This is a genomic window from Streptomyces shenzhenensis (genome assembly GCF_021462265.1).
In the GTDB taxonomy this organism is placed as follows: domain Bacteria; phylum Actinomycetota; class Actinomycetes; order Streptomycetales; family Streptomycetaceae; genus Streptomyces; species Streptomyces shenzhenensis.
On sequence record NZ_JAJONF010000041.1, the window covers coordinates 1 to 57,184 of the forward strand.

50 protein-coding genes, 1 tRNA gene and 3 pseudogenes (1 of these 54 cut by a window edge) are annotated in these 57,184 nt (G+C 70.1%); 32 read left to right on the forward strand and 22 right to left on the reverse strand.

The window, feature by feature from the left end; genetic code table 11:
• Both LQ326_RS36040 and LQ326_RS36045 read left to right on the forward strand, forming a co-directional pair.
• Positions 1–1,078, forward strand: a pseudogene (locus LQ326_RS36040) (virulence factor); the annotation flags it as partial.
• The gene (locus LQ326_RS36045; RefSeq protein WP_234543285.1) at positions 1,075–1,818 is read left to right on the forward strand and encodes an immunity protein CdiI family protein; all 744 of its coding nucleotides are present in this window, start codon (positions 1,075–1,077) and stop codon (positions 1,816–1,818) included. The pseudogene LQ326_RS36040 and the gene LQ326_RS36045, both read left to right, overlap by 4 nt.
• Before the next feature lie 78 nt (positions 1,819–1,896).
• Here the strand turns inward: LQ326_RS36045 and LQ326_RS36050 are convergent, their stop codons facing one another.
• From LQ326_RS36050 to LQ326_RS36075, 6 genes are all read right to left on the reverse strand, one after another.
• Positions 1,897–2,910, reverse strand: a complete 1,014-nt coding sequence (locus LQ326_RS36050; protein ID WP_234543286.1) for a LacI family DNA-binding transcriptional regulator — start codon at positions 2,908–2,910, stop codon at positions 1,897–1,899.
• Entirely contained in the window at positions 2,910–5,162 is a 2,253-nt protein-coding gene (yicI, locus tag LQ326_RS36055; RefSeq protein WP_234543287.1) for an alpha-xylosidase, read from the reverse strand. Before yicI ends, LQ326_RS36050 begins: the two co-directional genes overlap by 1 nt.
• A gap of 11 nt (positions 5,163–5,173) precedes the next feature.
• Positions 5,174–5,995: a carbohydrate ABC transporter permease gene (locus LQ326_RS36060; protein WP_234543288.1), complete on the reverse strand. Its 822-nt coding sequence runs from the start codon at positions 5,993–5,995 to the stop codon at positions 5,174–5,176.
• Positions 5,992–6,897: a carbohydrate ABC transporter permease gene (locus LQ326_RS36065; protein WP_234543289.1), complete on the reverse strand. Its 906-nt coding sequence runs from the start codon at positions 6,895–6,897 to the stop codon at positions 5,992–5,994. The genes LQ326_RS36060 and LQ326_RS36065 overlap by 4 nt, the downstream gene beginning before the upstream one ends.
• Entirely contained in the window at positions 6,894–8,180 is a 1,287-nt protein-coding gene (locus tag LQ326_RS36070; protein WP_234543290.1) for an ABC transporter substrate-binding protein, read from the reverse strand. The genes LQ326_RS36065 and LQ326_RS36070 overlap by 4 nt, the downstream gene beginning before the upstream one ends.
• 111 nt (positions 8,181–8,291) lie before the next feature.
• Positions 8,292–9,605, reverse strand: a complete 1,314-nt coding sequence (locus LQ326_RS36075) for an MFS transporter (protein WP_234543291.1) — start codon at positions 9,603–9,605, stop codon at positions 8,292–8,294.
• Between the two features lie 84 nt (positions 9,606–9,689).
• Here LQ326_RS36075 and LQ326_RS36080 point away from each other — a divergent pair, with 84 nt between their 5' ends.
• Both LQ326_RS36080 and LQ326_RS36085 read left to right on the forward strand, forming a co-directional pair.
• Positions 9,690–10,661, forward strand: coding sequence for a LysR family transcriptional regulator (locus tag LQ326_RS36080; protein ID WP_234543292.1), 972 nt, complete (start codon positions 9,690–9,692; stop codon positions 10,659–10,661).
• A complete protein-coding gene (locus tag LQ326_RS36085) occupies positions 10,658–10,963 on the forward strand; it encodes a hypothetical protein (RefSeq protein ID WP_234543293.1) in 306 nt (101 codons plus the stop codon). The genes LQ326_RS36080 and LQ326_RS36085 overlap by 4 nt, the downstream gene beginning before the upstream one ends.
• 16 nt (positions 10,964–10,979) lie before the next feature.
• Here the strand turns inward: LQ326_RS36085 and LQ326_RS36090 are convergent, their stop codons facing one another.
• The 8 genes from LQ326_RS36090 to LQ326_RS48450 form a co-directional block, all read right to left on the reverse strand.
• Positions 10,980–11,525, reverse strand: a complete 546-nt coding sequence (locus tag LQ326_RS36090; RefSeq protein ID WP_234543294.1) for a barstar family protein — start codon at positions 11,523–11,525, stop codon at positions 10,980–10,982.
• Positions 11,522–12,019 carry a hypothetical protein gene (locus LQ326_RS36095; RefSeq protein WP_234543295.1) on the reverse strand — a complete coding sequence of 166 codons (498 nt, stop codon included), beginning with the start codon at positions 12,017–12,019 and terminating at the stop codon, positions 11,522–11,524. The genes LQ326_RS36090 and LQ326_RS36095 overlap by 4 nt, the downstream gene beginning before the upstream one ends.
• An 85-nt stretch (positions 12,020–12,104) precedes the next feature.
• On the reverse strand, positions 12,105–13,370 hold the full coding sequence (locus LQ326_RS36100) for a hypothetical protein (protein ID WP_234543296.1): 1,266 nt from the start codon (positions 13,368–13,370) through the stop codon (positions 12,105–12,107).
• Positions 13,367–13,939: a hypothetical protein gene (locus tag LQ326_RS36105; protein WP_234543297.1), complete on the reverse strand. Its 573-nt coding sequence runs from the start codon at positions 13,937–13,939 to the stop codon at positions 13,367–13,369. Before LQ326_RS36105 ends, LQ326_RS36100 begins: the two co-directional genes overlap by 4 nt.
• Before the next feature lie 113 nt (positions 13,940–14,052).
• Complete coding sequence (locus LQ326_RS36110) at positions 14,053–14,496, reverse strand: SUKH-3 domain-containing protein (protein ID WP_234543298.1); 444 nt, start codon at positions 14,494–14,496, stop codon at positions 14,053–14,055.
• Positions 14,497–14,600: 104 nt separating this feature from the next.
• Positions 14,601–15,110 carry a hypothetical protein gene (locus tag LQ326_RS36115; RefSeq protein WP_234543299.1) on the reverse strand — a complete coding sequence of 170 codons (510 nt, stop codon included), beginning with the start codon at positions 15,108–15,110 and terminating at the stop codon, positions 14,601–14,603.
• A gap of 13 nt (positions 15,111–15,123) precedes the next feature.
• Positions 15,124–19,068 carry a DUF6531 domain-containing protein gene (locus LQ326_RS36120; RefSeq protein WP_234543349.1) on the reverse strand — a complete coding sequence of 1,315 codons (3,945 nt, stop codon included), beginning with the start codon at positions 19,066–19,068 and terminating at the stop codon, positions 15,124–15,126.
• Positions 18,957–19,736: a WXG100 family type VII secretion target gene (locus tag LQ326_RS48450; RefSeq protein WP_234543300.1), complete on the reverse strand. Its 780-nt coding sequence runs from the start codon at positions 19,734–19,736 to the stop codon at positions 18,957–18,959. Before LQ326_RS48450 ends, LQ326_RS36120 begins: the two co-directional genes overlap by 112 nt.
• A 371-nt stretch (positions 19,737–20,107) precedes the next feature.
• Between LQ326_RS48450 and LQ326_RS36130 the strand changes: the two genes are divergently transcribed.
• The 4 genes from LQ326_RS36130 to LQ326_RS36145 all read left to right on the forward strand — a co-directional run bounded on the left by LQ326_RS36130 (position 20,108) and on the right by LQ326_RS36145 (position 23,333).
• Positions 20,108–20,770: a hypothetical protein gene (locus tag LQ326_RS36130; protein WP_234543301.1), complete on the forward strand. Its 663-nt coding sequence runs from the start codon at positions 20,108–20,110 to the stop codon at positions 20,768–20,770.
• Positions 20,758–21,810: a hypothetical protein gene (locus tag LQ326_RS36135; protein ID WP_234543302.1), complete on the forward strand. Its 1,053-nt coding sequence runs from the start codon at positions 20,758–20,760 to the stop codon at positions 21,808–21,810. The genes LQ326_RS36130 and LQ326_RS36135 overlap by 13 nt, the downstream gene beginning before the upstream one ends.
• Positions 21,811–22,141: 331 nt before the next feature.
• On the forward strand, positions 22,142–22,597 hold the full coding sequence (locus LQ326_RS36140) for a hypothetical protein (RefSeq protein WP_234543303.1): 456 nt from the start codon (positions 22,142–22,144) through the stop codon (positions 22,595–22,597).
• Between the two features lie 64 nt (positions 22,598–22,661).
• Complete coding sequence (locus LQ326_RS36145; RefSeq protein ID WP_234543304.1) at positions 22,662–23,333, forward strand: hypothetical protein; 672 nt, start codon at positions 22,662–22,664, stop codon at positions 23,331–23,333.
• 107 nt (positions 23,334–23,440) lie between these two features.
• Here LQ326_RS36145 and LQ326_RS36150 read toward each other — a convergent pair whose 3' ends face one another.
• Together LQ326_RS36150 and LQ326_RS36155 are read right to left on the reverse strand one after the other, a co-directional pair.
• Positions 23,441–23,626, reverse strand: coding sequence for a DUF397 domain-containing protein (locus LQ326_RS36150; RefSeq protein ID WP_234543305.1), 186 nt, complete (start codon positions 23,624–23,626; stop codon positions 23,441–23,443).
• Positions 23,627–23,636: 10 nt separating this feature from the next.
• The gene (locus LQ326_RS36155; protein WP_234543306.1) at positions 23,637–24,491 is read right to left on the reverse strand and encodes a helix-turn-helix domain-containing protein; all 855 of its coding nucleotides are present in this window, start codon (positions 24,489–24,491) and stop codon (positions 23,637–23,639) included.
• Between the two features lie 224 nt (positions 24,492–24,715).
• Between LQ326_RS36155 and LQ326_RS36160 the strand changes: the two genes are divergently transcribed.
• The 5 genes from LQ326_RS36160 to LQ326_RS36180 all read left to right on the forward strand — a co-directional run bounded on the left by LQ326_RS36160 (position 24,716) and on the right by LQ326_RS36180 (position 30,561).
• The gene (locus tag LQ326_RS36160) at positions 24,716–25,165 is read left to right on the forward strand and encodes an ATP-binding protein (RefSeq protein ID WP_234543307.1); all 450 of its coding nucleotides are present in this window, start codon (positions 24,716–24,718) and stop codon (positions 25,163–25,165) included.
• A 118-nt stretch (positions 25,166–25,283) separates the two neighbouring features.
• Positions 25,284–26,246 carry a hypothetical protein gene (locus tag LQ326_RS36165; RefSeq protein WP_234543308.1) on the forward strand — a complete coding sequence of 321 codons (963 nt, stop codon included), beginning with the start codon at positions 25,284–25,286 and terminating at the stop codon, positions 26,244–26,246.
• Between the two features lie 156 nt (positions 26,247–26,402).
• Positions 26,403–27,770, forward strand: coding sequence for a nitrate/nitrite transporter (locus tag LQ326_RS36170; RefSeq protein ID WP_234543309.1), 1,368 nt, complete (start codon positions 26,403–26,405; stop codon positions 27,768–27,770).
• 88 nt (positions 27,771–27,858) lie between these two features.
• Positions 27,859–29,022, forward strand: a complete 1,164-nt coding sequence (locus LQ326_RS36175) for a uroporphyrinogen-III synthase (RefSeq protein WP_234543310.1) — start codon at positions 27,859–27,861, stop codon at positions 29,020–29,022.
• A 567-nt stretch (positions 29,023–29,589) separates the two neighbouring features.
• A complete protein-coding gene (locus LQ326_RS36180) occupies positions 29,590–30,561 on the forward strand; it encodes a ferritin family protein (protein ID WP_234543311.1) in 972 nt (323 codons plus the stop codon).
• An 87-nt stretch (positions 30,562–30,648) separates the two neighbouring features.
• Here the strand turns inward: LQ326_RS36180 and LQ326_RS36185 are convergent, their stop codons facing one another.
• Positions 30,649–31,362: a VIT1/CCC1 transporter family protein gene (locus LQ326_RS36185; RefSeq protein WP_234543312.1), complete on the reverse strand. Its 714-nt coding sequence runs from the start codon at positions 31,360–31,362 to the stop codon at positions 30,649–30,651.
• Between the two features lie 846 nt (positions 31,363–32,208).
• Between LQ326_RS36185 and LQ326_RS36190 the strand changes: the two genes are divergently transcribed.
• From LQ326_RS36190 to LQ326_RS36215, 6 genes are all read left to right on the forward strand, one after another.
• Positions 32,209–32,805, forward strand: a complete 597-nt coding sequence (locus tag LQ326_RS36190; protein WP_234543313.1) for a CGNR zinc finger domain-containing protein — start codon at positions 32,209–32,211, stop codon at positions 32,803–32,805.
• Between the two features lie 353 nt (positions 32,806–33,158).
• A complete protein-coding gene (locus tag LQ326_RS36195) occupies positions 33,159–33,680 on the forward strand; it encodes a sigma-70 family RNA polymerase sigma factor (protein WP_010039908.1) in 522 nt (173 codons plus the stop codon).
• A complete protein-coding gene (locus tag LQ326_RS36200; protein ID WP_369223054.1) occupies positions 33,680–34,498 on the forward strand; it encodes an anti-sigma factor family protein in 819 nt (272 codons plus the stop codon). Before LQ326_RS36195 ends, LQ326_RS36200 begins: the two co-directional genes overlap by 1 nt.
• Positions 34,499–34,558: 60 nt before the next feature.
• Positions 34,559–36,982: a HelD family protein gene (locus LQ326_RS36205; protein ID WP_372497044.1), complete on the forward strand. Its 2,424-nt coding sequence runs from the start codon at positions 34,559–34,561 to the stop codon at positions 36,980–36,982.
• A 359-nt stretch (positions 36,983–37,341) separates the two neighbouring features.
• The gene (locus tag LQ326_RS36210) at positions 37,342–38,745 is read left to right on the forward strand and encodes an NAD-dependent malic enzyme (RefSeq protein ID WP_234543315.1); all 1,404 of its coding nucleotides are present in this window, start codon (positions 37,342–37,344) and stop codon (positions 38,743–38,745) included.
• Positions 38,746–39,070: 325 nt separating this feature from the next.
• Positions 39,071–39,352 carry an HU family DNA-binding protein gene (locus LQ326_RS36215; protein WP_089106629.1) on the forward strand — a complete coding sequence of 94 codons (282 nt, stop codon included), beginning with the start codon at positions 39,071–39,073 and terminating at the stop codon, positions 39,350–39,352.
• Between the two features lie 321 nt (positions 39,353–39,673).
• Here LQ326_RS36215 and murA read toward each other — a convergent pair whose 3' ends face one another.
• Positions 39,674–41,014 carry a UDP-N-acetylglucosamine 1-carboxyvinyltransferase gene (gene murA, locus LQ326_RS36220; protein WP_234543316.1) on the reverse strand — a complete coding sequence of 447 codons (1,341 nt, stop codon included), beginning with the start codon at positions 41,012–41,014 and terminating at the stop codon, positions 39,674–39,676.
• 307 nt (positions 41,015–41,321) lie between these two features.
• Here murA and LQ326_RS36225 point away from each other — a divergent pair, with 307 nt between their 5' ends.
• The 9 genes and pseudogenes from LQ326_RS36225 (at position 41,322) to LQ326_RS36265 (ending at position 51,873) form a co-directional block, all read left to right on the forward strand.
• Positions 41,322–41,894 (forward strand): YqgE/AlgH family protein, encoded by a 573-nt coding sequence (locus LQ326_RS36225; protein ID WP_181804675.1) that lies wholly within the window; start codon positions 41,322–41,324, stop codon positions 41,892–41,894.
• Positions 41,895–41,946: 52 nt separating this feature from the next.
• Positions 41,947–42,225 (forward strand): DUF3039 domain-containing protein, encoded by a 279-nt coding sequence (locus LQ326_RS36230; RefSeq protein ID WP_234543317.1) that lies wholly within the window; start codon positions 41,947–41,949, stop codon positions 42,223–42,225.
• A gap of 364 nt (positions 42,226–42,589) precedes the next feature.
• Positions 42,590–43,188: pseudogene (locus LQ326_RS36235) on the forward strand (ABC transporter permease family protein); the annotation flags it as partial.
• Position 43,189: 1 nt separating this feature from the next.
• Positions 43,190–44,830: a beta-N-acetylhexosaminidase gene (locus LQ326_RS36240; protein WP_234543318.1), complete on the forward strand. Its 1,641-nt coding sequence runs from the start codon at positions 43,190–43,192 to the stop codon at positions 44,828–44,830.
• 272 nt (positions 44,831–45,102) lie between these two features.
• Positions 45,103–45,996 carry an FAD binding domain-containing protein gene (locus LQ326_RS36245; RefSeq protein ID WP_234543319.1) on the forward strand — a complete coding sequence of 298 codons (894 nt, stop codon included), beginning with the start codon at positions 45,103–45,105 and terminating at the stop codon, positions 45,994–45,996.
• Positions 45,993–47,651 (forward strand): (2Fe-2S)-binding protein, encoded by a 1,659-nt coding sequence (locus tag LQ326_RS36250; protein ID WP_234543320.1) that lies wholly within the window; start codon positions 45,993–45,995, stop codon positions 47,649–47,651. Before LQ326_RS36245 ends, LQ326_RS36250 begins: the two co-directional genes overlap by 4 nt.
• On the forward strand, positions 47,648–49,960 hold the full coding sequence (locus tag LQ326_RS36255) for a xanthine dehydrogenase family protein molybdopterin-binding subunit (protein WP_234543321.1): 2,313 nt from the start codon (positions 47,648–47,650) through the stop codon (positions 49,958–49,960). Before LQ326_RS36250 ends, LQ326_RS36255 begins: the two co-directional genes overlap by 4 nt.
• Before the next feature lie 59 nt (positions 49,961–50,019).
• Positions 50,020–50,526: an AAA family ATPase gene (locus tag LQ326_RS36260; RefSeq protein ID WP_234543322.1), complete on the forward strand. Its 507-nt coding sequence runs from the start codon at positions 50,020–50,022 to the stop codon at positions 50,524–50,526.
• Between the two features lie 177 nt (positions 50,527–50,703).
• Positions 50,704–51,873 (forward strand): SUKH-4 family immunity protein, encoded by a 1,170-nt coding sequence (locus LQ326_RS36265; protein WP_268208000.1) that lies wholly within the window; start codon positions 50,704–50,706, stop codon positions 51,871–51,873.
• 52 nt (positions 51,874–51,925) lie between these two features.
• Here the strand turns inward: LQ326_RS36265 and LQ326_RS36270 are convergent, their stop codons facing one another.
• Genes LQ326_RS36270 through LQ326_RS36280 form a run of 3 tightly spaced genes read right to left on the reverse strand, consistent with a single transcriptional unit; the run spans position 51,926 to position 54,611 of the window.
• A complete protein-coding gene (locus LQ326_RS36270) occupies positions 51,926–52,600 on the reverse strand; it encodes a response regulator (RefSeq protein WP_234543323.1) in 675 nt (224 codons plus the stop codon).
• Positions 52,597–53,775: a sensor histidine kinase gene (locus tag LQ326_RS36275; RefSeq protein ID WP_234543324.1), complete on the reverse strand. Its 1,179-nt coding sequence runs from the start codon at positions 53,773–53,775 to the stop codon at positions 52,597–52,599. Before LQ326_RS36275 ends, LQ326_RS36270 begins: the two co-directional genes overlap by 4 nt.
• Complete coding sequence (locus LQ326_RS36280) at positions 53,772–54,611, reverse strand: CPBP family intramembrane glutamic endopeptidase (RefSeq protein WP_234543325.1); 840 nt, start codon at positions 54,609–54,611, stop codon at positions 53,772–53,774. The genes LQ326_RS36275 and LQ326_RS36280 overlap by 4 nt, the downstream gene beginning before the upstream one ends.
• Before the next feature lie 242 nt (positions 54,612–54,853).
• Between LQ326_RS36280 and LQ326_RS36285 the strand changes: the two genes are divergently transcribed.
• From LQ326_RS36285 to LQ326_RS36295, 3 genes and pseudogenes are all read left to right on the forward strand, one after another.
• A complete protein-coding gene (locus LQ326_RS36285; protein ID WP_234543326.1) occupies positions 54,854–55,504 on the forward strand; it encodes a DUF3566 domain-containing protein in 651 nt (216 codons plus the stop codon).
• Between the two features lie 96 nt (positions 55,505–55,600).
• A pseudogene (locus LQ326_RS49245) lies at positions 55,601–55,777 on the forward strand (site-specific integrase); the annotation flags it as partial.
• 212 nt (positions 55,778–55,989) lie between these two features.
• The gene (locus LQ326_RS36295) at positions 55,990–56,718 is read left to right on the forward strand and encodes a hypothetical protein (protein WP_234543327.1); all 729 of its coding nucleotides are present in this window, start codon (positions 55,990–55,992) and stop codon (positions 56,716–56,718) included.
• A 125-nt stretch (positions 56,719–56,843) separates the two neighbouring features.
• Here the strand turns inward: LQ326_RS36295 and LQ326_RS36300 are convergent.
• Positions 56,844–56,915 (reverse strand) — tRNA-Cys (locus LQ326_RS36300).
• A gap of 173 nt (positions 56,916–57,088) precedes the next feature.
• Between LQ326_RS36300 and LQ326_RS36305 the strand changes: the two genes are divergently transcribed.
• Positions 57,089–57,184, forward strand: the 5' end (the start) of a protein-coding gene (locus tag LQ326_RS36305) for an MFS transporter (protein WP_234543328.1). The gene runs 1,341 nt beyond the window's last position; the window shows 96 of its 1,437 coding nt (coding positions 1–96); its start codon is at positions 57,089–57,091; its stop codon lies off the right edge, out of view.

Consider the following 57,184-nt stretch of genomic DNA (forward strand, 5'->3'; position numbering starts at 1 on the left):
CAAGGACGCCCAGCGCTACGCCGAGTCGGCGCAGCAGGCGGCCGACGAAGCCGAGCGCAAGCAGGCCAACCAGACGGTCTCCAGCGGCTCGGGAACCGGTATCGACGGTGTCTTCTACGTCGTCGAGAAGGTGACCGAGGCGGCCCCGGGCAAGCAGCTCAACGAGTGTCAGTACGTACCCCAGGGCTGCACGGTGACGTACGAACTGCACCTCAACGTCACGGCCAGCTACTACTACTGTGCCAACCCCGACGTCCCCGCCACAGAGGCCGGCTGCCCGAAGGACGACTGGATCTTCCTCAAGACGGTGACTCTCAAGGACCAGGAGAACGAATGGACGCACCACTTCAGCTTCGGTGACATCACCCGCATCGGCTGGCAGAACCTCTTCGGGGAGAAGGCCGGCGCGGTCCTGTACGAGATCGTGCTGGGCGACGTCGCCAGGTGCTACCACGGTGACGGGACCAGCTGTGCCTGGGCCGCCGCGCTGGCCGTCCCGCCGTCGATGGCCGAGAAGCTCGCCGAGGGCGTCAAGCTCGCCGCCCGGGTCGAGGAGGCTATCAAGACCGGGGAGAAGGCCGCGGAGGTCCTCGCGGACCTGAAGAAGATCTACGGTGAATCCGGCGCCGCCCAGGCGCTCGCCGAACCCGCCAGCGAGGCGGGACTCGCGCTGCGGATCGCCAGGGGCGTGGCGGAACGGGCCAAGATCGCCCGTGGCGCCCTCGATCCGAAGCTTCTGGCCCGGCTCGACCAGGCCGGGGTGAAGTTCAACAAGGCGGACACGATCTGGGTGATCGAGTACGCCAAGCCCGGTGTGAACCTCGCCTGGCTTGAGAAGGGGAACGTCCACGCGGGTCTGACTCACATCATCTTCCGGCACGCCGGAGAGTTCGCGGCCGCGGGCGTCCGGATCGAGGACATCCCGGCTCTGGTGAGCAAGGCACTGAGCGAAGGCACGAGGGTCGGAACGCAGGGGGCCGGCCGACCGATCTTCGAGGTCGTCTTCAACGGCAAGACCCAGCGGGTGGCCGTTAGCGTGGGCGACAACGGATACGTGATCGGAGCGAACATCGCATGACGTCTGACGAACCACGGAGCCTGCTGGTGCAGGCGCGGGGCGAGCCGTCTCCGCTGTACGGGCCCGAGGACCCGGCGGACCACGACGACCTCGGCGCCTACACCCGCCCGATCCCGCTGGACGACGACCGGCTGGCACTCCCGGCGGACCTGGCCGCGGACCTGCGCTCCTGGTCGCTGTCCCGTCCGCCGGCGGGCTTCGGCTCCCGTCCCGACCTGCGCAAGCACGTCGAGCGGGGGCTGGAGACCGCCCAGCGCCTGGCCAGGCGGCTCGGACCGGCGTGGTCGGTGCGCTACTGGGACGAGCGGCACCGGACGGCGAAGTGGCTGTGCTGGGGCTGCGACCGCCTGCACTGGGAACGCGACGAGCACGGCACCGAGCCGCATCCCCTCGACCTCACCGTCGAGGGCGAGTACCAGTACGGTCCGCTGCGTGCCGACGGCTTCGGGGACTTCTTCCCCGACGACCCCGCCGCCGGACTCGCCCTGTCGGACGGCCTTGTCGCCGACCTGTACACCTGGGCGAAGGCCATCGACACCACCCTGAACCTGTATCTAAGGGACCGGGACGAGGCCAAGTACGAGGACGAGTGGCAGCGGCTGTTCCAGGAGGGCGCGGAACTGACGAAACGGGTCGCCCATGAGTCCGGCCCCGCCCGGCGAGTGACCTACAAGGGCGTGGCACACGGCGGCCTGAGCACCCTGACGTCGGTCACCTGGCAGGGGGAGCGGCAGCTCTAGCCGGTGGATCCGGTTCCGCACGGACGGCGTTCCGTTCCGGGGTGACTCCCGGAACGGAACGCCGTTTCGTGTGTGCCGTCACCGTGCCTCGCGCGGCGCCGTGCTCGCGCGTTCCGTCAGCCGGGGAGCGAGCAGTGTCGCCTCGGGTACGTCCGGGTCGCCGTCGAGCTTGCGCATCAGTAACTCCGCCGCCCGTTCGCCGAGTTCGGCGGTCGGCAGCGCCACGGAGGTCACCGGGACGCGCAGCCCCGCCGCCAGTTCGTCCGGGCAGATCGCGGTGACCGACAGGTCGACGGGGACGCGGAGGCCGAGCTGCTCGAAGGCGTCGATCAGGGGCTCCAGAACCGCCTCGTTGTGGACGACGACGCCCGTCAGCGCCGGTTGATCGCGCAGGAGTTGCTCGGCGATCCGGCGTGCCCCGGCCGGCGTCGCCTCGCAGGGGTGGACGGAGGACGCCATGCCGTTGCGGTCGGCGGCGGCCGTGAAGCCCTGGACGACGCGCTGGGCGAACGCGGTCTCCCGGACGTACACCTCGGGCGGTGAGCCGACCAGTGCGACCACCCGGTGCCCCAGCCCCGCCAGCCGCTGCACGCACAGCTCACCGGCGGCCTTGAAATCCAGGTCGACGCAGGTCAGGCCCTCGGCGGCGGCCGGGAAGCCGATCAGTACCGACGGCCGCTCCAGCGCGCGCAGCAGCGGCAGCCGGGGGTCGTGGAGCTGGACGTCCATCACGATCAGGGCGTCGACGAGTGCCGTGTCGGCGACCCGGCGCAGGCCCTCCTCACCCTCCTCCTGGGTCAGCAGCAGCACGTCGTGGTCGTACCGGCGGGCCGTCGTCACCACCGACACCGCGAACTGCATCACCACCGGGACATGGATGCCGCTGCGCAGCGGGACGACCAGGGCGAGGACGTTGGAGCGGCTGCTGGCGAGGGCGCGGGCGCCGGCGTGCGGGCGGTAGCCCAGCTCGCGGATGGACGCCTCGATCCGGCGCCGGGTCTCCTCCGAGATCGGGCGCTTGCCGCTGAGCGCGTAGGACACCGTGCTGGGGGAGACCCCGGCGTGCCGGGCCACATCGGTGATCTTCACCATCAGTCCAGCTCCAGGGAGAGGAACCCGGTGCCGGCCTGGGCGCGGGCGGTCCGCTGACCGGCCGCCAGGGTCCACGCCGCCGCCGGGTCGCTGCACGAGGCGCGCAGGGTGTCCCCTTCGCGTACGACGGTGAAGGTGACGTCGCCCACCGGGACCGTCACCCGGGCGCCGCGGCCCAGGCCGAAGACGCGGAGCGTCACCCCGTCGGCGTGGTCGTAGTCGGGGCGGTCCGTGACCGAGCCGACCGGGATCACGGACCCGGGCCGGACCAGGAGCGGGACGCTCAGGAAGCCGTGGTGCTCGCGGATCCAGCGGGGACCGGTGACCGTCTCGCCGGTCAGGAAGTGGGTCCAGGTACCGGCGGGGCAGTAATATGTCACATTCCCCTCATCCGAGAACACCGGCGCCACCAGCAGATCCGCCCCCAGCATGTACTGCCGCTCCAGATGAGCGCACCCCGGATCGTCCGGGAACTCCAGCACCATCGCCCGCATCATCGGCACCCCCTGGGCCGAGGCGGTGCGCGCGGCCTCGTACAGGTACGGCATCAGGCTCAGCTTCAGCCGGGTGAAGTGCCGCAGCACGTCCACCGACTCCTCGTCGAACAGCCACGGCACCCGGTACGACGACGACCCGTGCAGCCTGCTGTGCGACGACAGCAGTCCGAAGGCCAGCCACCGTTTGAACAGCGCCGGGGTCGGAGTGCCCTCGAAGCCGCCGATGTCGTGGCTCCAGTAGCCGAAGCCGGACAGGCCGAGCGAGAGCCCGCCGCGCAGCGACTCGGCCATCGACTCGTAGGTCGCCTCGCAGTCCCCGCCCCAGTGCACGGGGAACTTCTGGCTCCCGGTCGTCGCCGACCGCGCGAACACGACCGCCTCGCCCTCTCCCCGGTGCTTGCGCAGCACCTCGAAGACGGTCCGGTTGTAGAGGTAGGTGTAGTAGTTGTGCATTCGCTCGGGGTCCGAGCCGTCGGACCAGGCCACGTCCACCGGGACGCGTTCCCCGAAGTCGGTCTTGAAGCAGTCGACGCCCTGGTCGAGCAGCGCCCCCAGCTTGCCCGCGTACCAGTCGCGGGCCGCCGGGGACGTGAAGTCCACCAGCGCCATCCCCGGCTGCCACAGATCCCACTGCCACACGCTCCCGTCCGGTCGCCGCAGCAGGTGCCCCAGCTCCTTCCCCTCGGCGAACAGCGGCGACCGCTGCGCGATGTACGGGTTGATCCACACGCTCACCCGCAGCCCGCGCTCGTGCAGCCGCCCCAGCATCCCCTCGGGGTCGGGGAAGACCCGCGGATCCCAGCGGAAGTCGCACCAGTTGAACTCCCGCATCCAGAAGCAGTCGAAGTGGAAGACGGAGAGCGGCAGTTCGCGCTGCCGCATGCCCTCGATGAAGGACGTGACGGTCTTCTCGTCGTACGACGTCGTGAAGGACGTGGACAGCCAGAGCCCGAAGGACCAGGCGGGCGGGAGCGCCGGGCGGCCGGTCAGGGCGGTGTACTTGCGCAGGATGTCCTTCGGGGTCGGACCGTGGATGACGTAGTACGTCAGCTGCTGTGACTCGACGCTGAACTGGACCCTGGACACCGATTCCGAGCCGACCTCGAACGACACCTTCCCGGGGTGGTCGACGAAGACCCCGTAGCCCGCGTCCGTGAGATAGAAGGGGGCGTTCTTGTAGGCCTGTTCGGTGGCGGTGCCGCCGTCGGCGTTCCAGATGTCGACGACCTGGCCGTTCTTGACCAGCGGGCCGAAGCGTTCGCCGAGGCCGTAGACCGAGGTGCCGACGCCCAGACCCAGCTGTTCCCGCAGGTAGTGGGCGCCGGTGGCGGTGTCCCGCATGATGCCCATGCCCTTGGGGCCGCTGGAGGTCAGGGTGCGGCCGCCGGCGAGGAAGTCGAGCCGCCAGGGCGCGGTCCGGCTCAGCCGCAGGCTCAGCGAGCCGGAGGTCAGGGTCGCGTACTCGTCGTCGTACGCCACCTGGGACGCGACGTCGGCCCGGTGCAGCTCGAACTGGGGTCCGCGGGGCTGCTCGCCCTCGAAGTGGGTGAAGGTGACGCCGATGACGTCGGGCATCGGCGTGTGCGCGCTGATCGTCACGACCGGTCCCTTCAGCAGGTCGCCGCGGTGGCGGATGGGCTGGGTCGGCGCGTGGATCTCCAGGGCGCCGTCCGTGGCCGTGACGTCGAGGACTTCGACCGGGTGGGCCGCGGTGACGCCCTCGCGCAGCAGCCAGTAGCCGTCGGTGAACTTCACGCACGTACCTCCTATTTGACCGCTCCCACGGCGATCCCCCGGGTGAGTGTCCGCTGGAAGACGAGGAAGAAGACGATGGCCGGGAGCACGCCGAGCAGGGCGGCCGCGTTGGTCATGGTGGCGTCCATCAGGCGCTGGCCCTGGAGGACGCCGAGGGCCACGGACACCGTCTGGTTGTCGTTGGAGATCAGCATGACCAGCGGCAGCAGGAACTCGTTCCAGGTCCAGATGAAGAAGAAGACCAGGAGCACGCCCAGCGTCGGGCGGCTGACGGGTACGACGATCCGGACCAGGATCTGCCACTTGTTCGCGCCGTCGATGCGGGCCGCCTCGATGATCTCGCGCGGGAACTGGCCGAGGACGGCGGAGAGCAGGTACGTCCCGAACGCCGACTGGATCACCGTGAACACGATGATCACGCTGAGCCGGGTGTCGTACAGGCCGGCCTCCTTGCTCAGGTAGTAGAGCGGGTAGACCAGTGCCTCCTGCGGCAGCAGGTTGGCGAGGACGAAGAAGGCGAGCACCCAGGTACGGCCGCGGATCCGGCCGATGCCGATGGCGTACGCGTTCAGGACGGAGAGGGCGGTGGCGAGCAGGGCGACCGAGCCGCTGATGAGGACCGAGTTGACCAGCTTCTGGCTGTAGTCGACGCGCTGCCAGAAGCCCTTGAGGCCGTCGAGGTAGAGGCCGTGGGGAAGGCTCAGCGGGCCGTTCTGGGAGTACTCCGCCGGGGACTTCACCGCGTTGACCGCCACGATCAGGAACGGGACGACCATGAAGAGGGCGGCGAGGCCGAGGGCGACGAGGACCGGGTAGCGGCGCAGGGCGGTCATGGCGTGTCCCCGTCCTCCGCGCGGCCTTGCAGCTTCAGGCCGAGCACGGCCAGGGCCAGGATGAGCACGGTGAGCACCGTGGAGATCGCCGAGCCGTAGCCGACCTGGGTCTTCTCGAAGAACGTGGTGAAGGAGAAGTAGGAGGGGACGTCGGTGGCGCCGCCCGGGCCGCCCTTGGTCAGGACGTACACCGCGCCGAAGACCTTGAGGGCGGCGATCGTGCACCAGGTCAGGACCACGTACACCTCGGGACGGATCTGCGGCAGCGTGACGTGCCAGAAGCGGCGCCACCAGCCGGCGCCGTCCAGTTCGGCCGCCTCGTACAGCTGCGGGTCGACGCGGCCGAGCCCGGCCATGAAGACCACCAGCGGGAAGCCGATCTGCACCCAGACCAGCACGCCCATCACCGTGTAGAGGGCCAGGTCGGGGTCGCCGAGCCAGTCCTGCTGCCAGGAGCCCAGACCGACGGCCTTGAGCAGGGCGTTGAGGGAGCCGTTGTCGGGGGCGAGGATCCAGCTCCAGACGATGCCGGCGACCGCGACCGGCAGTACCTGGGGGAGGTAGAAACAGGCGCGGAGGACGGCCGCGATCCGGGTGCCGAAGTGCTTGCCGACGTAGTCGAACAGGGCCGCGGCCAGGACCAGTCCGAGGGCCGTGGGTATCGCGGCCATCGCGACGACCATGAAGAGGCTGTGCCGGAAGGACGCCCAGAACTCCGAATCGTGCAGCAGCTCACGGTAGTTGGCGAGTCCGGACCAGTGCGGGCTGCCCACGCCCTGCCAGTCGGTGAAGCTCACGCCCGTGTTCATCAGGAACGGGACGATGACGACCGCCAGGAAGGCGAGGGCGCCGGGGAGGAGGAAGGGGGCGTACGAGTCCCGGGGGCGTACCGGCACGTTCACTTCGAGCCCTTGTCGTACGCCGTCTGGAGGTTGCTCAGGTAGGCGTCGGGCTTCTCGCTGCCGGTGATCAGCTTCTGGGTCTCGGAGACGAGGGTGTCGTAGAAGCCGGCGACCGGCCAGTCGGGGTAGAAGGCGAGGCCGTCGCGCTTGCTGACCGTGTTGAAGTTGGCGATGAGTTCCTTGGACTTGGGGTCGGTGATGGCGCTCGCGTCCGCGGCGACCGGGACACCGCCCTTGTTGCCGAGCAGGTTCTGGATCTTCTTCGACATGGTGATGTCGATGAAGTCGTAGGCGAGGTCCTTGTTCTGGGAGTTCTTCGGTACGACCCAGAGGTTGCCGCCGGAGCCGAGGGTGAGGTCGGAGCCGGGCCACAGGAAGCTGCCCCAGCCGAACTTGGCCTCCGACTGGAAGCGGCCGTACCACCAGCTGCCGGAGAACAGGATCGGTGACTTGCCCTGGATGAAGGAGACCCCGGCCTGCTCGGCGGTCGTACCGGAGGACGTCTTCGCGATGTACCCCTTCTTCACCCAGTCGGCGAAGGTGGTCGCCGCGTACGTCCAGGCCTGGTCATGGAAGTCGACCTTGCCCTTGTACAGCTCGTAGGCGTCGACCCACGGGCGGTCGGCCTTCGAGAGCGCCAGCTGGTAGAGGTACTGCTGGGCCATGTACTCGGAGCCGGAGTCGGCGAGCGGGGTGATCCCCTTCGCGACGAACGTGTCCATCGCCGCCGTCAGGTCGTCGAACGTCTTCGGCTCGGCGATCCCGTACTTCTTGAACAGGTCCTTGTTGTAATAGACCATCGTGTACTCGGCGTAGTTGGGCACCCCGTACCACTTGCCGGAGCCCATGACGCCGTCGGCGTCGTACTGGCTGGTGGTGCGCACGCCCGCGCTGAGCTTCTTGTCCCAGCCGCGCTTGGCCGCCTCGGCGGTCAGGTCGGTGAGCAGGCCCTGCTTGGAGAGCAGGCCCGCCGTCGCGTTGCCCTTGTTGTACTCCATGAGGTCGGGAGCGTCCGAGGAGTTCAGGACCATCTGCGCGGTCTTCTGGATCTGCTCGAAGCTCTTCTCCTCGTACTTCACCTTCACGCCGGGGTGGGTCGCCTCGAACTCCTTGATGGCCTCGTTCCAGGCGATGCCCATCGCGCTGGTCGGACCCTCGTAGTGCCACAGCCTGAGCGTCTTTCCGTCGGACGTGCTGCCGCCCGAGCCGCCGCAGGAGGTGAGGAGCAGCGATCCGGCGAGGATCGCCGCCGCGGTCGTGGTTCGCCCTCGTGTCGTCAACATCCAATGCCTCCCAGGGAGTCGGATGGTTGGTGCTCGTTCCGCGTCGAATCGGTTCGATGTAAACCGTCGAAGCGCTTCGACGGAGGACGGTAGGTGCGTGCTGTGAAGGCGTCAATGGGTGCGGCGAGAATTGGGGGAAGCGATTCGACTGACGGTGTTGACGGCGAGGGCCACGACGGCCGCCGCGGCCGGGGTCGCGAAGGCGGCCGTCGGCGACACGTGGTCCGCCGCCCAGCCACCGAGCGCCGAGCCGCAGGCGATGCCGGTCAGCAGGGCGGTCACGACCAGGCTCATCCCCTCGTTGAGGCGGCCCTCCGGGGCGCGGTCCTGGACCAGGGTCATCGCGGTCACCATGGTCGGGGCGGTCGCCATGCCGGCCGCGAGCAGGGCGGGGGCGAGCGCCCAGAGGCTGTCGAAGGCACGGACGGCGAGCAGCGGGACGGACATCAGCGCCGCCATCGCCAGCAGGCAGACCGGAAGCCTGCGTTCGGCGGGCCCGCCCGGCCTGAGCGCCCCGTACAGCAGGCCCGCCGCGCAGGAACCGGCCGCCTGCAGGGCGAGCACCGCGCCGGCCGCCGAACGGTGGCCCTGGGCGTCGGCGTAGGCGATGGTGACGACCTCCATGGAGCCGAACACCGCGCCGGTCGCGACGAAGCAGGCCAGCAGCGGGCCGATGCGCAGCGGTGTGCGCGCGGTGCCCGGCCCGGTCCGGGGCGGCGGCTCGGTGGCCCGCTGGGCGGCGAACAGCAGCGCGCCGGTGAGCAGCAGCACCGCGCCGACCAGGGTGCCGGCCTCCGGGAAGAACGTGCCGGTCAGGAAGGAGGCGAGGACCGGGCCCAGCATGAAGCACAGCTCGTCGGCGGCCTGCTCGAAGGAGTTCGCGGTGTGCAGGGCGTCCGGGTCCGCGCGCAGCAGGTGCGCCCAGCGGGCCCGGGACATGCCGCCGAGGTTGGGGGTGGTGGCGGTGGCCGCGTAGGCGGCGAACAGGGTCCAGTCCGGGGCGCCGTACCGGACGCAGAGCAGCAGGGCCAGGCTGCCGAGCACGGCGGTGACGGTCGCGGGTACCGCGACCCGCGCCTGCCCGTGCCGGTCGACGAGCCGGGCGATCCAGGGCCCGGCGAGACCGGTGGCGGCGAGACCGGTCGCGGTGACGGCACCGGCGAGGGCGTACGAGCCGCGTGACCCGGCGATCATCACGACCGCGCTGACGCTGAACATGCCCATGGGCAGGCGGGCCAGCAGGTTCCCGGCGGTGAAGGCCCGGGTGCCGGGGAGGGCGAAGAGACGGCGGTAGGGGCCGGGCGGACGGTGGCGGGAGCGAGGGGGACGGCGAGGGAAGCGGGGGCTGAAGTCGACCGTGACGAGGGAGTCGGCGGTGACGGTGTGGACGGTCCCGGGTTGGCCCGGCTGAGTCGGTCGTGGCATGGACACCACCGTCGCCCCGGGCCGATCAAGGGGTCCAACACCTGCTCGGCGCCGATTCACGCACCTGTGTTGTAAGTTCGCGTGATGCCAGCGCCCGCCCACATCGATCCCCGCCTGCTGCGTGTCTTCGTGACCGTCGCCGAGGAACTGCACTTCACCCGCGCCGCCGCCCGGCTGTACGTCGCCCAGCAGGCGCTCAGCCGGGATGTGCGGCGGCTGGAGCGGGAGGTGGGTGCCGAGCTGTTCCTGCGCAGCACCCGGCAGGTCAGCCTCACCGCCGACGGTGCCCGGCTGCTGCCCTATGCCCGCCGGGTGCTGGCCGCCCAGGACGCCCTGCTCGCCGCGTTCGGGCAGGCCCGGCCGCTGCTGGTGGACCTCAACTCCCCGGGCCTGGAGACCGGCCGGCGCGTCCTGCACCGGGCCCGCGAACTCGCCCCCGACTGCGAGCTGATGGCCCGCTACGAGAGCGGGCTCACCGGAGCGGCGGCCGAACTCCTCGCGGGACGGCTCGACGCGTCCTTCGGACGGTTCGCGGGCCTGGACCCGGCGCTGCGCTCCGGCCTCGAACACCAGCCCGTCCGATTCGAACCCATGGCCGTGATCCTCCCCTCCGACCACCGGCTCGCCGCTCTGGAGGCGGTGCCGTTGGCCGCGCTGGAAGGCGAGGCGGTGTACGCCGGTGCCGGGAACGAACGCACCCTGGAATGGACCGACCTGGCCTCCCGCCTCTTCGAGGGACGAGGCATCGCGGTCGCGCCGCCGCTGCCGCTGGCCGTCGGGGAGGAGGAGTTCCAGCGGATCATGGCCAAGTACCGGAACCCCATCCTCGGGGTAGTGGGATTTCCGGCCATACCCGGAACGGTCTGGCGGCCCCTGGTCGATCCGGTCCCGTTGTCGCCCGTGTCGCTCGTGTGGCGAAAGGGACTGGTCCATCCCGGAGTCGACGCGCTGCGACGGGCGGCCGCCGAGACAGGGCGGGCGGAACGCTGGCTCCAGTGGCCGGCCGACGGATGGATTCCGGCCGTCGACCGGGAGGTGATGGACGAGCATGCATGACACATCGGGAACAGGGGGCCGCTCTGTGCGCCGGGTTCGTGGGGCCGGGTGCGGGGAGCGGCAAGGGGGGCGCTCGGAGCGGGTGGGGGACCGGTCCGTGGGCGTGCGTCGTCAACGACAGGGACAGCGAGGACTGGCGCAAGCCGGGCGTCGACCGGATCATCCGCAACGCCACCCCGCGCGGCGGCAGGGGCGCGATCGTGGTGGCGTTCGGGCGGGTGGAGGACGTGGCGGCGGGGAGGAGGGCGCGGGTGCGGCCGGATGGGGGGGCGGCGGAGAGGGGACGCCGACGGGTGTCATGAGAAGCGGCGGTCGGTCTCAGTGCCATTCCGCGGGGTCGAGCGCGGCCTCCACGAATCCGTCTCCTGCGGTGACGAGCAGGCCGGGTAGCTCGATGCGGGCTGCAATCTTCTCGGGGTCGAAATCCCGGAACCCGAGAACGAAGTGTTCCGCGACGGCGGGTCGGTCCAGGGGGTCGCCGTCGAGGTCCACGGCCGAGTTCGCGCGGTCGGCGCCCTGACAGAGGACCGATACGAAAAGCGGGAAGTGCTCTGTCCGCAGTAGGAGATCCGCGTCGTGCACCACGCCCGCGATCCCCGCTCCTCCTCCCGTGACCTCGCCGCAGAGGTCGTCCAGGCAGTCGACCAGGGCATCCCAGTTCCAGCCGAAGTAGCGGGGGAAGCGGAGGGCCTCCGCGAAGGTGCGGAAGACGCCCTGTTCGGTCATCAGATCGCGGGCGTCGAAGTGATGGACGAGGCCGCCGCGCGCCGTCAGTTCCGACAGCTGCCGTCGGATCCCGGCCGTACCTTCCGGCACGATGAGGACCCAGGGCTCCGAAGTGCCTGTGAGATCGAAACTGCTCATACGGCCGTTACGACCTGCACAGTCGCGTCGAAGGAGCCGACGAAGTCGTTTACCACCGCCGCGGAGAAGGGGTCGGCCGTGGGGTCCTCCGGTGTGAGCAGACTGATGGTGTAGTACTCGGCCATCAGGAGGCTTGTTCCCTCGACTGCCTGCACGATGTCAGAGTCGTCCGTCCTGATTCCGGAGATCGTCGTGGCGTGCAGTGGCCCGGTACGGCGTCGGTAGAAGACGGCGTACGGACCCTGCGCCGAGTCGTCCAGCGCATAGCCGTTCTCCTCCCAGAAGTCCTCCATCTCCTGGCCGGAGGAGAAAGTGACGATCCCGGAGTAGTCGTCGGCGGATTCGGGCAGCCGCCAGTCCGCCTCCTGGGCAACCGGCTCCCCGGACAGCAGGAGCTGCGGCCATCGGCGCCGCGCGCGGGCCACGAATCGGCGCATGGCGTCGGGGAAGGACGCGTCGACGGTGAAGTCGGTCGAGTGGCCGGTGAGATCCATGGGTGTTCCTCGTCAGTTCCGCCAGTTGTCGCCGAACTCCGGAGGACTCCTCCGGAGCAAGGACCACCCAGGCTCGGGGACGCGGTTACTCACCGGCGTTCCGCCGAAGCAGCCAGGTCACGAAATTCCCGAACTTGGCCAGGGACCTCTCCAGATCCTCCCGCCCCGCGTCGTCCCCGGGAAGGAGCGGGAGCCGGGGATTCGCGAAGCGCTCGGCTCCCGCGCGCACGGCGCTCGCGAGGTCCTGGGCGGACGAGCGGTCGATCACCGTACCGTCGTAAACGGTCTCGATCGAGCCGTCCTTTCCGCGCCTGAACGTCAGTGAGAAGGACGAGTCGACGGCGGACGTCGTGAAGGATCTGTCCCGGCCCGTCAGGAAACGGCGCAGGCCGTCCATGAGAAGGGTCAGCGAGAGGTAGATCATCATCGCCTGGTCCGGGGTGTGGCCCCGTGAACTCGCCTCTCCGCGGTCGCCCCGGACGTCGATGTGCCCCAGGTCGAACCCCGACGGCGGGGGTGCCTCGTTGGCGGCCACGGAGAACTCGAACCGGAGCGTCGTCCGTGAAGGCGCGGTGCCGTCTCCCCACTGGAACACGTGCCCTCCCCGCTCGGCGTCGAAGGCCACGCGCAGTCCGCGGTCCGGCAGGCCGAACTGCTGCCTGAGCCAGCCGTCCATGGCCAGGGCCGCGACTTCCGGCCGGTAGTGGGCGAGCGGGAACGTGAACGACGTGACCCTGACGGTCAGGCCCTCCGGGTGCAGGGACAGCAGGGCGGCCGTGTGCGCGGCCAGGCCGTGGGCCAGCCAGTGGACGTCCTGCCAGTGCGTTCCCGTGGGCGGGATCAGGCGCACCTGACGGTCGACCTGGAGGAAGAAGCCGTCTTCTGCGCCCGGAGACGTGTGCTCCGCCGTCAGATCGGCGGCGAGCCCGCCGAGCGGGCTGGGGTAGCGGTAAGCGAAGGTGCTGGTCTCCGTCGGGCGTCCGTCTCCGGGCACGGCAGCCGCGAGAAGCTTCCGCAGGCGCCGCACCTCTTCCACGAGCCGGGGCACGGCGTCCCGTGCCATCACGATGAAGGCCGCGTTCTCGTCCCAGCGTTCGTCGGCGCAGTCCACGTAGCGTGGCTCCTGTACCAGGGTCGCCGCGATCAGCTCCCCGTGGTCGAAGTCGGGCCACCGCTCGCCGCGTCCGGTGTCCGCCACCGTGCTGACGGCGCGCAGGTTCATGGCATGGCTGTCGTCCAGGTTTCTGACGAACCAGGGCCCGGGCGTGGCCATGGCACAGATCTCCTCGATCCCGTCGAGATCGAGTTCCGGTTCGTCGCCCTCGCCACCCGGCGGATGCTGTTCGGTCACGATCCGCCCAGCATCCGGTCCTCGTCGAAGCCGAGCTCGTCCTCGATGCCCAGCTCCTCCGCGGCGTGCCGGCGCAGGGGGTCAGGCCAGGCCGCGGGATCACCGGTGGCGACGCTGCGCAGGAATCCGACGGCTTCGGGCGTGCCGATCTCACCCAGACTCTGCAGGGCCTTGACGCAGAAGGTGAAGTAAGGACCGTCCGTCGACTTCCGTTCCCGTACCAGGGCGGCGACCGGTTCGACTCCCTCGGGGGCCCGTAGCTCTCCGAGCAGGTCGACCAGGTCCTCCGTGTTCACGCCCGGGGGCCGCGTGGCCAGCACCGTCGCCAGGATCGGCCCGAGCCCTTCGGGGTGGATGTGCAGGGCCAGAGAGGCGAGCCGCTCGAAGCGCCGCCAGTGGCCTTCGGCGGACGTGATCCGTAGCCAGTCCAGGACACGCTGCCGTGCCGCAGGCACCGCGGCCGCGGTGCCCTCGGCCCGCCGGGCGCCGATGTATCCGCCGGTGACGAGGGAGTCCACCCGCTCCAGGAGAGCGCGGTCGGCCGCCGGTCCAGCCGGTTCAGCAGACATGTGTGTGGTTCCACTCCAGGCCCGGGTTGCACCGATCACTGCGGGCCTCGGCAGAACCTTCCGGTACGAAGACGATCCAGGGTTTCCCACCACGGCCCATGCCCTCACTGCCGCTAACGGATTCCTTCGGCGAGTTTCTCCAGCGCACGATCGCTCGTCTCCGCAAGGAGTGTGACGCTGTCCATGCCGATGTAGACCGCGCCGTCCGGCGCGATCCCCAGGTAGCTGTTCCGCCGGTCGGCCGACCCGATCGGATAGAGGTCGGTGCCGGCCTCCTCACTGAGCACGTCGAAGATCTCGTCGTCCCATTCGGCAACGGTCGGGTCGAGGCTGAACCCCATCCGGGCCATCGTTTTCCCCAACCCTCGCTCGTGGCTTTCCAACCCGCCGAATTCGGCGAGGAAGCGTCGGGCCGCTTCGTGGATTCCGAAGCCGCCGTGTTCCAGGAGCGCGCTCTCCCACTCTTGGGTGGACACCGAGCGGCCCGGGAACCAGCCTGCCTCCCGCAGGACACGGTCCGTCTCCGCCGACCACCGCTGCGTGATCCCGACATTCATGTCTACGTCACCGCCCTGATTGCGAGTTGATGATGCTGCGAAGGTTGCGTTCATTCGTGGTGCCGGCAGGTGCCAGCCTGACCCGACTCTGCACGTGACACTGCTCAGTCGTACGGGTTCACGTTGAATTCCGGATCGCTGCTGGGAAAGTCGTCGGGGAAGAACGGAACCCGCAGCGATCCTGTGAGGAGACCGAGCAACGTGGTCGTCGACCCGGCGGGAGAGACGACGGCGTCGAGTTGACCGGCTTGAATGATCACCGTGGGCCAGCTTTCTGGTTCGCCCACGGCGATCCACGCCAAGAGGTCCGCGTTGTCGGTCACGCCCCACTGGATCAGGTCATCAGGAGCTGCCTGGTATTCACCGAGGACGCTCTTGAGTGCCCCCAGCGGCTTGCCTCGGAAGATCGACCGCATACGCTTGGTCTGCTGAAGGATATCGAGGTTGCCGTTCGATGCGCCGTCCGCAAAAATCCACAGGAATTCGTCGAAGCATCCCGCACCGTAAATTCCGACAAGTTCTTGATGGTCGGACGGGCAAGTCCATGCCTTCCGGGGAGGCGGACACAGCACGGTGAGTCGGTGCAGGTCCTCCAGGGGATTGCTGTGGCGCATTGCTGATCAGCCTTTATAGGTTGGGGATCCTGTTGCTGTACGACCATCCGAAGTCGTCGGCAGCTTCGATGAGGATATGACTGGGAACGTTTCCCCCGTTCGCATATTCGGGGGTTACGCTCATGATGACTGTGTTTTGAGTTGCTCGAACATGGTCGGCGATAAGATCTTCGGCGTCGGAAATGGGTCCGTTGTTCTGGCTGGACCCCTGAGTGACGATGTTCCGCATGTCTCTCCCGTCACCACCGAATTGCTGGCCGATCAAGTGTCCTCGCGAATGTCCTGCCGCACCGCCCTGGAAACCAGGAGGAGCATAGCGGGCACCGCGGCCGGGCGGACTCCCGATAAGACCGTTGGCAGCGTCGTCCAGTGTCTGGGGTGTGACCTCGGCGTAGGCACGCCCACGCTGTCCATTGGCCGCGATCTCACTGTAGTAGGGACTCAGTCCGAGAAGATCGACTCCGGTGTGCGGGTTGGCGACGTAAGTGACCGGGTTGGGCGCTGGGGAAAGCCCCAGCGGGTCGGGAGTCAGGTAGCGAGCAGTCTCGGGGTCGTAGTGTCGGAAGTAGTTGTAATGAAGCCCGGTCTCGGGGTCGTAGTACTGGCCCGGAAAACGGAGGGGGGTGTAGGCGGGAGAACCCTTGTCCCAGGTATTGACGCCCCAAAGAGTGCTATGGCCTTGCCAGGCAACGCTCCCGTCCTCATCGATGAGTTCTGTCGGCGTACCGACGAGATCGGTGATGATCGAGAAGAACTTGGCATCGACCTCATCTTGCGACGTCCCCGGTGTGACGATCCGTTCCGTCTGAGCGATCGGACGGATTCCGTCGTGATCCCACGTCATCGCCACCGCATCGGTTGTACACGATGATCTCGTCACCTGTTCACACAGGGTGACGCCGTCCCAGACGAAGTCGACCTGTTCCAATACGGTAAGGCCGTCCGTATCCATGCGCTGCTTGGCCGTTCGTCGGCCCAGTGGGTCGTAGGTATAGCACCAAGAGGTTCCGTCCGGTGTCCTGACGGATGCCAGCCGACTTTCCGCGTCCCATGTGTAACGCCACGTCTCAGGTTTACGGGAAAGGCGCTTCCGCTGGCGCAGTACCACCCGGCCCAAGAGGTCATACTCGTACCGCGTGTCGCCGGCACGGAGCACTCGCGTCCCGACGTAGTGACGGGGGCCGGTGGCCTGGGCATCGTCTTGACGGGTTGGCCAGGACGCACTCGTCAGGTTGCCGGCCTTGTCGTAGGCGTACTGCTCGGACCAGTCGGAGGCATGGACCGCCGTCACCCGGCCCGTCATGTCCAGCTCGAATCGCCGGCTTCCCGCACGGAAGTCGTCGATACCCACCAGGTTGCCGTCATCGGCGTAGGCGTAGTCGCGGTGAATCCGTCGATCTCCCTGGTGGGTCACCTCTTGAACGGTGAGACGACCCAGACCGTCGTATGCCTGCCTGAGTACGAGGTCCTCGCCTGTGCTACGACTGGTTTCCAGCCCGGACCAGTCGTACCCGAACCGGACCGTGCGACCCGATGTTTCGAGCTGCGACCGGTTGCCCATCCCATCGTATGCCCATGTGCTGACGGCCCCGGACGGTGTGGTACGGCGAGTGACCCGCCCCAACTGGTCGTATTCGTAGGTCAGCTTGCGGCCATTGAGTGTCTCGTGTGTAACCCGCCCGCTGGGGTCACGCAGCAGGTCGAGCCGTGCATCGGGGGACATCGCCGCCACCATGTGCCGGTTCAGGTCGTAGCCGAAGCGAGTGACCTGGTCGTCGCTGCGCTTCTCGATGAGATTACCGACGGTGTCGTAGACGAAATCGATGGTCTGCCCAAGCGCGTCGGTGCGCGACGTGAGCCGCCCGGCGGGATTGTGAGCGTAGGTCAATGTCCGTCCGTCGAAATCCGTCTCCGAGACTAGGCGTCCGGCCGCATCGTGTTCGTAGGTCCACGTCAGACCCTGGGGATTGACGACCTGGACAAGGCGCAGATTGTCGTCATGAACGAATTCGTAGCGGTATCCGTCCGGCGACGTTCTTGCCGAGGGCAGGTCGAAGTGGGTGTATTCGAAGCGGGTGACGGCGCCTGTCGGGGTGATGTGGCTGAGACAATTGCCCTCCGCGTCGTACGACCAGGATTCGACTGCGCCGTCGGCCGTGAGACGTCCGGCCAGTTGGCCCTCGACGGTCCAGGTCAGGCGGGTCGCCTTTCCCAGGGGGTCCGTGTAGGTGATGATCCGGCCGAAGGCGTCCCGCTCCCACGTCATGGTCGCCCCGAGCGGGTCGGTGGTGGATACGGGCAACCCGGCCGCGTCGCAGCGCACCGTCCTGGCGTTGCCCAGCCCGTCGACGACCTCGGTGACGCACCCCGCCGCATCATGCGTGAACCTGGTGATGAGCCCTGTGGGGTCTGTCAGGGCCGTGCAGTTGCCCCGCTCGTCGTACTCTCTGCGCCAGGTGCTCCCGTCCGGTCGAACGATGCTCGTGAGCATGCCCTCGGCGCCATACTCGAACCGGATGACAGCGGCGTTCGGCTGCGTCACCCGAGTGGGGCGACCTGACGCGTCACGGACGAGGGTTGTCGTGTGGCCGAGTTCGTCCGTTCGCGCCACGACGTGATGGTGGGCGTCGTACGCGGTGCGCGTGGTGTTGCCGAGAGGGTTGATTTCGGCGATGACCTGGCTGCTGGTGTTGACGACGAAGCGGGTGACGGCGCCTTTGGCGGTGGTGAGGGTGGTGATGCGGCAGCCGGGCCAGGCGGGGTCGGTGCCGTCGTAGTCGAGGGTGATGGTGATGTGGCCGGCTTCACCGCCCTCGGCGACGCAGCGGTCGCGGTCGTCGTAGGTGTAGGCGTAGCGGCTGTCGTTGGTGTCGGTCCAGGAGGTGACGCGCAGCCGGTCGTCGTAGGTGAAGCGCAGGGGCAGGCCGGAGGAGTTGACGGTCTCGGTGAGGTTGCCGTCGGTGTAGCCGTAGCGCTTGATGACGACGTCCGAGCCGTCCTCGGCCGCCTGGGCCAGGGAGAGGGCGGTGACGCGGCCCTCGTCGGTGGTGATGCGCAGGTGGTAGCCGCCGGAGTGGCGGATGGCGAGCGGGGTGCCGTGCTCGTCGTACTCGAAGGTGATGGTGTGCTGATTGCGGTCGGATATCCGACTGAGCAGGGCGGTGCCTTCGGCGGTGGGGCGGGCGAAGTGCCGGGTGTGGCCGGTGAGGGGGTCGGTGATGCGGTAGCCGCCGTCGTCGCGGCGGGTCAGGGGGCGGCGGGGGCCGGCCTCCGGCATGACCGGGGTGTGGGGTGCGGCGGGGTGGGGGTAGGCGAGGAGCAGGCCGTCCTCGGTGACGTGGACGACGCCTTGGTCGTCCACTTCCAGACGCTCATCCAGGGTGGATGCCCAACTCGGGCCGAACCACCAGCCGCAGCGGTAGTCGGAGGCGACGCGGCGGGTGAAGGCCAGCGGCAGCAGTCCGGGCAGTTCGATGTCGTTCTGCGGGAGATACATGGCGCCGGTGGCCATGTCGACCGGGTCGCTGCCCTTGGAACGCACCACGCTCTTGAGCCGGTTGAACGCCCCCTCGCCACCCTCGGCGAGCATGCCACGGGCGTTCTTGCCCAGCCCGCGGACGGCGAGGCTCATGGCTTTCATGCCGCCGCGGAGGTTCTTCATCTCCTTCAGGCCCTTGGCGAGTTTGCCGAGGCTGGTGATGCCCTTGCCGCCGGGTATGCAGTCCATGGCGGCGAAGGCCACGTCCCACAGGGAGGCTTGGCCTTTGGAGTATTTGTAGAGCGTGTCCGCGAGTACGACGAGGGCGGCGACGAGGACAATGGCGCCGAGGATCGGCCCGCCGATGATCAGCGCGATGATCCCGACGACGGCGACGACGACCTTGCAGACGGTGACGATGGTGTCCCAGTTGTCCTCGAACCAGTGACCCACGTCCTGCCACCAATGCCGGTTCGGGATCCCGGCGTCGGAGGCCTCGTCGATCTTCCGCTTCGCCTCGCCCGCCGCGTCGTCGCGCATCTTCCGCGCGTCCGCGGCCATCTTCTTCGCCGCGTCGAGGGCGTTCTGGGCGGTGGTGACGTCCGACTGGGCCTTGGTGTGCCGGACTTGGCGCTCTGCACGTCCCGGGTGGCGGCCCGTACCTTGCCCTCGTCCGGCTTGTCGGCGTCCGACTTGCTGCCGGTGGGGTCGTCCTTGTACTTGTCGGCTTCCTTGGTGGCGCGGGTGACCCATGAATCGGCTGAGGAGAGACGGGTCTTGGCGGAGGACAGGTCCGACTGCGCCTCCTTCGCTTTGGCCAGGGCCTTGTCGGCCAGCGCCTGGGCCCGCTCCAGCTTCGGCCAGTAGTCCGTGAGGGCGTCGCCGCACATCTCGTACGACTTCTTCAGCTTCTTCAGGTTCTTCGGAACGTCCTTGAACTGCTCCTTGAACACCTCCGCCGACTTGCCGGCCCACTGCAGGAGGGTGTCCTCGCCGGCCATGCCCTTGACCAGGCGCAGGGCGTCGGAGACGTCGTCGGCGAAGTCGTGCAGCTGCTGAGCGAGGGTGCGGACGCGTTGCGGGTCGCCTGGGGTGGGGTCCTTGTCGAGGTCGAGTGGATGCCAGTCCGCCGGTCGGTACCCCGTCATGTCCCCGCAACCCCCGTCGCGTACGCCTCATCAACAAAGCTGTGCACACGTGAAGTTACAGGTCTCGCCGGTTCGAGGTGAAGGCCGGTTCGTGATCAGGGTTCGGAGACGCGCCCCGTCCGTACGCGCGGGTCATCCAGCCTTCGGGTGGCTCGACCCGGCCAACGTCTTTGCGGAGGCCAACCGAGTGTCGTGGCGATGTCACGGGACGGCACCAAAGCCGGGACGAGGGCGGTGAGTTGCCCGGCTATGATCTGCTGTGCGCGTTTCGTTCGGCCGGGTCGCAGCAAATCGCTCTGGTGCGTTCCGGATGGACCCCGATAGCGTATTCGCTGCTTCGCAGACCCCAACCGCCCCACCAGGAGCCCACCGTGACCCGCCGTTCCCGCCTGCTCACGACTGCCACCGCCGGTGTGACGGCGGCACTTCTGCTCGCCGGTTGCGGCGGAGGCGACGGAGGCAAGTCCAAGTCGAACGACAAGATCGCGGGCGCGGACACGGGGGCGTCGAGTTCGGCTTCGCCGAGTGCTTCGGCTTCGGCGGCTGCGTCGGGGCGGCCGAAGATTGCGCTGCCTGCTGGTGACACTCTCACGTTCACCCCTGACCAGGATTCCGACCCGGTCAAGAACGCGATCCTCACGGATAATGCGGAGTTCGTCCGGGCACTCGATGCGGCCATCGGCGCTCAGAATCCGCGTCTTCCCGCTCTCGAGTACTACACGGAAGGGGAGGGGGCCGTTGCTGCTCAGCAGTGGGTCCGGTCCTTCGTGGATGGTGGACTGACGGTCACGGGAATCGTCCGCTACTACGACCGGCAAGTCACCGTCGAGTCCAAGTCCACGGCGTCACTGACTTACTGCGGGGACGAGAGCAAGGGCTACAACAAGGTCATCAAGACCGGGGTTGTCAAGAAGACGAAAACCACCAAGAACAGTTATGTCGCATATGGCGTCCAGGTCGAGAAGAACGCAAAGGGAGTCTGGGAGCTCGTGAAGATCGCGTCTACTCGCGGAGCCGACAAATGCCAGCCGTGACCAGATTCCGCCGAGGTATCACGACGATCGCCCTGGCGGCGTTCGTCTGTGGCATCTCTGCTCCGTCAGCCATGGCCGACCGTCCCGGAGGCGGTGGATCAGTCGGCGGGTCCGGTCCAGGCACGACCACGTCCGGCAACGCCTCCAGCGACGGAACCCTCTCTTCGACCGTCGGCCTGATCCAGTACGACCGTTCCAAGAACGGCTCGGGCGATTCCGTCGGTCCTGTCACTCCCATGACGACCTGGACCCCGCCGGCGTGCTGGTACGCCCCGAAGTACACGCCCGCCCAGTTGCAGGCGTACCTGGAGCCGATCTGGGCGGCCGGTTCGACCGGTGACGCCTGGGACGCGACCCAGCGTGACCGGTACGTCAACGGTCATCCCTACAAGGACTTCAACAAGGACCAGACCGGCAAGGGCTACTGGTGGGACTCGTACGTCAACAAGTCCTTCCCGCCGGGCTGGGACAAGTGCGACGAGCCCTACTTCTGGGTGGCCACGGGCGACGCACCGCCGGCCAACATCAAGAACGCCGTCACGCCCCAGATTCTCGCCGAACTCGCCTATAACGAGATCCGGGTGCCCTCCAAGGACGTGAGCCTGGCCCCGGCGGACAAGACGAAGGTCAACCTTCCCACGTGGGCGTGGCTGGACGAGACCACGTTCAAGCCGGTGTCAGTCACCGCACGCATCGACGCCTTGGGCATGTGGGCCACGACCACCGCCAAACCCGTCTCCCTCAAGATCGAGCCGGGTACCTCCGACGCGGTCACGTACCCTGCGTCGGGGGTCTGTGATCTCAACAACCACGGTGGTGTCGGGGAGAAGTACACCGAGGGCGACGCCGGCAAGACGCCACCCTGTGGGGTGAAGTACCTTCGGTCGTCCGGCAACGGCTCGTACCAGCTCAAGGCCACGATCACCTGGCAGATCACCTGGTCCGGCAGCGACGGCACCAATAACCGCGACCTTCCCGACGGCTCCTTCGGCCGGTCGCAGGACGTTACCGTGCAGGAGATCCAGTCCGTCAACAGGTGAGATGTGTCGTCCGGTGGCGACGACCGGGGCCTGGCCATGTACCCGAGGGCACCTGGCCAGGTCCGCTTTTCGCACGCCGCAGCCCCGATTCCCCATTCTGACCACGTCGCCTCCCAGCAGGAGTTTCAGAGTGAGCCGTCGGCCCCGAATGTCCGCGCACACACTCATGGGAGCCGCAATCGCGCTGTGCGTTTGCGGTTGTGGTGGCAGCGGTGGCTCCCCCGAAAGTGGCGACAACGCGGCGGCTGGTACCGGAGTGGCCGACAGCGCGTCCGTATCGCCGAGTGTGCAGGCTGGGACGGGCCGTCCCCAGGTCACGTTGCCGTCGGATGTGACGGACGAATACGCGGGCTGGAGGACGGGCGATGCCGCGAAGGACGCCGTACTCGCAGACGTCGCCGCACGCATCGACTCGACGAACGACGCCATCCTGCGAGGCGACACGAGCGCACCCGGCCTGTCCTTCTACTACCGGGGCAAGGCGTTGAACGGCGCCGTCGCCTGGATCCAGGCGTATCGGGACGCCGGCCTGTCCTTCACGGGCACCACCCGCTACTACGCCCCCAAGGTCACCCTGGCCTCCGGAAAGACCACGGCGACGGTCCTCTACTGCTCCGACGAGAGCAAGGGGTTCAACAAGAACCGCAAGACCGGCAAGGTCGACCGGACCCCCTCGGATCAGAGCCCCTACGTGTTGTACAACACGCGCGTCGACGAGAACGACTCAGGCGTGTGGCAGACCACCGCTCTGACCTCGCACCGCGGCGACAAGGCCTGCGTCGGCTAGCCGACGAGCCGCGTGTTCTCGGTATCGCGTGTACCGATTCCAGCCGCCCTACCAGGAGTCATTCGTGAACCCTCGTTCCCGCCTGTCCACGACGGCCGTTGTCAGTCTGACTTCCGTACTCCTCCTCACGGGATGCGGTGGGGGCGACGGCGACGGCGGAGTGCAGGCCGCGGACAAGGCGTCGTCCGCGCCGGCAACGACCGGGGCGTCTGCGTCGGCCTCGCCGAGTGCGTCTGGCTCGGCCTCGTCCGGCGGTCGCCCGAGGATCACGTTGCCGTCGGATGTGACGTTGACCTTCGAGGGTGGCCGGACCGGGGATGCGGTCAAGGACGCGGTGCTCGCCGACGGCGCGGAGATGACGCGGGCGGTTGACGCCGCCATCGCCGGGACGGATCCCAAGGGCGAGGGAATGGGTTACTACACCACGGGCAAAGCCCTTGAGGCCTCGCTGTCCTGGGTCGCTCAGTTCAAGAAGGCCGACGTCACGATCACCGGCGTTGTCCGGTATTACGACCGCAAGGTGACGCTCAAGAGCAAGACGGCGGCCGTCCTCACGTACTGCGGCGACGAGAGCAAGGGTTTCAGCAAGGACAAGAAGACCAACAAAATCAACAGGACACCCGTCACCAAGGACAGCTACGTCACGTACAACACCAGGCTCGACAAGAACTCCGACGGTGTCTGGCAGACGTCACAGATCATTTCCAGCAGGGGGGCGGCTCAGTGTCAGCCGTAGTGAGGATCGAGACACTGAGGGCTGGGGGCCATGCGGTCTCGTCGTGGTTCAGGCCATCCCGCCAGGTGCGGCACTCGATCCAGATGTGGGTGTCCGTTCCCCTGCGGTCATTGTGATTGTGGCCGTGCCACGCAGGAGACGAAGCGGGTCCAGGCGGCGGGTGCGACGGTGAGGTGGGGGCCAGTGGTGCGTTTCGAGTCGCGGATGTGGACGGCGTGGGTTGCGGGGGCTATCTCGACGCAGTTCGAGCCGTCGCCGCTGTAGGTCGACTTGCGCCAGTGAAGTATGTGCACAGGTGCCTCCTCAAAGGTCAAGGACTCGTTGGCGGATGAAGTCGCGGGTTTTGGCCGGTGTGAGTGCACAGGATTCCATGCGGCCCAGTACGGCTCGGTACTTGCTCAACTGGGCTTCGGCGTCGAGGAACTCACAGGCACCGTGATGGGAGTCGAGCTGAACCGTGTCGAGCTGCGGGACAGGGCCCTTCACGTAGTCGAAGGACTGACCGGTGGTCGGGAAATTGTCAGCCCCGAAGGGGATCACCCGGACGGTGACGTGCGGGAGTTCACTCATGTCGAGCAGGTGCGTGAGCTGGCCTCGGGCGATGGTCGCGCCGCCGAAGTCCATACGGAGTGCGGCCTCATGGATGATCGCGGTGTACGGGGGCGGGTCCGCCCGGTGCAGGATGCCTTGCCGCTTGATTCGGTGGGTGAGGCGGTGCTCGATCTCGTGCTGGCGCATCGGCGGCACCACCGACCGGAAGAGCGCGCGGGCGTGGTCGGTTGTCTGCAGCAACGCTGGGATGTGAATGAGCAGTGCCACCCGCAGAGCGGCGGCGTGGTGCTCCAACTCGGCCAGGTCGACCAGCGCCACGGGCACGTGTTCGCGGTACTCCTCCCACCAGCCCCGACTGCGTCGGCCTGTCATCGAGGCCAGCGCGTCCATGAGTTCCTCGTCGGAGCAGTCGTAAGCACGGGCCATGGAGCGCAGTCGGTCGGCACTGACCGGTGTGCGGCCTGTCTCGATCATGCTCACGCGCGCCTGGTTGACGCCGAGAAGTTCCCCGGCGCTGGTGGCGGTGAGCCCGGCACGCTCCCGCAGTTTCCGCAGTTCCGCGCCCAGCCGTCGCTGTCGGAGCGTGGGGCTGTCGGTGGACGGCACACCGTCTCCTTTCTGGCGTGAGGCGGCCTGTACTCCCTCACACGAGTGAAGTGGGGGATGCATTCACGGCATTCGGTTAGATGCATCTAACCGTCTGTCCTACGGTGAGAACACATCGCTCAACCATCCGCGCCGGTAAGCCGGAAGCGCACCTCCCCAGGCAGAGCCACCGCCCGGCGCGGTCGTCGAGCGAATCCGAGTCCCGTCTCTCGTCGGAGGTCCCCGTGGACACCGTATCCCTGCCCGACACCTGGGTGTACGCCCTTCGCCTGCCCCATGATCCCCGCGCGGCACGCGTCGCACGCATGACCGTACGGGCGGCACTCAGCGGCCATGGCAGGCACGAAGTCCTCGACACCGTCGAACTGCTGACCTCCGAGTTGGTCACCAACGCCTACCGGCACACGCGCGGCCCCGCCTCCCTCCGGCTCACCGCTCTCGCGGACGGCCGGCTGCGGGTCGGGGTCTGGGACAGTCACCCGCGCATCCCCGCTCCCTTCGGGAAGCCACCCTGGGACCGTGTGCCGTCCGTTCCGGCGGAAGTCGAGCGGGGGCGCGGGCTGCGGCTCGTGCAGGAGTACGCGGACTCGTGGGGTGGCCTGCCCGTCGGAGACGGCGGTCCGCTCGACCGCGGTGCCGGGAAGCTGCTGTGGTTCGAGGTCGGCGAGTGCTGACGGCAGGTCAAGCTCCGGTCAATCCACCCGCCAGCCGTGCTCTCGGCGCATGCCGCATGGAACACTTCCTGGGTTGCAGAAGTGAAAAGAGTGGCTCAGCCGACGGGGAGCGGATGCGATGAGCGCGCGGCAGGCAAGGAAGATGTTCCAGTTGATGGCCGGCGGTGAGCCCGTCGAACTCACCAACGCCTGGGGCTCCGTGAAGAAGCTCGCCCGGCTCGCCTTCGTCGCCCAGCAGTTCGGGTACGAGTACGCCGACGCCCGGCGCACCGGCTCCCGCAACAACGTGCTCAAGCTCCTCATCGTGCCCGACAACAGCCCGCAGGGCCGGGCCCGGGCCGCGCAGAACTGGGCGCAGTACCCGAACGCGGCCGACGGTGTCTCGCTCCCGCCCCTCGTCCCTGACGCCGTCGAACTGCTCAGAGCCCGCATCCAGTTCGACCTCACCGGCAAGAACGCCGAGAAGCGGATGGCGGTCTCGGCCGGTGCCATCACCCTCGGGCTGGTCTTCGCCGCCGTGCGCAACGGCGGAGGCACGGGTCCCGTCGTCATCGCCGGGGTGGTGTGGGTCATCGCCATGGCGGTCATGGGGCTCGGGTTCTTCGTCACGCGCGGACGCAACGCCAAGTTCGCGCAACGGCTCCAGGCCGCCGGGTTCGTGCCGGTGACGGATCAGAGCGGGCGGGTGCGGTATCTGCCGCCCGGCACGCCCATGCCCATGCAACAGGGGTCGATGCAACAGGGGCCGATGCAACAGGGACCAATGCAACAGGGGCCGATGCAACATCCCCAGTACCAGCCCCCGCAGCCCCACCCCCAGCCTCAGTACCAGCCCGGCCCCTACGGCCCCTACAGCCCGTACGGCGGCCAGAGCGGTCACGGCCCCTACGGCGGTCAGCCTCCCGCCGCCCCCGCCACTCCCACCCCCGCCGGTTACGGTCAGCAGCCGCCCCCGCCCCACACCCCCGGCCCCTACGCCCAGCCCGCCGGGCCGTACGCCCCGCCCCAGCAACCCCCCGGCCCCTACGCCCCCGGCCCCTACCACCAGCAGCCCCCGCAGCCCCCGTACCCCTCCCGCTGACCCACCCCCGCCCCCGACCTCTCACCGGCCCTCCTCCCAGGGTGAGAGCAACGTTCCCTTCCGGTCACCCACAGCCACAGCGTGGAAACGACGCCTTTCTACCTTCGGCTCAGTCCCTCGTAGCAGACCGAGCACGCGGAGCACCGTGGAGGCGTCATGACAGCCCCAGCCCCTACCTCACGCAGTCACTGGATCCAGGAGTGGGATCCGGAGGACGAGACCTTCTGGAAAGAGACCGGGGAGAAGGTCGCGCGACGCAATCTGTACTTCTCCGTGCTCTCCGAGCACATCGGGTTCTCGATCTGGACGCTGTGGTCCGTGCTGGTGCTCTTCATGGGCCCGGAGTACGGGCTGACCCCGGCCGACAAGTTCCTGCTGACGTCGATGGTGACCCTGGTCGGCGCCGTCGTGCGCGTGCCCTACACCTTCGCCGTCGCGATCTTCGGCGGGCGGAACTGGACGATCATCTCGGCCGGCCTCCTCCTCGTCCCGGCCATCGCGGCGTTCGCGGTGATGAAGCCGGGGACCTCGTTCGGCACGTTCCTGTGGATCGGGCTCCTCGCGGGTATCGGCGGCGGCAACTTCGCCTCGTCCATGACCAACATCAACGCCTTCTTCCCGCTGAGGAAGAAGGGGTGGGCCCTCGGGCTGAACGCGGGCGGCGGCAACGTCGGTGTCGCCGCGATCCAGCTCGTGGCCCTCGCGGTCATCGGTGCCGGCGGCGGCCCGCGCGTGCTGCTCGGGATCTACATCCCGCTGATCGTCGTCGCCGCCGTCTGCGCCGCGCTGTTCATGGACAACATCGAGAACGTCAAGAACGACACCGGCGCTGCCAAGGACGCCGCGAAGGACGCCCACACCTGGATCATGTCCTTCCTCTACATCGGGACGTTCGGGTCGTTCATCGGCTACAGCTTCGCCTTCGGGCAGGTGCTCACCAACCAGTTCGGCCGCACGCCGCTGCAGGCGACCTACCTCACCTTCATGGGCCCGCTGCTCGGCTCCCTGATCCGTCCCGTGGGCGGCTGGCTCGCCGACAAGTACGGCGGCTCGGAGATCACTCTGTACAACTACGTCGCGATGGCCGCCGCCACCGCCGTCCTGGTCGTCGCCAGCATGCAGAAGTCGCTGCCGCTGTTCGTCGTCGCGTTCGTGGTGCTGTTCTCGCTCACCGGAATCGGCAACGGCTCGACGTTCAAGATGATCCCCGGCATCTTCCACACCAAGGCCCTCGCCAAGGGGCTGGAGGGCGAGGAGGCCGTCAAGTACGGGCGTCGGCTCTCCGGTGCCTCCATGGGCCTCATCGGCGCGGTCGGCGCGCTCGGCGGCGTCGGTATCAACCTCGCCTTCCGGCAGTCCTTCCTCTCGTACGGCTCCGGCACCGGTGCGTTCGTCGCCTTCCTGGCCTACTACGGCCTCTGCTTCGCCGTCACCTGGGCCGTATACCTTCGCCGGCCGGCCGAGCAGCAGCGGTCCGAGACCGCCACCGAGGCAAAGGTGCAGCTCAGCTATGCCGAGGTGTGACGTAACACTGGTGACATGAACCCGAACCGAGCCTGTCACGCGCCGTTGACAGGCTCGTTCGGCATGCGGGTCAGCTAGGAGAGCAGCCATGGAAGAGGAACAGCAGCAGCGACCGGAGGCCGGTCAGCACGGTCCTCTCGCGGGTTTCACCGTGGGAGTCACGGCCGCGCGTCGCGCCGACGAGCTCGGGGCACTGCTGCAGCGGCGAGGTGCCGCCGTGCTGCACGCCCCCGCCCTGCGCATCGTGCCGCTCGCCGACGACGGCGAACTGCTCGCCGCCACGAAGGAGATCATCGACCAGGCGCCGGACATCGTGGTGGCGACCACCGCGATCGGCTTCCGGGGGTGGGTCGAGGCCGCCGACGGCTGGGGCTTCGGCGAGCAGCTGCTCGGGCGGCTGCGGAACGTGGAACTGCTGGCCCGCGGTCCCAAGGTGAAGGGGGCCATCCGGGCCGCCGGGCTGACCGAGGAGTGGTCGCCGTCCTCCGAGTCCATGGCGGAGGTGCTCGACCGGCTCCTGGAGGAGGGCGTCGACGGCCGCCGGATCGCCGTACAGCTGCACGGGGAGCCGCTGCCGGGGTTCGTGGAGTCGCTGCGGGCGGCGGGCGCGGAGGTGGTGCCGGTGCCGGTGTACCGGTGGATGCCGCCGGAGGACCTCGGGCCGGTGGACCGGCTGCTCGACGCGGTGGTCTCCCGCTCGGTCGACGCGCTCACCTTCACCAGCGCGCCCGCCGCCGCCTCGCTGATCTCCCGCGCCGAGCACCGCGGGCTGCTCGGCGACCTGCTCGCCGCCCTCGGCCACGACGTCGTCCCCGCCTGTGTCGGACCGGTGACGGCCCTGCCGCTCCAGGCCCTCGGCGTCGACACCATCCAGCCGGAACGCTTCCGGCTCGGCCCCCTCGTCCAGCTGCTCTGCCAGGAACTCCCGTCCCGGGCGCGGGCGTTGCCCATCGCCGGCCATCGCGTCGAGATCCGGGGCCACGCGGTCCTCGTCGACGGCGCGCTGAAGCCGGTGCCGCCGGCCGGGATGTCCCTGCTGCGCGCGCTGTCCCGCCGTCCGGGCTGGGTGGTCGCCCGCGCGGAACTGCTGCGCGCGCTGCCGGGTGCCGGGCGCGACGAACACGCCGTGGAGACGGCGATGGCCCGCCTGCGTACGGCCCTGGGCGCGCCGAAGCTGATCCAGACCGTCGTCAAGCGGGGCTACCGCCTGGCACTGGACCCGGCGGCGGACACGAAGTACGCGGACGTGTGAGGCGTCGGCCGGGACTGTCGGCCGGGCCTTGTCACAGGTACGTCACCTGATGGACGTACAGGCACTCATGCCGCGGGACGATCACGCTCGGGAAGGCTCCGCCGGGGACATGCGCGACGTTCCCCCTGGGCCCGGCCTCCTGGCAGGAAGCGCCGTCGAGGGCACCGCGGTCCACCGGACCGCCCGCGGTGAGGCGACCGTGCCGGTCGCGGCCGTCAACGCCGCCGCCCGCGGATCAGCGACCGGACCACTGTCTTCGACAAGCTGATCCGGCTGCCGGCGCTTCGGCTGCTCCTGCCACGCCAGAGCGGGCCTCACCTGCTCGGCCGCAACGGTCCGCTAGCCGCCGGAGCGGGCCTCACCTGCTCGGCCGCAACGACCCCCATCCGCCACGACGGGCGGAGCCGACCGGCCTCTTCACCCACCTGTACCCGTCGGGATGACCGGTCGGGTGAACTGCCGCCGCGGCGATCGGGCGGCCGGCCCATTCCCCCTCGCAGGCCGCCCCCGGGGGTGGTGAGGTCGACTCCGCGGGGGGAGTTCCGCGACCGTCAACAAAGGAAGACCATGAGACGCTTCGCCACCCGGGCCGCTCTGGCGTGCCTGTCCACCGCTGTCGCTGCCGCGGTGCTCACCTGCCCCTCCGCCACCGCGCTGTCCGTACCGGCCGACGGCGTGTCCCGCACCGCCGCCACGGCCGCACTCCACCGCCAGACACTGGCCGACCTCGACACCGCCATGCACGGCGAGGCGTACGCCAGCGTCGCCTACACCTTCTACGCCGCCCAAGCCGACCGCGAGAAACTTCCTGGCGCCGCAGGGCTCTACCGCAAGACGGCATCGGTGGAACTCGACGAGCACTTCCGTGAGGAGGCCGCCCTTGCCGGAGTGGTCGGCAGCGACGCGGCCAACCTGCGCGCCGCCATCGCCGGCGAGACCTATGAGACGACCACCATGTATCCCACCTTCGCCCGGCAGGCCGCGGCCGACGGCGACGCCAACGCCGCCGCGCTGTTCACCGAGATCGGCAAGGACGAGGCACGCCACCTGGCGGCGTTCCGGGCGGCCCTGAAAGTCGTCGAGACCGGCCGCGGCCAGATCCCCGCCCCGCCGTCCGTCGACGCCGTCCAGGTCCCCGCCGGCGGCCGGAAGGTCCACTCCGCCCGCACCCTGGCCAACCTCGACACCGCCATGCACGGCGAAGCCCTCGCCCGCGCCCGCTACACCCTCTACGCCGACCACGCCGCCGCCCACCACCGCCCTGCTCTGGCCCGCCTGTTCCAGGGCATCGCCCAAGTCGAGTTTCACGAGCACTTCGCCGGCGAAGCCGTTCTGTACGGCCTGGTCGGCACCACCCGGGCCAACCTGACCAAGACCATCGCCGGTGAACGCTACGAGGCCGAGGTCATGTACCCCACCTTCGCTCGCCGTGCCGACGCCGTCGGCGACCACCAGGCCGCCCGCCTGTTCCGCGACAACGCCGCCGACGAAGCCGGACACGCCAAGGCCTTCCGGGAGATGCTCGACCACCTCCACTGACACATCCCCACGGACACGCCCCCGCCATCCGTCACGGCTTTGCGGGTCTCCCCGCAGGAGGCCCGCCGTGATCTGCCACCGGCGTGCTCAGACGCCGGACACGTGGGCGAGCTGACCGACGGCCGCCGTGATGGCCATGGCGAGTCCGCCGCCGATGACCACGCGCAGCGCCGGACGAAGGACGGCGGTTCCGGCGGCGCGGGCGGCGAGCACCCCTGCCAGGGCAAGGCCGCAGAGGGTGACCGCTACGATCAGCCACAGGCGTGCGGTGGTGGTACCGGCGAGAAGGCCGAGGAAGGGCACGAGCCCGCCGCCGAGGAAACTGGCGGCCGACGCGAGGGAGGCCTGGAGGGGGTTGGCCGCGGTGTGCTCGCTGTGGCCCAGCTCGTCGCGCAGATGAGCCTTGAGCGGGTCGGCCTCGTGCAGCGCCTCGGCGACCTGCCGGGCGAGCTCCCGCGGCACTCCCCGGCTCTCGTAGATGCCGGTGAGCTCGGTGAGCTCGGCCTCGGGGAATTCGGCGAGCTCGCGGGCCTCCTTCGCGAGGTCGGCGCTCTCGACGTCGACCTGGGAGCTGACGGAGACGTACTCGCCGGCGGCCATCGCCATCGCACCGGCGGACAGCCCCGCCAGACCGCCCGTGACGACAGTGGAGGTGCCCGCTCCGCTCGTGGCCAGGCCCACCATCAGGCTGGCGATGGAGACCAGGCCGTCGTTGGCGCCGAGCACGGCGGCCCGCAGCCACCCGGCCCGGCCGGCGGCGTGGCTTTCCCGGTGGGGGTTGAGCATGTCGAAGAAGGTCATCGGTTTCGCGTTTCTATCGGTCGGTCAAGATCAGTGGAGGCAGGAAGTCGGCCGGTTGCCTGGTCGGAACGTTTCTCCTTCAGGGACAAGGCCCGGCCCCTCGTCGGGGACTGTCCGGGCGGCCTCCTCGCCGTGCTCCGGCGACGGCGATTCGCCGCGCCCGACCGCTGCCGCACGTGACGACAGGCCTCCGCGCCGTCCTGCTGCCGCATGTGGCGACAGGCCTGCGCGCCGTCCGTGTCCGGCAGGCCGGGGCCGGGCACGACCGCCGCGGACGCTGGTTCGGCCGGCGTGGCACCCCTGCACCCCGCACAAGGCAGTCAGCGATCACAGAACCCGCCGCACCTCGGTATACGTCGCCGTCCTCATCCGATCCCGCTCCCGTGCCAGGCCGCTTCCAGCCGATTCGGTGGTCACGACCATCGTGCTCACGTGCGGGGGCCGATCGCTTGGGCCGAGTGGCCCCGACTCCGCCTGAACCGGCGACCGAGGACACGGGCCGGGGCCGCCGGTGTCCGAGCGCGTCTGCGACACGAAGCCGCTCTGCTCAGGGGGGCGTGCAAGGAGAGCAGGGGACCCCTCGGACCAGCGCTACGGCAGCCGGGATTCCGCGAAGCGCTCGAAGACGTGGAGTACGTGCGGTTCGGCGAGGCGTTCCGCGTCGACGCCAGGCCTGGGGAGGGGGGCGAGGTCTTCTCCCTCGCCGGGGGACGAGCGGACCGGCTGAGCGTCGTACGACGTTCTGGCACGGGAACCCGCGGAACACCGGCACGAGGACTTCCGGCCGCGCGCCGCACCGGGCACTGTGAACAGAACGGTTCCCCTGTCCTAGGCGGTGACAGGCACATGGCACTGGGTACGGCCGCGGCCCCGTACGAGCCGCGCTTCGACGCCGGGCGGGTCTGCCTGGATCTGCTCGCGACCACGCATCCCGGCGAACGGCTCGACGGGCTCGCGGCGTTGCGGGCCTGGATCACCGGCTCCGGACTCGTCCCGCCGGGCACCCCGCTGGCCGGCGCCGACGCCGGCTGGCTGGCCGGGTTCCGTGAACTGCGCGGACACCTGGCGCAGTTGGTACGGGGCCGGAACACGCCGGGGACCGGGCCGTACGACCGCGCGCTCGCCCGCGTCAACGACCTCGCCCGCGCCGCCGCGCCCCCCGCCCCGCGCGCCGTGCCCGGTGACGACGGTTTCCTGGTGCGGGAGTTGGCCGGTCCACCGGAGTGCGCCGCGCTGCTCGCCGCCGTCGCCCGGGACGCCGTGGAACTGCTCACCGATCCCGTCGCGCGGGCGGCGATCAGGGAGTGCGAGGGCGACAACTGCCGCCTCCTGTACCTGGACACCTCCCGGGGCCGCAGGCGCCGCTGGTGCTCCAGCGAGGTCTGCGGGAACCGTGAGCGGGTGGCCCGGCACCGGCGCCGCGCCGCGCTCGCCCGCGCGTGACCGCCGTCACACCGCATCCAACTCGCGTCCCATTCACGGCTTCTGCCGGACCTTCACCGGGGCTCCGTGAAGGTGATTTCGGCAACACTCCGTTTGGTGGCGGGTGAGCACGGGCAACTCGGTTGCCTCCGACGTTGTGTCGGAAATGTAAAGATCACGCGGTGGGAATGTGCGGGCATGTCCCGCTCGTCATGTCACCTCGCGGAAAAATGTGAGGCCTTGTTGAACACCCCGCGAGCCACTTCCGTACCGGTGGGGGAGCGACCGACTGGGGGAACCCCCGGACACCGGAGGTGGGCGTGCGCAAGGATGCGGCCGTGGCCAATGAACGTGGATCGAGGGCCCGACATCGCATGTCCCAGCCCTCGGAGCCTGATGAGGAGCTGATGCGTGCTCTCTACCGTGAGCATGCCGGACCTCTCCTTGCGTATGTCCTTCGGCTGGTCGCCGGTGATCGGCAACGCGCCGAGGACGTCGTGCAAGAGACACTCATCCGTGCCTGGAAGAACGCCGGACAGCTCAATCGAGCTACCGGATCGGTACGCCCCTGGCTGGTGACGGTCGCTCGCCGCATCGTCATCGACGGTCACCGCAGCCGGCAGGCCCGGCCGCAGGAGGTCGATCCGTCGCCGCTGGAGGTCATCCCCGCGGAGGACGAGATCGACAAGGCGCTGTGGCTGATGACGCTGTCTGACGCGCTCGACGACCTGACCCCGGCCCACCGGGAGGTGCTCGTCGAGACGTACTTCAAGGGGCGTACCGTCAACGAGGCGGCCGAAACGCTGGGTATACCCAGCGGCACCGTCCGTTCGCGAGTGTTCTATGCCCTCAGGTCGATGAAGCTGGCACTGGAGGAGCGGGGGGTGACGGCGTGATGAGTGTGTACGGGGGGCACGGCGGATTCGGCACAGGTGGTTCGGGTATGTCTGGGGCCATGCAGGAATCTCCGGTGCCCAATGAGCACGAGACTGTCGGCGCGTATGCGCTCGGGATTCTCGACGACGCCGAGGCAACCGCTTTCGAGGCTCATCTGGCCGGGTGCGAATGGTGCGCCCAGCAGCTCGACGAGCTGGCCGGAATGGAACCCATGCTCGCGGCCCTGGCGGATCTGCCGGGCTCCGGAAGTACCCCGTCCATCGGCGAGTCGCTGTCCGCCAGGCCCAGCCCGCGGATGGTCGAGAAGCTCGTCGTCGAGGTGTCCGAGAAGCGGAAGGTCCGCAGCCGGCGCAACATCTTCGCGCTGGCGGCCTCCGTCGTGCTGATCGCCGGCGGCTCGGCGGCCGGTGTGGCGCTGGGCGGCGGCTCGGACAGCGGCACGAACATGGCAGCGGCCCCGGCCCAGGCGGCCTTCCAGACCATGACCGACAAGAAGTCGGCCACGGACCCGACGACCCATGTCACCGCGACCGTCGCCGTCGAGAAGAAGGACTGGGGCACCCACGCGGTCCTCCAGCTCAAGAACGTCGATGGCCCGGAGAAGTGCTCGCTCATCGCCGTCGGCAAGAACGGCGAGCGCGAGACGGTGTCCTCGTGGTCCGTCCCGAACTGGGGCTATGGCCTCCCCGACGCCAAGACGGAGAAGGCCAAGCAGCCGCTCTACGTCAACGGCGGCGCGGCTTTCACCCCCAACGAGATCGACCACTTCGAGGTCATGACATTCAGCGGCAAGAAGCTCGTATCGGTCAGCGCGTAGCTTCCACGTGCCCCCTTCGCGTACGGTTGACGGCTGCCCAGCACGTCAGAAGGGGGCCCGGTGGCCGCTCAGGCTCAGCAATCCGCGGTCGGCTCGCACGGCTCCGAACGGGATGCCGCACAGGACTCGGTCCAGGATTCCGTTCGGGACCGTGAGATCAGCGTCGAACAGGAACACCTCGACCGGGTGTACCGCCGCCTCGAGGAGAAGATCCACGAGGCGGAGTTCCTGATGAACGACGCGGCCAAGCGCGGTCAGGTAGGCACGCCCGGCGCCCTCGCCGAGCGGGACGCGCAGGTCTTCCGGGCGGGCATCCACCTGAACCGGCTCAACAACGAGTTCGAGGACTTCCTCTTCGGCCGTATCGACCTGCTCCAGGGCAAGGACGGCAAGAAGGGGCCCGACGGCGCCTACACCGCCGTGGAACCCGCCGAGGGCGCGGTGCGCGCCGACCGCACCGCCGACATCGCCGAGACCCTGCACATCGGCCGCATCGGCGTCCTCGACCAGGACTACTCGCCGCTGGTCATCGACTGGCGCGCCCCCGCCGCCGCGCCCTTCTACAGGTCCACTCCGGTGGACCCCGGGCGTGTCGTACGACGCCGGGTGATCCGCTCCAAGGGCCGCCGGGTCCTCGGTGTCGAGGACGACCTGATGCGCCCCGAGCTGACCGCCTTCCTGGACGGCGACACACTGCCCGTCATCGGCGACGGCGCACTGATGGCCGCCCTCGGCCAGGCCCGCAGCCACACCATGCGGGACATCGTCGCCTCCATCCAGGCCGAGCAGGACCTGGTCATCCGCGCCCCCGCCGCCTCCGTGACCTACGTCGAGGGCGGCCCGGGAACCGGCAAGACGGCCGTCGCCCTGCACCGCGCCGCCTACCTGCTCTACCAGGACCGGCGCCGGTACGCGGGCGGCATCCTGATCGTCTCCCCGACCCCGCTGCTGGTCGCGTACACCGAGGGCGTGCTGCCGTCCCTCGGCGAGGAGGGCCAGGTCGCCATCCGCGCCATCGGCTCCCTGGTCGAAGGCGCCGAGGCCACCCTGTACGACACGCCGGCCACCGCCCGCGCCAAGGGCTCCTCCCGCATGCTGAGGGTGCTGCGCAAGGCCGCCCGCGGAGCCCTGGAGCTGAACGGTTCACCGACCCGGCTCAGGGTCGTCGCCTTCAACCGCCGCCTCGAGCTGGAGGCCGAGGAACTCGACCGCATCAGGCACAACGCGCTGGGCGGCACGGCCCCGGTCAACCTGCTCCGCCCCCGCGCCCGCAAGCTGCTCCTGGACGCCCTGTGGGCCCGCTCCGGCGCGGCCGGCCGGCACACCGACCCGGAGCTCGCCGCCGAACTGCGCTCCTCCTTCGACGAGGACATCGTCACCGAGGACTCCTTCATCGAGTTCCTCGACGCCTGGTGGCCCGAGCTGACCCCGCAGGGCGTCCTCACCGCCATGGCCGACGAGAGACGCCTCGGCCGCTGGGCCCGCCGCATCCTCAACCCCGGCGAGGTCCGCCGGGTGGCCCGCTCCCTGAAGCGGGACGGCCACACCGTGCACGACATCGCCATGCTCGACGAGCTCCAGGCCGTCCTCGGCACCCCCGCCCGCCCCCGCAAGAAGCGCGAGGCCAATCCGCTGGACCAGCTCACCGGCCTGGAGGAGCTGATGCCGGTGCGCGAGGAGACGCAGCGCGAGCGCGCCGAACGGCTCGCCCAGGAGCGGGTGGAGTACGCCCACGTCATCGTCGACGAGGCGCAGGACCTCACCCCGATGCAGTGGCGGATGGTCGGCCGCCGCGGCCGGCACGCCACCTGGACGGTCGTCGGCGACCCCGCCCAGTCCTCCTGGTCCGACCCGGACGAGGCGGCCGAGGCCCGCGACGAGGCCCTGGGCAGCCGCCCGCGCCGCCGCTTCGAGCTCACGGTGAACTACCGCAACCCCGCCGAGATCGCCGAGCTGGCCGCGAAGGTCCTGGCCCTCGCCATGCCCGGGTCCAAGTCCCCCTCGGCCGTCCGCTCCACCGGCGTGCAGCCGCGTTTCGTGACAGCGGACAGGTCGGTGACAGCCGACGGTTTCGCGGCAACGGACAGTTTTGTGATCACGGACAGTTTCGTGACCACGGAGGGCGGGCGCGGCACCGCGGTGCGCGACCCGCTCGGAAAGACCGTACGAACCGAGGCCGAGCGGTTGCTGGAGCTGGTCGACGGCACGGTCGGTGTGGTCGTCGCCATGGACCGGCGCGCCGAGGCCGCCCGCTGGCTCGCCGGGCTCGGCGACCGGGTGGTGGCGCTCGGCAGCCTGGAGGCCAAGGGCCTGGAGTACGACGCCACGGTCGTCGTCTCGCCCGCGGAGATCGCCGACGAGTCCCCGGCCGGACTGCGCGTGCTGTACGTGGCCCTCACCCGGGCGACGCAACAGCTGACGGTGGTCTCGGGAGAGCGGGACGTACCGGACGACGCGGGGGTCCCGGACCTGCTCAGGGACTGACGGAGGGATCCTGACAGGTCCGCGGCCAGACCCGTTCGGCTGGTTCGCCGGGAGTTTTCCTGTGAAGTCCCCGGACGGGAATGGCCAAGCGGGATCCGTTTGTTAGCCTTGTCGTGACACCGGCCCGATCCAAGCCCCCGGGCCCAACCTTCGTCGCTGCGAGCGACCACTTGCCGCGAGGCGAGCATGGCGGGTCGGTGTCATGAACGTCGAAGAGGCCCACGTCACCCGGTGACGTGGGCCTCTTTTTCGCGCGAACATTACGCACGAAACCCTGCCCGGCTAACGCCTACCGGGGGGTAGGTGCGACGATCGGACGGCACTACCCGCGACACGGTGAACAACGAAGGAAGTCGGCCATGGCAACGGCGCCCAGCGTCTCGTACTCGATGACCATCCGGCTGGAGGTGCCCGCGAGCGGAACCGCCGTCTCGCAGCTCACCACCGCCGTGGAGTCCTCCGGGGGCTCGGTCACCGGCCTCGACGTCACCGCGTCCGGCCACGAGAAGCTCCGTATCGACGTCACCATCGCGGCCAGCTCCACCGCCCACGCCGACCAGATCGTCCAGCAGCTGCGCGGCATCGAGGGCGTCGTCCTCGGCAAGGTCTCGGACCGTACGTTCCTCATGCACCTCGGCGGCAAGATCGAGATGCAGTCCAAGCACCCCATCCGCAACCGTGACGACCTCTCCATGATCTACACCCCGGGCGTCGCCCGCGTGTGCATGGCGATCGCGGAGAACCCCGAGGACGCGCGCCGCCTCACCATCAAGCGCAACTCCGTTGCGGTCGTGACGGACGGCTCCGCGGTCCTGGGCCTCGGCAACATCGGGCCGAAGGCCGCCCTGCCGGTCATGGAGGGCAAGGCGGCCCTCTTCAAGCGGTTCGCCGGCATCGACGCCTGGCCGCTGTGCCTGGACACCCAGGACACCGACGCGATCGTCGAGATCGTCAAGGCGATCGCCCCCGGGTTCGCCGGCATCAACCTCGAGGACATCTCCGCCCCCCGCTGCTTCGAGATCGAGGCGCGGCTGCGTGAGGCCCTCGACATCCCCGTCTTCCACGACGACCAGCACGGCACCGCGATCGTCGTCCTCGCCGCCCTGACGAACGCACTTCGCTGCACCGGCAAGGCGATTGAGAACATCCGGGTCGTCATGTCCGGCGCCGGCGCGGCCGGTACGGCCATCCTCAAGCTGCTGATCGCGGCCGGCCTGAAGAACGCCGTCGTCGCCGACATCCGCGGTGTCGTGCACTCCGCCCGCGAGGACCTGGTGGGCGCCCCCGCCGACTCGCCGCTGTGCTGGATCGCCGACAACACCAACCCCGAGAACCTGACCGGCACCCTCAAGGAGGCCGTGCGCGGCGCCGACGTCTTCATCGGCGTCTCCGCCCCGAACGTCCTCGACGGCGAGGACGTGGCCGCCATGGCCGAGGGCGCGATCGTGTTCGCACTCGCGAATCCTGACCCGGAGGTGGACCCCGCGATCGCCCGCCAGACGGCCGCCGTGGTGGCCACCGGCCGCTCCGACTTCCCGAACCAGATCAACAACGTACTGGTGTTCCCGGGTGTCTTCCGCGGCCTCCTGGACGCCCAGTCCCGTACGGTGAACACCGACATGATGCTCGCGGCCGCGAAGGCTCTCGCCGACGTGGTCACGGAGGACGAGCTGAACCCGAACTACATCATCCCGAGCGTCTTCAACGAGAAGGTCGCGGGAGCGGTGGCGGGCGCGGTGCGGGAAGCGGCGAAGGGCGCCTGACGGCTGTCAGGGGCGCGGGGCCGTGCCGACCGGCGGCTGCCGCCGCGTGGGTGCGACCGGCCCCCGACCGGCCGACGGCCGAAAGCGTGACGCCCGCGCATGATGCGGGGGCCCGGGGGCAGCAGCCTTCAGGGAAACGTTTGTGAAACTTGCCACGCCATGTAACCGGCGCGTCGTGAAACCCCCCCTTCGGCCCAGCCGTAGGGTATGGGCGGCACCTGGATTGGCGTTCCCGCCGCAGGTGGGGGCAGGATGCGTCCCGGCCCAACATGCGGCTCCGCCGCGTGGCACGCCTCAATGGCAAGAAGAACACGGGAGTAACAACATGAACCGCAGTGAGCTGGTGGCCGCGCTGGCCGACCGTGCCGAGGTGACTCGCAAGGACGCCGACGCCGTGCTGGCCGCTTTCGCCGACGTCGTCGGCGACATCGTCTCCAAGGGCGACGAGAAGGTGACCATCCCCGGCTTCCTGACCTTCGAGCGCACCCACCGTGCCGCTCGTACCGCGCGCAACCCCCAGACCGGCGAGCCGATCAACATTCCGGCCGGGTACAGCGTGAAGGTCTCCGCGGGCTCGAAGCTGAAGGAATCCGCGAAGGGCAAGTGAGCCGAGGCGCTCCGCTTGAGCGCCGTGGGTGGCCGGGGGCCCGCCGTGGCTGGTCGCGCCCACGTGGCGCCGGCCGCGGAGCCGGTTCCGGCCCCGCCCCCTGACGGGGCGCTTTGAACAACGACGATGGGGCGGCCCCTCCACCAGGGGCCGCCCCATCGTCGTACCGGCTCTCGCGGACGTCAGCCGAGTGCCGTGCCCGGCGGTTCCGTCTTGGCGCCGGGTTCCACGAGCTTCTCCATGCTGTGCCGGTCCGGGGGTGCGGGGGTGCCCCCCGGACCCCCGGCCGGGGGGTGTTGGTCCGGGCCGGCGTGGGGGCTGTCAGCCGAGTGCCTTGCCCGGCAGTTCCACCTTGGCGCCGAGTTCCACGAGCTTCTCCATGAAGTTCTCGTAGCCGCGGTTGATGAGGTCGATGCCGTGGACCCGGGAGGTGCCCTGGGCCGCGAGCGCGGCGATCAGATACGAGAAGCCGCCGCGCAGGTCGGGGATGACGAGATCGGCGCCCTGGAGCTTCGTCGGCCCGGAGACGACCGCGGAGTGCAGGAAGTTCCGCTGGCCGAAGCGGCAGGCCGAGCCGCCCAGGCACTCGCGGTAGAGCTGGATGTGAGCGCCCATCTGGTTCAGCGCCGAGGTGAAGCCGAGACGGGACTCGTAGACCGTCTCGTGGACGATCGAGAGGCCCGTCGCCTGGGTCAGGGCGACGACGAGCGGCTGCTGCCAGTCGGTCTGGAAGCCCGGGTGCACGTCCGTCTCCAGCGCGATGGACTTCAGCTGGCCGCCGGGGTGCCAGAAGCGGATGCCCTCGTCGGCGATCTCGAAGGCACCGCCCACCTTCCGGTAGGTGTTCAGGAACGTCATCATCGAGCGCTGCTGGGCACCGCGGACGTAGATGTCGCCCTCGGTCGCCAGCGCCGCCGACGCCCAGGACGCCGCCTCCAGCCGGTCCGCCAGGGCGCGGTGGGTGTAGCCGCCGAGCTTGTCCACGCCGGTGATGCGGATCGTGCGGTCGGTGTCCATCGCGATGATCGCGCCCATTTTCTGCAGAACGCAGATCAGGTCCTCGATCTCCGGCTCGACGGCCGCGTTGGACAACTCCGTGACACCCTCGGCGAGTACGGCCGTCAGCAGCACCTGCTCGGTCGCGCCGACCGACGGGTACGGCAGCCGGATCTTCGTGCCGCGCAGCCCCTTCGGTGCCTCCAGGTACTGGCCGTCCGCGCGTTTCTCGATGGTCGCGCCGAACTGCCGCAGCACGTCGAAGTGGAAGTCGATCGGCCGGCCGCCGATGTCGCAGCCGCCCAGGCCCGGGATGAACGCGTGTCCGAGGCGGTGCAGCAGCGGGCCGCAGAAGAGGATGGGGATCCGGCTGGAACCCGCGTGGGCATCGATGTCAGCGACGTTCGCGCTCTCCACGTACGTCGGATCGAGCACCAGCTCGCCGGGCTCCTCGCCCGGACGTACCGTCACCCCGTGCAGCTGCAGCAGACCGCGCACCACCCGCACGTCACGGATGTCCGGAACGTTGCGCAGCCGACTGGGTGCACTGCCCAGGAGGGCGGCCACCATGGCCTTCGGCACGAGGTTCTTCGCACCGCGGACACGGATCTCGCCCACCAGCGGGGTGCCGCCGTGGACAAGCAGGACATCGTCGTTGACGGTCATGAATCTCGCGTTCCATGGAGTTGGGCAGGGCCGGAGAGACAGAGTAATCGCCCATCGGCCCCCTCCCGTAGGCCCAAGGACCACCCAGCAACGTCATAGCTGTGTCACAACACGAACGGTGCCTGAGCGGACACCTGGGGTCACCGTCGGTCGCCGCGCGCCCCGGGACGCCTCCTTCCGCCCTCCCGTCTCCCGCCACCACCCTCGGACCAGGCCTTACCGGGCCGCCCTCCAATTCGTGGCCGCATTCACTCCCGGGCCCGGATTGGCTCCCCATGCGACGGGAAGATGCGGGATCATGTCTGGCATGACCGAGGTGTCCTCGCTCACAGGGCGGCTGCTCGTGGCCACGCCCGCCCTGGCGGACCCGAACTTCGACCGCGCGGTGGTGCTCCTTCTCGACCACGACGAGGAGGGCTCCCTCGGTGTCGTCCTCAACCGGCCCACCCCGGTGGACGTCGGCGACATCCTGGAGGGCTGGGCCTCACTCGCCGGCGAGCCGGGGGTCGTCTTCCAGGGCGGACCGGTGTCCCTGGACTCCGCGCTCGGCGTCGCGGTCATCCCCGGCGGGGGGAACGGCGACCGCGCCCCGCTCGGCTGGCGCCGGGTGCACGGCGCGATCGGCCTGGTCGACCTGGAGGCCCCGCCGGAGCTGCTCGCCTCGGCCCTCGGTTCGCTCCGGATCTTCGCCGGTTACGCCGGATGGGGCCCCGGCCAGCTGGAGGACGAACTGTCCGAGGGCGCCTGGTACGTCGTCGAGTCCGAACCCGGCGACGTCTCCTCCCCGGCCCCCGAAAGACTCTGGCGCGAGGTGCTGCGCCGCCAGCGCAACGAACTGGCGATGGTGGCCACCTACCCGGACGACCCCTCGCTCAACTGACGGCGGCACTTCTCTCGGCCGTTGCCGGGGCGCTTCAGTACCCTTGGCGTTTATGAGCACTCTTGAGCCCGAGCGCGGGACTGGTACGGGGACCCTCGTAGAGCCGACACCGCAGGTGTCCCACGGTGACGGCGACCACGAGCGCTTCGCCCATTACGTCCAGAAGGACAAGATCATGGCGAGCGCCCTCGACGGCACTCCCGTCGTGGCGCTGTGCGGCAAGGTGTGGGTGCCCGGCCGCGACCCGAAGAAGTACCCCGTGTGCCCCATGTGCAAGGAGATCTACGAGTCCATCGGCAGCGGCGGCGACGGCGAGGGCGACGACAAGTAGGGCTCCGCTCCCCGGCTGGGCTTCCTGAGGTCCCGGGTGCGCTTCGGCGTGCTCCGGGGCCTTTGTCGTACCCGCGTGTTCGTCCGGAGTTCACCCCCCGCTTGCAGAGTGGTACAGACCTCTTGTCGGTGTGCCCGTGTTGTCCGTACTCTCCATGGTGTTGTGCAGAGCGAAATACGCGTTGCGCATGTTGCAACGCGCGCAGTTCTCTCCCCTGGCTGAGCGTGCTCCCGGAGGGTCACTCCATGAAGCTCCCCGCGTCCTCGCCCGGCCGCCGTCGCCCTGGTCTGCCCGTGGCCGTCGCGCCGGCGAGGGCGGGGGAGGAGCTGTGACCGTCGTGAATCTTGTGCGCGGGTTCGGGCGGCGGCCGTGGCTCCTCCCGCCCTCTCCGGACTCCTTCTGGCGGGTGTCCGGGCAGCGGGAATTCGACCGTCACTTCGTCAACAGGCTGGTCGTCCCGGGCGGTGTGGTCCTCGTCCCGGCGCGGTTCGCCTTTCTCGCCGCCACCGCCGCGACCGCCGTCACCCGATTCCGGTTCCGTTTCCGGAGCACCTTGTCGATCATGTTTCCGGTGGCCCGGCCTGCGCCCGTGTTCTGCCGGCTGCGGGACTTCGCTCCGCCGAACACGCCGGACTCCCTGATCCTGCCCCACATCGCCGAATCGCCGCCGTTCGCGAGCCGGATGCTTCGAGGGTTCGGGAAAGGGGTGCCGGAGGCGCTGGAGAGGCCGCGTACATCGACGGGGCGAGCCGGTCCCCTTTCCCGGCAGATCCTTTTCCCGCTCGCCGGAGACACTTCGCAGTCCACGCTGCCGACGGCACTGATGGTGTTCTCCAAACCGGACGGCCCGGACCGGGGCGAGGCATGGCGGCGTCCACGGTGATGGCGATTCCGGTACCGGTGTTCTTCGTACTCGTACAGCGACGTCCGGTCCCGGGACCGGACGGAGGGGGCAAGGACTGACATGACCGAACTGATTCCGAGGCCTCGCGACGTCGTCGCCGATTCCGGCGAAGTGCGGCTGACGGCGCACTCACGGCTCTACGCGGGCTCGGCGACGGAGGGCGTCGGGCACTGGCTGCGCACGGTCCTCCGGGAGGCCACCGGCCTGCCGCTGCGCGAGGGGCGGGAACCCGACGACACCGACGGCGACGGCATCGGGCTCCGGCTCGGCCCCGGGCTCGGCCCCGAGGAGTACCGCCTCGTGAGCGACCGCAGCGGCGTCCTCATCGAGGGCGGCAGCGCGGCCGGGGTGTTCTGGGGTGCGCAGACACTGCGGCAACTCCTCGGCCCCGACGCGTACCGCAGGGCTCCGGTCAACCGCGGCCGTACCTGGGCCGTGCCGCACGTGACGATCGAGGACTCCCCCCGATTCCCCTGGCGCGGCCTCATGCTCGACGTGGCCCGGCACTTCATGCCGAAGGAAGGCGTCCTGCGCTACCTCGATCTCATGGCGGCGCACAAACTCAACGTCTTCCACTTCCACCTGACGGACGACCAGGGCTGGCGCGTCCGGATCGAGCGCTACCCCCGGCTCACCGAGGTCGGCTCCTGGCGGACCCGCACGAAATTCGGCCACCGGGCCTCACCGCTGTGGGAGGAGAAGCCGCACGGTGGCTTCTACACCCAGGACGACATCCGGGAGATCGTCGCCTACGCGGCCGAGCGGCATATCACGGTCGTCCCCGAAATCGACGTGCCAGGACACTCACAGGCCGCCATCGCCGCGTATCCGGAACTCGGCAACACCGACGTCATCACCGCATCCGTCACAGGGGGCACCGCCCTCTCGGTCTGGGACTCCTGGGGGATCTCTCCGAACGTACTCGCCCCCACTGACAACACCCTGCGCTTCTACGAGGGGGTGTTCGAGGAAGTGCTCGGTCTCTTCCCGTCGGAGTTCATTCACGTCGGCGGCGACGAATGCCTGAAGGACCAGTGGCGGGTCTCGCCCGCCGCACAGGCACGTATCAAGGAACTCGGGCTCGCCGACGAGGACGCGTTGCAGTCCTGGTTCATCGGGCACTTCGCGAAGTGGCTTTCCGCGCGCGGGCGTCGGCTCATCGGATGGGACGAGATTCTGGAGGGCGGGATCGCCGAGGGCGCGGCCGTCTCGTCGTGGCGCGGCTACGGCGGCGGGATCGCGGCCGCCCGGGCCGGGCACGACGTCGTCATGTGCCCCGAGCAGCACGTGTACCTGGACCACCGGCAGGCCGACGGCGCCGACGAACCGGTGCCGATCGGGTACGTCCGCACCCTGGAGGACGTGTACCGGTTCGAGCCCGTTCCGCCGGGGCTGGACGTATCCGCGGCGCGGCGGATCCTGGGCACCCAGGCCAACATCTGGACCGAGGTGATGGAGGACCAGGCGCGCGTGGACTACCAGGCCTTTCCCCGGCTCGCCGCCTTCGCCGAGGTCGCCTGGAGCGCCCTTCCGGCCCCGGCCGACCGGGACTTCGCCGACTTCGGGCGCCGCATGAGCGCGCACTACCGGCGGCTGGACGCCCTGGGGGTCGCCTACCGCCCGCCGTCCGGCCCCCTGCCCTGGCAGCGGCGCCCCGGCGTCCCCGGCCGCCCCCTCGACGGCCCGCCCCCGAACCGCTAGCCCCCCTCGGGTCCCGCCCGGGTGTTCTCCTCGCTCCGAACGCGTAATGGAAAAAGATCCCAAGGGTCACCGAAGAGTGTCAATCGGCGCGCACCGGTGATGTCGGAAGAAAACGGACCAAGCCGCCGGTGAGGTGGGCGAATGCCTCCTAGCGGACCCGTGCGTTCGGCGCTTGCGAAGATGTGCCAGAGTTGCCACGTCCGCCCTGTGAGCACGTACCGTACGGCCACACAGGTGGGACCAGGTGGGGCAGCGGGAAGGGGCAGCCGGTTTTGACCACGCACGCACCGCAGGCGGCGCAGGCCGTCACGCTGCCCACGACGCTGAACGAGGCCGTGGCGGCCCTCACCGCCATGCCGGCCGCGGTCCCCGTCGCGGGCGGCACCGACCTGATGGCCGCCGTCAACTCCGGACAGCTCAGGCCCGCCGCCCTCGTCGGCCTCGGCCGGATCAGCGAGATCCGCGGCTGGCAGTACCAGGACGGCAACGCCCTGCTCGGCGCCGGCCTCACGCACGCGCGCATGGGCCGCCCCGACTTCGCGGCCCTGATCCCGGCCCTCGCCGCCGCCGCGCGGGCCGCCGGTCCGCCGCACATCCGCAACGCAGGAACCCTCGGCGGCAACATCGCCACGGCCGCGCCCACCGGCGACGCGCTGCCGGTGCTCGCCGCCCTGGAGGCGACGCTGATCATCGCGGGACCGGGCGGATCCCGCCGGGAGATCCCGGTGTCGCACCTGCTGGCCGGTGTGGAGATGCTCCGCGCGGGCGAGCTGATCGGCTTCGTGCGGGTGCCGCTGCTGCACGCCCCGCAGGTCTTCCTGAAGGCGACCGGCCGCACCGGGCCGGGCCGCTCGGTGGCCTCCGTGGCGCTCGTCCTCGACCCCGCCCGGCGCGGCGTCAGATGCGCCGTCGGCGCCATAGCGCCGATGCCGCTGCGGCCCCTGGACGCCGAGCAGTGGGTGGCCCAGCTGATCGACTGGGACAACGACCGCGCGCTCGTCCCGGAGGCGCTGAGCGCCTTCGGCGAGTACGTCGCGGCCGCCTGCATCCCCGACCCGGTCCCCGAGCCCGACGGCTCGGTGCCGCCGCTTCCGCCCGCCGTACTGCACCTGCGGCGCACCGTCGCCGCGCTGGCCCGACGAGCACTGGGGAGGGCGCTGTCATGACCGACGACCAGCACGCCGAGGGCGCGCCCGGGAGCGGTGGCGGCCGCTGGGACCCGCTGCCCCAGGGTGACTACGACGACGGCGCCACCGCGTTCGTGAAACTCCCCGAGGGCGGCATCGAGGCCCTGCTGTCCGCCGACAGCCCCCTGGCCGCGCCCGGCCACGGCTATGTGCCGCCGCGGATAACGGCCGCGCCCGGCACCGACGCCTGGGGCGCGCCGGCCGACGGCACCCAGTGGCCCGACCCGAACGCCGTCCCCCAGGAGCGGCCCGCCGACGACCGGTTCACGTACAACCCGGCCGCGACGCAGCAGTGGATGTACGAGGAACCGCCGCCGCCCGCGCCCGGCCACGACGTGACCGGCCAGTGGTCGATCCCGGTCGCGACGGGCGACGCTCCGGACGAATCGGGCGAGTTCACCACATCCGCGCTCATGGAGCAGTGGGGCGGCACACCGCCGGCGACCCTGCCGGGCGGCGCCGCCGCGCCCTGGGCGACCGAGGCCCAGGCGTGGGAACACCCCGTGGAGGCCTCTGGGCCGCCCGCTGAGCCCCCCGCGGGCCACGGCGACACGCGCGGTCCGGCTCCCGCCTTCGAGGCCGCCGGTGCGCCGCCTGTGGCCGATGTGCCGACGGGGGTCGAAGAGGGCGAGCCGGCCGACCCCGGCGAAGCCGGCGCCCCCCACGAGGCCGCCGACTCGCACCCCGCCCACGAACCGCAGGCCGCCGACGGCGAGTCCGCCCCCCAGGACCCGCCCGCGGCCGACGGCGAAAGCGCCGAAGACGACACGGCCGGGGAAGAACACGCCGAAGGCGAAGCCGAGACGGTCGACGACCACCCCCTCGCCTCCTACGTCCTGCGCGTCAACGGCGCGGACCGCCCCGTCACCGACGCCTGGATCGGCGAGTCCCTCCTGTACGTCCTGCGTGAGCGCCTCGGCCTAGCCGGCGCCAAGGACGGCTGCTCGCAGGGCGAATGCGGCGCCTGCAACGTCCAGGTCGACGGCCGCCTGGTCGCCTCCTGCCTGGTCCCCGCGGTCACCGCCGCCGGCAGCGAGGTCCGCACGGTCGAGGGCCTGGCCCAGGACGGCCGGCCCTCGGACGTCCAGCGCGCACTGGCCCGCTGCGGAGCCGTCCAGTGCGGCTTCTGCGTCCCCGGCATGGCGATGACCGTCCACGACCTCCTGGAAGGCAACCCGGCCCCCACCGAGCTGGAGACCCGCCAGGCCCTGTGCGGCAACCTCTGCCGCTGCTCCGGCTACCGGGGCGTCCTGGACGCCGTCAACGAGGTCGTGGCCGAACGCGAGGCACACGCCGCCGCCGACGCTGAGACGGACGGCGACGAGGCCCGTATTCCACACCAGGCGGGACCGGGCGCCGGCGGCGTCCACGCCTCGGCGTTCGACTCCCCGGGCACCTTCGGGGCCGGAATCCGGGTCCCGCACGAGCAGTCGTACGACCAGTCGTTCGGGGGTGACCAGTCCTTCGGGGGCAACCAGTCGTTCGGCGCTGACCAGTCCTTCGGCGGCAACCAGTCGTTCGGCGCCGACCAGTCCTTCGGCGGCAACCAGACGTTCGGCGGCAACCAGTCCTTCGACGACCAGAGCCAGAGCTACGAAGACCAGCCCTACGGCCCGGACGGAGGCCAGGCGTGACCAACGAGACCGTCACCACGACCACGGCCGCGGAGACCCCCGTCCCCGCCGCCGAGCCGCTGCCGCACGGCCTCGGCGTGTCGCTGCCCGCCGCAGAGGCGGGCGCGAAGACCGAGGGCACCTTCCCGTACGCGGCCGACCTGTGGGCCGAGGGCCTGCTGTGGGCGGCCGTGCTCCGCTCCCCGCACCCGCACGCGCGCATCGTGTCCATCGACACCAGCCACGCGCGCGAGATGCCCGGTGTACGGGCCGTCGTCACCCACGAGGACGTCCCCGGCACCCCGCGCCACGGCCGCGGCACCCCGGACCGCCCGGTCTTCGCCTCCGAGGTGGTACGGCACCACGGCGAGCCCATCGCGGCCGTCGCCGCCGACCACCCGGACACGGCCCGGATGGCCGCCGCCGCCGTCATCGTCGAGTACGAGATGCTCGAACCGGTCATCGACCCGGAGCGGTCCTTCGAGGCCGAGCCGCTGCACCCCGACGGCAACCTGATCCGGCACATCCCGCTCCAGCACGGCGACCCGGGCGCGACCGGCGAGATCGTCGTCGAGGGCCAGTACCGCATCGGCCGCGCCGACCCCGCCCCCATCGGCGCCGAGGCCGGACTCGCGGTACCCCGCCCCGACGGCGGGGTCGAGCTGTACATGGCCTCCACCGACCCGCACACCGACCGCAACACGGCTGCCGCGTGCTACGGCCTGTCGCTCGAACAGGTGAAGATCGTCGTGACCGGTGTGCCCGGCGCGACCGCCGACCGTGAGGACCAGGGCTTCCAGCTCCCGCTCGGCCTGCTCGCCCTGAAGACCGGCTGCCCGGTCAAGCTCACCGCCACGCGCGAGGAGTCCTTCCTCGGCCACGCCCACCGCCACCCCACCCTGCTGCGCTACCGGCACCACGCCGACGCCGAGGGCAAGCTGGTCAAGGTCGAGGCGCAGATCCTGCTCGACGCGGGCGCCTACGCCGACACCTCCGCCGAGTCGCTGGCCGCCGCCGTCTCCTTCGCCTGCGGCCCCTACGTCGTGCCGAACGCCTTCATCGAGGGCTGGGCCGTCCGGACCAACAACCCGCCCTCCGGACATGTCCGCGGCGAGGGCGCCATGCAGGTGTGCGCCGCCTACGAGGCGCAGATGGACAAGCTGGCGAAGAAGCTCGGCCTCGACCCGGCCGAGATCCGCCTGCGCAACGCGCTCGCCACCGGCGACGTCCTCCCCATCGGCCAGACCGTGACCTGCCCGGCCCCCGTGGCCGAACTCCTCCAGGCGGTCCGGGACTTCCCGCTCCCCGCGCTGCCCAAGGACACCCCCGAGGACGAATGGCTGCTCCCCGGCGGCCCCGAGGGCGCGGGCGAGCCGGGCGCGGTGCGCCGGGGTGTCGGCTACGGCCTCGGCATGGTGCACATGCTCGGCGCCGAGGGTGCCGACGAGGTCTCGACGGCCACGGTCAAGGTCCACGACGGCATCGCGACCGTGCTCTGCGCGGCCGTGGAGACCGGCCAGGGCTTCACCACGCTGGCCCGCCAGATCGTTCAGGAGACCCTCGGCATCGACGAGGTGCATGTCGCGCCCGTCGACACCGACCAGCCCCCGGCGGGCGCGGGCTGCCGGGGCCGGCACACCTGGGTCTCGGGCGGAGCGGTGGAACGCGCCGCGAAGATGGTCCGCACCCAGCTCCTGCAGCCCCTCGCCCACAAGTTCGGCATGTCGACCGAACTGCTCCAGATCACCGACGGCAAGATCACGTCGTACGACGGCGTCCTGTCGACCACCGTCACCGAGGCGCTGGACGGCAAGGAACTGTGGGCGACCGCCCAGTGCCGCCCGCATCCGACCGAGCCGCTGGACGCCGAGGGCCAGGGCGACGCCTTCGTCGGCCTCGCCTTCTGCGCGATCCGCGCGGTCGTCGACGTGGACATCGAGCTCGGGTCGGTCCGGGTGGTGGAGCTCGCCGTCGCCCAGGACGTCGGCCGGATCCTCAACCCCGCGCAGCTCAACGCCCGTATCGAGGCCGGTGTCACGCAGGGCGTGGGCATCGCCCTGACGGAGAACCTGCGCACCCCGCGCGGTCTGATCCGCCACCCCGACCTCACCGGATACGCCCTGCCGACCGCCCTCGACGCCCCCGACATCCGGATCGTCAGACTCGTCGAGGAACGGGACGTGGTCGCCCCCTTCGGCGCCAAGTCGGTCAGCGCGGTGCCGGTGGTGACGTCCCCGGCGGCCGTCGCGTCCGCCGTCCGCGCCGCCACCGGCCGCCCGGTCAACCGCCTCCCGATCCGCCCGCAGGCGGCGGTGGTCACGGGCCAGTGAGCCTGTCGGGGGTCGTCGTCATCGCGGGAGATGGGGGCACCTCCCACGCCCTTTAGGCAGTGGGGGAGGCGGCCGGCAAGTCGACCGTGGCGCAGGCGCTGGCCGAGCGTCTGCCCCGGGCCGCGCACGTCCGCGGTGACGTCTTCCGCCGCATGATCGTGTCGGGCCGGGAGGAGTACACGCCCGGGGCCTCGCCGGAGGCGACCGCCCAACTCCACCTCCGGCACCGGCTGTCGGCGGCCACCGCGGACGCGTACGCCGAGGCCGGTTTCACGGCGATCGTCCAGGACGTGCTGCTGGGCCCGGAGCTGACGTCGTACGTCCAGCGCGTCCGCACCCGCCCGCTGCACGTCGTGGTCCTCGCCCCGAGCCCCGAGGCCGTGGCGCGGCGGGAGGCCGGGCGGTCCAAGACCGGCTACGGGCCCGCCTGGACGGTCGCCGATCTGGACGCGGAACTACGCCTGCGCACCGAGCCGTTGGGTCTGTGGCTGGACACGTCGGAACTCACCGTGGAGCAGACGGTGACAGCGATTCTCTCCGGGACGCAACGGACGAGGGTCGCCTGACGTCTCTTCTGCGGGGCGTTGTCAGTGCCGCGGCGTAGTGTTCTGGGCAGTGGGGACGGCCGTTCGGAGGGAAAGCCCGGTCGGCCTGTCGTGCCCTGCCGACGACCTGCGCACGACGCACCACTCGACCCACTTGCACGTCTTGCACGTCTTGAACTCTTGATCGCGGGGGAAGCGATGAGCACGATCAGCACGACCGGCAGCGGTGCGGCGGCGATCACGCTGACCGGGGCCGAACTGGACCGGTACATCACGCACGAACCCACCCGCAGCCGGCTGGCCGGTCCCGGACTGCCCGACAGCGGCTGCCTGCTGACGTTCGAGCCGCTGCGCACGATCGGCCTGCGCACCCTGGCGGAGGCCACGGACGGCCCGACCCGGCTCGCGGAGGAGCTCCGGGACCGCCTGGTGATAGGGGAACTGCTGGCCCCGGCCGGCCTGGACACCGAGTCGATCCTCCTCGACGGCGGCACCGGCGAGGTCAGCACGGCCTACCTGCTCGACCCCACCGACCCGCGCCCGCTGGCGCCCTCGCTGGAGACGCTGCTGCGCTTCGCCGCGGTCACCGAGGAACTGACGGGCCTGCGCGGCCGTTTCGCCTCCCTCGCCGGTACCTACGGCACGAAGACGGCGACCGAGGCCTCCCGCAAGCTCCTGGAGCTCTTCGAGGAGGGCACGGCCGGCCACGTCCCGCCGTACTGGAAGGCCACGGCCCTGATCCGTCCCCTCAGCCTGATCGCGGGCCCCGGCACGGACTCCGGGCTCGCCGTCGACCTGCCGGTCCGGCTCCTGGACCAGGAGTTCGGGCAGGGCCGGGTGGCCCGCTTCGAAGAGGTCGACTTCCCGCCCACGCTCACCCACGAGCCGACCCGCCGCTTCCTGCGCGAGACCGGCCTCCCGGAGGACGCGGTCCTCTTCCACCTCGACCCGGACGCCGCGCTGCCCACCCTGCGGGAGTACTTCACCGGCGTCCACCCCGGCGGGTTCCCCCTGGACGACCTCCCGGCCCACGCCGACCGGCTCATACGCCTCGGCTACCTGGTCGAGGACAACAGCCTCGTGGTGGACGGCACCACGGGCGCGATCCTCAACTTCTCCGAGCCCGAGGCGACCCTCTACCCCCTCAACACGGACATCTCCACGCTCGCCTACACCCTCTGGCTCCTGCACCACGAGCGCACCATCGACGAGCACCTGAACCACGAACTCACCACCGAGGCCTACGACCAGCTCGCCGCGACCATGCTCCACACCCTCGCGACCGTCGACCCCACCCCCGTCACGACGGACGCCGACTGGCACTACTGGACGGAGCTGTTCCAGGACGAGGCCGGCGGAGTGCTGTAGCGGCGGGGCGGGACTCGACGGACAGGACAGGAGGGGGCAGGACAGGGCGGGGTCAGGTCACCAGGCCCTGGCGGTAGGCGTAGACGACGGCCTGGACGCGGTCGCGCAGCCCCAGCTTGGCGAGGATGCGGGAGACGAAGGTCTTGACGGTCTCCGGGCTGAGCACGAGGGCCGCGGCGATCTCGCTGTTGGAGAGGCCGTCCGCGATCAGACGCAGCACCTCCAGCTCGCGCGGGGTCAGCGGAACGCCGGGCGGGGTGCCGCCGTCGGCGGGGCGGATCCGGGTGGCGTAGCGGCCCACGAGCTGCCGGGTCACCTCGGGGTCCAGCAGGGCCGCGCCCGTGGCCACGGTCCGGATGCCGTGCAGCAGCCGGTCCGGCGGCGCGTCCTTGAGCAGGAACCCGCTGGCGCCCGCGCGCAGCGCTTCGTAGACGTACTCGTCCAGGTTGAACGTGGTCACCACGAGCACCTTCACCGGATGCGGCACCCCGGCACCGGCCAGCAGCCGGGTGGCCTCGATGCCGTCGAGGACCGGCATCCGGATGTCCATCACCACGACGTCCGGGCGCAGCCGGCCGGCGAGGCCGACCGCGGCCTGCCCGTCCCCGCACTCGCCCGCCACCTCCAGGTCGGGCTGGGCGTCGATGATCGTCGCCAGGCCGGTGCGCACCAGCACCTGGTCGTCGCAGACCAGCACCCGGATCGGTGCCCCGCCCGCGCCGCTCACGCCGGGTTCCCCACGGGTATCCGGGCCCGGACGACGAACCCGCCGCCCGCCTCCCGCCCCGCGCTGAACTCGCCGCCCAGGACCGCCACGCGCTCCCGCAGACCGGCCAGGCCCCGTCCGCTCCCGCCCGGGGACGCGGTGGCCGGTCCGGAGCGGTCGGTGCCGACCTCCACGGTGATCTCCTTCTCGCCGTGCCGGACCAGCACCGAAGTGGGGCTGCCGTGGGCGTACTTGAGGGCGTTGGTGAGGGCTTCCTGCACCACCCGGTAGGCCACCAGGTCGGCGCTGCCGGCCGATTCGGCCGGCGTGCCCTCCTCGGCGAATTCCACCGGCTGCCCGGCCCGGCGGGTCTGCTCGACCAGCGTGCGCAGCCGGCCGGCCGCCGGTGTCCTGCCGCCGCCGGTGTCGGTACCGGTGCCGGTGCCGTGGTCGGGGTTGAGCAGGTCGAGCAGATGGCGCAGGTCGGAGATGGCCCGCCGCCCGGTGTCGGTGACGTGGGTCAGGGTCTGGTCGAGGCGCTCCGGCGCGGCGGTCAGATACCGGGCCGCCTCCGCCTGCACGACCATCGCCGTCACATGGTGGGTCACCACGTCGTGCAGCTCGCGGGCGATCCGGGTGCGCTCGGCGGTCCGGGTCTCCTCGGCGACGCGCCGCCGGCGGTCGGCCTCCGCGGCCCGGGTGGAACGCAGCCACGCCCCGACGCCCCAGGCGAGGACCAGCGCCAGGTAGAACGTCACGAACCCGCTCGCCTTCTCGCCCCCCGACCCCAGCCGGTGCAGCGCGACCGCCAACGGCACGTAGGCCACGGAGAACAGGAGCGCGGCGGGCCGCCGGTGCCGTTCCAGATGGGCGCCGGTGCTGATCAGGGCGATCGGCAGCGCGGTGCTCGCGAGCGAGTGGTAGCCGCGCAACTGGTCGACGGCGAAGCCGAGACAGACCAGGGCGAGGGAGACGGCCGGCCACCGCCGGCGCACGGCGAGCGGCAGGCACTCCAGGCCGAGCACCGCGATGACCAGCGCGTCGAAGGGCCGGGTCGGCAGGTCCCCGACCTGCGTCCCCTTGTCGTGCAGCACCGGCAGGAAGGACCCGGCCAGGAGCAGCAGCCCGAGCGGCAGATCCCGGACCGTGACATCGAGCCGGTGCCACCATCCGGGCGCCTGCCGAGGACTGATCACCGGGGCAGTGTAGCGACGGCGCCGGCCTGGACACCCCGGCGCCGGCGCGGCACCACATGCCCCCGCCGCTTGGCCAGCCACAGGAACGCGACCGTCACCAGCAGCCCGAGCAGCACCGAGTACACGCTCGCCTCCGGCCCGAACTGCCCGCCGGTGACGAGCTGGGAGCCCGAGGTGGCGGCGTCCAGCAGCCCCTTCTGGGATCCGCCGCTGCCGGAGACCTCGGTGCCGAAGATGCCGGACTCGGCGAAGTTCCAGCCGAAGTGCAGGCCGATCGGCAGCCAGAGGGTGCGGGTGGCGGCGTACGCGGCGCCGAGCATGCCGCCGGCCTCGATCGCGATGGCGAGGGCGCCCCACACGGTCGCGTCCTTGTTCAGCAGATGCATCATCCCGAACAGCGCCCCGGTCGACACCAGCGCGATCCAGGTCCCGGTGCGCTCCTCGACGATCCGGAACAGCACGCCCCGGAACATCAGTTCCTCCGTCACCGCGGCCGCGGCCATGAACCCGACGACCCCCACCGCGCCCGTCACCGACCCCATCCCGTGGACGGTGTAGTCCCCGAGGAAGGCGATGTTCCCGATGACGCACGCGAAGGTGGCCCCGCCTATGAGGACCCCTCGCCCGAACGCCGCCCGGGCGCCTTCCCGCCCCACCTCGGTGCTCGGCCGCCGTTCGGTCCGCCGTACCACCCAGCCGTAGACCAGCACCGCGGCGACGGCCGTCAGCAGGCCGAGGACCAGGGTGAGAAACCAGTTCCCCTGCACCGCGGCGACGACCTGCCCCCCGACGAAGGCGACCGCCACGACCGCCAGGAGCTGCCAGACCAGCCTCATGATGACTCCCCTCACAGGATCCGCGGCCCAGGCGCCGCGGCTGGCCCGAACGCTACGGATCGGCCGCCCGCGAATCGTCACCGCTCAGTGGACACCTGCGGGTAGCTCGCACGGGGGACACCCCGAACCGGCCGTGGACCGCCGAAGGCGGCGCGCTCCTGATCACACACCGTCACCGTCGGGGATGCGCGGTTGCGTGCTTCCACCTAACGTCGCAGGTGAGGACCAGTCAGGGAGCGGACATGAGCCGAACCAAACGCAGCAGGACCCGTAGCACCGTCCGTAAGCGGGCGCCGAGGATCTCGTCCCGCACGGTGACGGCACCGGGGCCGTCCGCCGCGACGGCGCCCGAACGTGGGTCGCCGCAGCCGGCGCCGGCCCGCGACCACATCCTCCCGCACGCGCCCCCGCGCCGGCCCGCCCGGATGCGCATATCCGAGACCAACCCCTGGTCGGTCGCGGTGATGAGCTTCTTCTTCCTGACAGGCCTCGGGGTGTGCGTCCTCGGCGTCGCACTGGGCACGTCGGTGACGCTGGACATCGTGGCCCCGGGGGAGTGGCCGACGCCGTGGCAGACGACGGTCGTCGCCACCGGGGTCGTCACGCTGGAGATCCTCCTGGGCACCGTTCTGGCATGCCTGTGCAGCCTCATGTACAACTACACCGCGCGGTTCAGCGGTGGCGTCGAAGTGGCCCTGACCGGCGACCTCAGCGATCCGGCACCGGCCGCGCAGGCCCTCCGGGCCATGACACGGGCGCACATCCGCGCCCGGCGACGCCTGCACGCCTTCCTCCCGGCCGACTCCCTCGCCGGCGGCCGCCCTCACCGTCGACGCCGAGGCGGCTCCTCCCCACCTGATGCCGACACCGGTGAACCCCCGCAGGAACCATAGCCAGCGGGACGCCCACAAGAGCGGCACCTCCGCAGAGGCCCCGCCCTTCCGCCCTGCCTGGTCACGCGACAAGAGGCCGTGGCGGGACCTGAAAAACTTGACGGGGGATCCCCCTTGGTCCGCCGCCGGCACCGGCCGCAGTGCGCCCACGGATGCGTGGAACCCCGCGGACGTAACGTCGTCGGCTACTCCCCAGCGGCGCGTGCGAACCCGGAGCTGTCCGTCACCACGGCGCGTGCCGACCGCCGTGCGGTCGGTCTTCCCGAACAGCTCAGCACTCGAGCAGGTCGGCGGCCCCTCTCCGCCGGATTGCGTGGGGCAGAGGAGCCAGGCAGCACTTGCTGGAGTGGGGTGGATCACATGCCGGTCACCGCATCCCTTTGTGTCACCGGCAGGTCTGTTCAGCGAACTGGACTGTTTTAGGGGGACCAAAGGTGACTAACCGTACCCTGCTGGCTGCGGCGGCCCTGTGTACGACGGCAGTGGTGACGCTCACCGCATGCGGGGACGACAAGAAGGCCGACGCCAAGGAGGCGGGCACCCCTGCTTCCGCGACTTCCGCACCCGCCAAGCCGTTCGCGGGCCTGACCCCGGATCAGATATCCGAGAAGTCCCGGCTGGCCATGACAAAGCTGAAGTCGTTCGAGGCCAAGGGCGCCATGACCGTCCAAGGCAAGGAGATGACCTTCGATGTCGCTGTTGCCGGGAAGGGCAACTGCCTGGGGACCTTCACCCGCGAAGGCGCGGCCGCCGATCTCCGTTGGGTCGGCGACCACACCTACATGAAGGCCGACAAAAAGTTCTGGCAGCAAACAGCCAGAGAGGAGGGCTCTTCCCCCGAGGAGGCGAACGCCCTCACCGAACTGCTCGCGGGACATTGGTTCAAGGCGCCGGTGGGGTCCGGCGAGGCGGACGACGACTTCCCCTTCTGCGACGCCGCCACGATATTCACGAAGGACAAGAAGGAAGGCCCCCTCGCCAGAGGCGCGGAAACCGAGGTCAACGGCACGCACGTGGTGACGCTCACGGGGAAGGACGGCGCCGCGACGCAGACCCTCTTCGTGTCTGCTGAGGGAGATCCCTACGCACTGAGGATGACCGAGGAGGGCGGCAAGGAGCCCGGCACGCTCGACTTCTCGGCGTTCAACAAGCCTGTGACCGTCACGCCCCCGCCGGCCGGCGAGGTCGTAGACCTCAAGAAGCTCCAGAAGTGAACCGGGCTCGTCCCCGGCGCCAGCGGTGGTGGGCGGGGCGGAACGGCTGACTGAGACGGACGGCCAAGAGGGTGGCACCTCATGAAGAGGCGCCACCCTACCAATTTGCCTGGTCAAAGGATGGGAGGCCGTGGCGGGATTCGAACCCACGTAACTCGCTTTGCAGGCGAGCCCCTGAACCACTCGGGCACACGGCCGTGTCGGTGATTCGAAGGTACGGGGGCGTGGGGGAGGGGCTCAAGGAGGTGGGCGGGGCTGCAACGGGACTGCCATACGGCGTTCATGAACCGGGGGTGTACGACCAAGGTCGGAGGCGGGGTCGGGCTTGCGACAGGGGTCAGAGTGGGGATTGGGGCTTACCGTGGTCTGCATGACCGCCCTTGAGCCCAGCGACGCCGTTGTCGCGGATGAGCACGCCGCCCGAGCCGATGAGAGCGGTGTGCTGGGGCGGGCGTACCGGGCGTTG

Excerpts from the sequence above, each read along its gene's own strand:
- LQ326_RS36045 (WP_234543285.1), top strand. The coding sequence starts at position 1,075 with ATGACGTCTGACGAACCACGGAGCCTGCTGGTGCAGGCGCGGGGCGAG.
- LQ326_RS36050 (WP_234543286.1), bottom strand. The coding sequence starts at position 2,910 with ATGGTGAAGATCACCGATGTGGCCCGGCACGCCGGGGTCTCCCCCAGC.
- LQ326_RS36060 (WP_234543288.1), bottom strand. The coding sequence starts at position 5,995 with ATGACCGCCCTGCGCCGCTACCCGGTCCTCGTCGCCCTCGGCCTCGCC.
- LQ326_RS36070 (WP_234543290.1), bottom strand. The coding sequence starts at position 8,180 with ATGTTGACGACACGAGGGCGAACCACGACCGCGGCGGCGATCCTCGCC.
- LQ326_RS36075 (WP_234543291.1), bottom strand. The coding sequence starts at position 9,605 with ATGCCACGACCGACTCAGCCGGGCCAACCCGGGACCGTCCACACCGTC.
- LQ326_RS36080 (WP_234543292.1), top strand. The coding sequence starts at position 9,690 with ATGCCAGCGCCCGCCCACATCGATCCCCGCCTGCTGCGTGTCTTCGTG.
- LQ326_RS36085 (WP_234543293.1), top strand. The coding sequence starts at position 10,658 with ATGACACATCGGGAACAGGGGGCCGCTCTGTGCGCCGGGTTCGTGGGG.
- LQ326_RS36090 (WP_234543294.1), bottom strand. The coding sequence starts at position 11,525 with ATGAGCAGTTTCGATCTCACAGGCACTTCGGAGCCCTGGGTCCTCATC.
- LQ326_RS36095 (WP_234543295.1), bottom strand. The coding sequence starts at position 12,019 with ATGGATCTCACCGGCCACTCGACCGACTTCACCGTCGACGCGTCCTTC.
- LQ326_RS36105 (WP_234543297.1), bottom strand. The coding sequence starts at position 13,939 with ATGTCTGCTGAACCGGCTGGACCGGCGGCCGACCGCGCTCTCCTGGAG.
- LQ326_RS36110 (WP_234543298.1), bottom strand. The coding sequence starts at position 14,496 with ATGAATGTCGGGATCACGCAGCGGTGGTCGGCGGAGACGGACCGTGTC.
- LQ326_RS36115 (WP_234543299.1), bottom strand. The coding sequence starts at position 15,110 with ATGCGCCACAGCAATCCCCTGGAGGACCTGCACCGACTCACCGTGCTG.
- LQ326_RS48450 (WP_234543300.1), bottom strand. The coding sequence starts at position 19,736 with ATGACGGGGTACCGACCGGCGGACTGGCATCCACTCGACCTCGACAAG.
- LQ326_RS36135 (WP_234543302.1), top strand. The coding sequence starts at position 20,758 with ATGCCAGCCGTGACCAGATTCCGCCGAGGTATCACGACGATCGCCCTG.
- LQ326_RS36165 (WP_234543308.1), top strand. The coding sequence starts at position 25,284 with ATGAGCGCGCGGCAGGCAAGGAAGATGTTCCAGTTGATGGCCGGCGGT.
- LQ326_RS36170 (WP_234543309.1), top strand. The coding sequence starts at position 26,403 with ATGACAGCCCCAGCCCCTACCTCACGCAGTCACTGGATCCAGGAGTGG.
- LQ326_RS36175 (WP_234543310.1), top strand. The coding sequence starts at position 27,859 with ATGGAAGAGGAACAGCAGCAGCGACCGGAGGCCGGTCAGCACGGTCCT.
- LQ326_RS36180 (WP_234543311.1), top strand. The coding sequence starts at position 29,590 with ATGAGACGCTTCGCCACCCGGGCCGCTCTGGCGTGCCTGTCCACCGCT.
- LQ326_RS36185 (WP_234543312.1), bottom strand. The coding sequence starts at position 31,362 with ATGACCTTCTTCGACATGCTCAACCCCCACCGGGAAAGCCACGCCGCC.
- LQ326_RS36190 (WP_234543313.1), top strand. The coding sequence starts at position 32,209 with ATGGCACTGGGTACGGCCGCGGCCCCGTACGAGCCGCGCTTCGACGCC.
- LQ326_RS36195 (WP_010039908.1), top strand. The coding sequence starts at position 33,159 with ATGTCCCAGCCCTCGGAGCCTGATGAGGAGCTGATGCGTGCTCTCTAC.
- LQ326_RS36200 (WP_369223054.1), top strand. The coding sequence starts at position 33,680 with ATGAGTGTGTACGGGGGGCACGGCGGATTCGGCACAGGTGGTTCGGGT.
- LQ326_RS36210 (WP_234543315.1), top strand. The coding sequence starts at position 37,342 with ATGGCAACGGCGCCCAGCGTCTCGTACTCGATGACCATCCGGCTGGAG.
- LQ326_RS36215 (WP_089106629.1), top strand. The coding sequence starts at position 39,071 with ATGAACCGCAGTGAGCTGGTGGCCGCGCTGGCCGACCGTGCCGAGGTG.
- murA (WP_234543316.1), bottom strand. The coding sequence starts at position 41,014 with ATGACCGTCAACGACGATGTCCTGCTTGTCCACGGCGGCACCCCGCTG.
- LQ326_RS36225 (WP_181804675.1), top strand. The coding sequence starts at position 41,322 with ATGACCGAGGTGTCCTCGCTCACAGGGCGGCTGCTCGTGGCCACGCCC.
- LQ326_RS36230 (WP_234543317.1), top strand. The coding sequence starts at position 41,947 with ATGAGCACTCTTGAGCCCGAGCGCGGGACTGGTACGGGGACCCTCGTA.
- LQ326_RS36240 (WP_234543318.1), top strand. The coding sequence starts at position 43,190 with ATGACCGAACTGATTCCGAGGCCTCGCGACGTCGTCGCCGATTCCGGC.
- LQ326_RS36250 (WP_234543320.1), top strand. The coding sequence starts at position 45,993 with ATGACCGACGACCAGCACGCCGAGGGCGCGCCCGGGAGCGGTGGCGGC.
- LQ326_RS36265 (WP_268208000.1), top strand. The coding sequence starts at position 50,704 with ATGAGCACGATCAGCACGACCGGCAGCGGTGCGGCGGCGATCACGCTG.
- LQ326_RS36280 (WP_234543325.1), bottom strand. The coding sequence starts at position 54,611 with ATGAGGCTGGTCTGGCAGCTCCTGGCGGTCGTGGCGGTCGCCTTCGTC.
- LQ326_RS36285 (WP_234543326.1), top strand. The coding sequence starts at position 54,854 with ATGAGCCGAACCAAACGCAGCAGGACCCGTAGCACCGTCCGTAAGCGG.